The 57,671-nt window shown below is 34.1% G+C and carries 50 protein-coding genes (1 of these 50 only partly in view); 28 read left to right on the top strand and 22 right to left on the bottom strand.

Translation table 11 applies throughout. The annotated features are described in order from the left end of the window. Nucleotides 1-114 precede the first annotated feature (114 nt). Entirely contained in the window at nt 115-696 is a 582-nt protein-coding gene (locus NLJ00_RS17015; protein ID WP_256634688.1) for a Crp/Fnr family transcriptional regulator, read from the top strand. Here NLJ00_RS17015 and NLJ00_RS17010 read toward each other — a convergent pair. From NLJ00_RS17010 to NLJ00_RS16990, 5 genes are all read right to left on the bottom strand, one after another. Next, complete coding sequence (locus NLJ00_RS17010) at nt 691-1,332, bottom strand: FMN-dependent NADH-azoreductase (protein WP_256634687.1); 642 nt, start codon at nt 1,330-1,332, stop codon at nt 691-693. The genes NLJ00_RS17015 and NLJ00_RS17010 overlap by 6 nt on opposite strands. 92 nt (nt 1,333-1,424) lie before the next feature. After that, nucleotides 1,425-1,859 (bottom strand): GNAT family N-acetyltransferase, encoded by a 435-nt coding sequence (locus tag NLJ00_RS17005; protein WP_256634686.1) that lies wholly within the window; start codon nt 1,857-1,859, stop codon nt 1,425-1,427. 119 nt (nt 1,860-1,978) lie between these two features. Continuing rightward, a complete protein-coding gene (locus NLJ00_RS17000; protein WP_256634685.1) occupies nt 1,979-3,451 on the bottom strand; it encodes an aminotransferase-like domain-containing protein in 1,473 nt (490 codons plus the stop codon). 115 nt (nt 3,452-3,566) lie between these two features. Next, nucleotides 3,567-4,757: a hypothetical protein gene (locus tag NLJ00_RS16995; protein WP_256634684.1), complete on the bottom strand. Its 1,191-nt coding sequence runs from the start codon at nt 4,755-4,757 to the stop codon at nt 3,567-3,569. Nucleotides 4,758-4,934: 177 nt separating this feature from the next. Beyond that, entirely contained in the window at nt 4,935-7,448 is a 2,514-nt protein-coding gene (locus NLJ00_RS16990) for a T9SS type A sorting domain-containing protein (RefSeq protein WP_256634683.1), read from the bottom strand. A 309-nt stretch (nt 7,449-7,757) separates the two neighbouring features. Between NLJ00_RS16990 and NLJ00_RS16985 the strand changes: the two genes are divergently transcribed. Further along, nucleotides 7,758-8,048, top strand: coding sequence for a DUF1272 domain-containing protein (locus tag NLJ00_RS16985; RefSeq protein WP_256634682.1), 291 nt, complete (start codon nt 7,758-7,760; stop codon nt 8,046-8,048). Between the two features lie 68 nt (nt 8,049-8,116). Here NLJ00_RS16985 and NLJ00_RS16980 read toward each other — a convergent pair whose 3' ends face one another. Continuing rightward, a complete protein-coding gene (locus NLJ00_RS16980) occupies nt 8,117-8,428 on the bottom strand; it encodes a winged helix-turn-helix transcriptional regulator (protein WP_053470451.1) in 312 nt (103 codons plus the stop codon). Nucleotides 8,429-8,500: 72 nt separating this feature from the next. On the opposite strand from NLJ00_RS16980, the gene NLJ00_RS16975 reads away from it, so the two are divergent. The 10 genes from NLJ00_RS16975 to NLJ00_RS16930 all read left to right on the top strand — a co-directional run bounded on the left by NLJ00_RS16975 (nt 8,501) and on the right by NLJ00_RS16930 (nt 15,667). Next, a complete protein-coding gene (locus NLJ00_RS16975) occupies nt 8,501-9,571 on the top strand; it encodes an alkene reductase (protein WP_256634681.1) in 1,071 nt (356 codons plus the stop codon). A 55-nt stretch (nt 9,572-9,626) separates the two neighbouring features. Continuing rightward, nucleotides 9,627-10,553 (top strand): DsbA family protein, encoded by a 927-nt coding sequence (locus NLJ00_RS16970; RefSeq protein WP_256634680.1) that lies wholly within the window; start codon nt 9,627-9,629, stop codon nt 10,551-10,553. A 127-nt stretch (nt 10,554-10,680) separates the two neighbouring features. Then, a complete protein-coding gene (locus NLJ00_RS16965; RefSeq protein ID WP_053470449.1) occupies nt 10,681-11,241 on the top strand; it encodes a Crp/Fnr family transcriptional regulator in 561 nt (186 codons plus the stop codon). An 83-nt stretch (nt 11,242-11,324) separates the two neighbouring features. Next, nucleotides 11,325-12,002 (top strand): hypothetical protein, encoded by a 678-nt coding sequence (locus NLJ00_RS16960; RefSeq protein ID WP_256634679.1) that lies wholly within the window; start codon nt 11,325-11,327, stop codon nt 12,000-12,002. Continuing rightward, the gene (locus NLJ00_RS16955) at nt 12,002-12,325 is read left to right on the top strand and encodes a hypothetical protein (protein WP_256634678.1); all 324 of its coding nucleotides are present in this window, start codon (nt 12,002-12,004) and stop codon (nt 12,323-12,325) included. Before NLJ00_RS16960 ends, NLJ00_RS16955 begins: the two co-directional genes overlap by 1 nt. Nucleotides 12,326-12,333: 8 nt before the next feature. After that, on the top strand, nt 12,334-12,657 hold the full coding sequence (locus tag NLJ00_RS16950; RefSeq protein ID WP_256634677.1) for a hypothetical protein: 324 nt from the start codon (nt 12,334-12,336) through the stop codon (nt 12,655-12,657). Then, nucleotides 12,627-13,136, top strand: coding sequence for a gluzincin family metallopeptidase (locus NLJ00_RS16945; protein ID WP_256634676.1), 510 nt, complete (start codon nt 12,627-12,629; stop codon nt 13,134-13,136). Before NLJ00_RS16950 ends, NLJ00_RS16945 begins: the two co-directional genes overlap by 31 nt. A gap of 15 nt (nt 13,137-13,151) precedes the next feature. Next, a complete protein-coding gene (locus NLJ00_RS16940; RefSeq protein ID WP_256634675.1) occupies nt 13,152-14,099 on the top strand; it encodes an NADP-dependent oxidoreductase in 948 nt (315 codons plus the stop codon). A gap of 15 nt (nt 14,100-14,114) precedes the next feature. Next, nucleotides 14,115-14,975, top strand: coding sequence for a PhzF family phenazine biosynthesis protein (locus NLJ00_RS16935; protein WP_256634674.1), 861 nt, complete (start codon nt 14,115-14,117; stop codon nt 14,973-14,975). Nucleotides 14,976-15,280: 305 nt separating this feature from the next. Next, complete coding sequence (locus NLJ00_RS16930) at nt 15,281-15,667, top strand: secretion protein (protein WP_256634673.1); 387 nt, start codon at nt 15,281-15,283, stop codon at nt 15,665-15,667. Nucleotides 15,668-15,737: 70 nt separating this feature from the next. Here the strand turns inward: NLJ00_RS16930 and NLJ00_RS16925 are convergent, their stop codons facing one another. From NLJ00_RS16925 to ppk1, 7 genes are all read right to left on the bottom strand, one after another. Beyond that, nucleotides 15,738-15,926 (bottom strand): hypothetical protein, encoded by a 189-nt coding sequence (locus tag NLJ00_RS16925; protein WP_256634672.1) that lies wholly within the window; start codon nt 15,924-15,926, stop codon nt 15,738-15,740. 555 nt (nt 15,927-16,481) lie between these two features. Then, the gene (locus NLJ00_RS16920) at nt 16,482-16,880 is read right to left on the bottom strand and encodes an energy transducer TonB (RefSeq protein WP_256634671.1); all 399 of its coding nucleotides are present in this window, start codon (nt 16,878-16,880) and stop codon (nt 16,482-16,484) included. A gap of 23 nt (nt 16,881-16,903) precedes the next feature. Further along, on the bottom strand, nt 16,904-17,266 hold the full coding sequence (locus NLJ00_RS16915; protein WP_256634670.1) for a hypothetical protein: 363 nt from the start codon (nt 17,264-17,266) through the stop codon (nt 16,904-16,906). 21 nt (nt 17,267-17,287) lie between these two features. Next, nucleotides 17,288-21,520 carry a DUF6443 domain-containing protein gene (locus NLJ00_RS16910; RefSeq protein ID WP_256634669.1) on the bottom strand — a complete coding sequence of 1,411 codons (4,233 nt, stop codon included), beginning with the start codon at nt 21,518-21,520 and terminating at the stop codon, nt 17,288-17,290. A gap of 13 nt (nt 21,521-21,533) precedes the next feature. Further along, on the bottom strand, nt 21,534-24,878 hold the full coding sequence (locus NLJ00_RS16905; RefSeq protein ID WP_256634668.1) for a hypothetical protein: 3,345 nt from the start codon (nt 24,876-24,878) through the stop codon (nt 21,534-21,536). A 6-nt stretch (nt 24,879-24,884) separates the two neighbouring features. After that, a complete protein-coding gene (locus NLJ00_RS16900; RefSeq protein WP_256634667.1) occupies nt 24,885-26,546 on the bottom strand; it encodes a T9SS type A sorting domain-containing protein in 1,662 nt (553 codons plus the stop codon). 168 nt (nt 26,547-26,714) lie between these two features. Continuing rightward, nucleotides 26,715-28,733, bottom strand: coding sequence for a polyphosphate kinase 1 (gene ppk1 / locus NLJ00_RS16895; protein WP_256634666.1), 2,019 nt, complete (start codon nt 28,731-28,733; stop codon nt 26,715-26,717). 456 nt (nt 28,734-29,189) lie between these two features. On the opposite strand from ppk1, the gene NLJ00_RS16890 reads away from it, so the two are divergent. The 5 genes from NLJ00_RS16890 to NLJ00_RS16870 all read left to right on the top strand — a co-directional run bounded on the left by NLJ00_RS16890 (nt 29,190) and on the right by NLJ00_RS16870 (nt 36,700). Beyond that, a complete protein-coding gene (locus tag NLJ00_RS16890) occupies nt 29,190-30,491 on the top strand; it encodes a hypothetical protein (RefSeq protein WP_256634665.1) in 1,302 nt (433 codons plus the stop codon). Nucleotides 30,492-30,706: 215 nt separating this feature from the next. Beyond that, the gene (gene fdhD / locus NLJ00_RS16885; protein WP_256634664.1) at nt 30,707-31,570 is read left to right on the top strand and encodes a formate dehydrogenase accessory sulfurtransferase FdhD; all 864 of its coding nucleotides are present in this window, start codon (nt 30,707-30,709) and stop codon (nt 31,568-31,570) included. Nucleotides 31,571-31,657: 87 nt separating this feature from the next. Further along, nucleotides 31,658-34,027 carry an FdhF/YdeP family oxidoreductase gene (locus tag NLJ00_RS16880; RefSeq protein WP_256634663.1) on the top strand — a complete coding sequence of 790 codons (2,370 nt, stop codon included), beginning with the start codon at nt 31,658-31,660 and terminating at the stop codon, nt 34,025-34,027. A 156-nt stretch (nt 34,028-34,183) separates the two neighbouring features. Next, on the top strand, nt 34,184-36,076 hold the full coding sequence (locus NLJ00_RS16875) for a M1 family metallopeptidase (protein ID WP_256634662.1): 1,893 nt from the start codon (nt 34,184-34,186) through the stop codon (nt 36,074-36,076). A gap of 93 nt (nt 36,077-36,169) precedes the next feature. Continuing rightward, nucleotides 36,170-36,700 (top strand): DUF4442 domain-containing protein, encoded by a 531-nt coding sequence (locus NLJ00_RS16870; RefSeq protein WP_256634661.1) that lies wholly within the window; start codon nt 36,170-36,172, stop codon nt 36,698-36,700. A 17-nt stretch (nt 36,701-36,717) separates the two neighbouring features. Here NLJ00_RS16870 and NLJ00_RS16865 read toward each other — a convergent pair whose 3' ends face one another. Then, nucleotides 36,718-37,842 (bottom strand): LytTR family transcriptional regulator DNA-binding domain-containing protein, encoded by a 1,125-nt coding sequence (locus tag NLJ00_RS16865; protein WP_256634660.1) that lies wholly within the window; start codon nt 37,840-37,842, stop codon nt 36,718-36,720. Between the two features lie 190 nt (nt 37,843-38,032). Here NLJ00_RS16865 and NLJ00_RS16860 point away from each other — a divergent pair, with 190 nt between their 5' ends. After that, complete coding sequence (locus NLJ00_RS16860) at nt 38,033-39,013, top strand: cytochrome P460 family protein (protein ID WP_256634659.1); 981 nt, start codon at nt 38,033-38,035, stop codon at nt 39,011-39,013. Nucleotides 39,014-39,015: 2 nt separating this feature from the next. After that, nucleotides 39,016-39,486, top strand: a complete 471-nt coding sequence (locus NLJ00_RS16855) for a cytochrome P460 family protein (protein WP_256634658.1) — start codon at nt 39,016-39,018, stop codon at nt 39,484-39,486. Nucleotides 39,487-39,519: 33 nt separating this feature from the next. Here the strand turns inward: NLJ00_RS16855 and NLJ00_RS16850 are convergent, their stop codons facing one another. After that, the gene (locus tag NLJ00_RS16850; RefSeq protein ID WP_256634657.1) at nt 39,520-39,900 is read right to left on the bottom strand and encodes a winged helix-turn-helix transcriptional regulator; all 381 of its coding nucleotides are present in this window, start codon (nt 39,898-39,900) and stop codon (nt 39,520-39,522) included. Nucleotides 39,901-40,023: 123 nt separating this feature from the next. On the opposite strand from NLJ00_RS16850, the gene NLJ00_RS16845 reads away from it, so the two are divergent. Further along, nucleotides 40,024-40,818, top strand: a complete 795-nt coding sequence (locus NLJ00_RS16845; protein ID WP_256634656.1) for an SDR family oxidoreductase — start codon at nt 40,024-40,026, stop codon at nt 40,816-40,818. Between the two features lie 38 nt (nt 40,819-40,856). Next, nucleotides 40,857-41,180, top strand: a complete 324-nt coding sequence (locus NLJ00_RS16840) for a nuclear transport factor 2-like protein (protein WP_256634655.1) — start codon at nt 40,857-40,859, stop codon at nt 41,178-41,180. 55 nt (nt 41,181-41,235) lie between these two features. Here NLJ00_RS16840 and NLJ00_RS16835 read toward each other — a convergent pair whose 3' ends face one another. From NLJ00_RS16835 to NLJ00_RS16825, 3 genes are all read right to left on the bottom strand, one after another. Next, nucleotides 41,236-41,796, bottom strand: coding sequence for an NAD(P)H-dependent oxidoreductase (locus NLJ00_RS16835; RefSeq protein WP_256634654.1), 561 nt, complete (start codon nt 41,794-41,796; stop codon nt 41,236-41,238). A gap of 125 nt (nt 41,797-41,921) precedes the next feature. Further along, nucleotides 41,922-42,803, bottom strand: coding sequence for a helix-turn-helix transcriptional regulator (locus NLJ00_RS16830; protein WP_256634653.1), 882 nt, complete (start codon nt 42,801-42,803; stop codon nt 41,922-41,924). Nucleotides 42,804-42,830: 27 nt separating this feature from the next. After that, nucleotides 42,831-43,919 (bottom strand): NADH:flavin oxidoreductase, encoded by a 1,089-nt coding sequence (locus tag NLJ00_RS16825; protein WP_256634652.1) that lies wholly within the window; start codon nt 43,917-43,919, stop codon nt 42,831-42,833. 225 nt (nt 43,920-44,144) lie between these two features. Here NLJ00_RS16825 and NLJ00_RS16820 point away from each other — a divergent pair, with 225 nt between their 5' ends. The 4 genes from NLJ00_RS16820 to msrA all read left to right on the top strand — a co-directional run bounded on the left by NLJ00_RS16820 (nt 44,145) and on the right by msrA (nt 46,633). After that, nucleotides 44,145-44,510 (top strand): DsrE family protein, encoded by a 366-nt coding sequence (locus NLJ00_RS16820; protein WP_053470424.1) that lies wholly within the window; start codon nt 44,145-44,147, stop codon nt 44,508-44,510. A 143-nt stretch (nt 44,511-44,653) separates the two neighbouring features. Continuing rightward, nucleotides 44,654-45,121, top strand: coding sequence for a nucleoside deaminase (locus NLJ00_RS16815; RefSeq protein WP_180857827.1), 468 nt, complete (start codon nt 44,654-44,656; stop codon nt 45,119-45,121). Nucleotides 45,122-45,127: 6 nt separating this feature from the next. Then, nucleotides 45,128-46,006 (top strand): helix-turn-helix domain-containing protein, encoded by an 879-nt coding sequence (locus tag NLJ00_RS16810; protein ID WP_180857828.1) that lies wholly within the window; start codon nt 45,128-45,130, stop codon nt 46,004-46,006. Nucleotides 46,007-46,141: 135 nt separating this feature from the next. Then, a complete protein-coding gene (msrA, locus tag NLJ00_RS16805) occupies nt 46,142-46,633 on the top strand; it encodes a peptide-methionine (S)-S-oxide reductase MsrA (RefSeq protein ID WP_180857829.1) in 492 nt (163 codons plus the stop codon). Nucleotides 46,634-46,850: 217 nt separating this feature from the next. On the opposite strand, the gene NLJ00_RS16800 is transcribed toward msrA, so the two are convergent. From NLJ00_RS16800 to NLJ00_RS16790, 3 genes are all read right to left on the bottom strand, one after another. Then, complete coding sequence (locus NLJ00_RS16800) at nt 46,851-47,453, bottom strand: murein L,D-transpeptidase catalytic domain-containing protein (protein ID WP_053470418.1); 603 nt, start codon at nt 47,451-47,453, stop codon at nt 46,851-46,853. Between the two features lie 376 nt (nt 47,454-47,829). Beyond that, on the bottom strand, nt 47,830-49,254 hold the full coding sequence (locus tag NLJ00_RS16795; protein ID WP_180857830.1) for a SusD/RagB family nutrient-binding outer membrane lipoprotein: 1,425 nt from the start codon (nt 49,252-49,254) through the stop codon (nt 47,830-47,832). A 12-nt stretch (nt 49,255-49,266) separates the two neighbouring features. Then, a complete protein-coding gene (locus NLJ00_RS16790) occupies nt 49,267-52,449 on the bottom strand; it encodes a SusC/RagA family TonB-linked outer membrane protein (RefSeq protein WP_256634651.1) in 3,183 nt (1,060 codons plus the stop codon). A gap of 734 nt (nt 52,450-53,183) precedes the next feature. Between NLJ00_RS16790 and NLJ00_RS16785 the strand changes: the two genes are divergently transcribed. After that, on the top strand, nt 53,184-54,794 hold the full coding sequence (locus NLJ00_RS16785) for a class I SAM-dependent methyltransferase (RefSeq protein WP_256634650.1): 1,611 nt from the start codon (nt 53,184-53,186) through the stop codon (nt 54,792-54,794). Between the two features lie 94 nt (nt 54,795-54,888). Here the strand turns inward: NLJ00_RS16785 and NLJ00_RS16780 are convergent, their stop codons facing one another. Next, complete coding sequence (locus NLJ00_RS16780) at nt 54,889-56,274, bottom strand: leucine-rich repeat protein (RefSeq protein WP_256634649.1); 1,386 nt, start codon at nt 56,272-56,274, stop codon at nt 54,889-54,891. 154 nt (nt 56,275-56,428) lie between these two features. On the opposite strand from NLJ00_RS16780, the gene NLJ00_RS16775 reads away from it, so the two are divergent. Together NLJ00_RS16775 and NLJ00_RS16770 are read left to right on the top strand one after the other, a co-directional pair. Next, on the top strand, nt 56,429-57,190 hold the full coding sequence (locus NLJ00_RS16775) for a phosphatase PAP2 family protein (protein ID WP_256634648.1): 762 nt from the start codon (nt 56,429-56,431) through the stop codon (nt 57,188-57,190). Nucleotides 57,191-57,245: 55 nt separating this feature from the next. Continuing rightward, on the top strand, nt 57,246-57,671 hold the 5' portion of the coding sequence (locus NLJ00_RS16770; protein ID WP_057119489.1) for a response regulator transcription factor. The gene runs 252 nt beyond the window's last position; 426 of the gene's 678 nt are visible here — the first part of the coding sequence; it begins with the start codon at nt 57,246-57,248; its stop codon lies off the right edge, out of view.

Below are 57,671 nucleotides of genomic sequence, written 5' to 3'. Positions count from 1 at the left end.
AAAATTGGTTATAGCAGCGTTCTAAAAAATTAAAGTACTTTAAGAAATAAGTTTTAGACAAAAAATACCTTTGTCGAGGAAATATCTTAAGCCAAACAAATAACATTCAGCATTATGAATCCGCACGAATTACTATTCAATCATATTAAAAGATTTACAACCTTGAGTCCAGATCAGGAACAGTTATTACTTTCGAAATTAAAATACCGCAAAGTAAACCGTAAAGATTTTTTGCTAAAAGAATATGAAGTCTGTTCGTGTTATTATTTTGTAACCAAAGGATGTCTTCGGTTCTATCGAAATACAGAAAATGGATTTGAGCAGATTTTACAATTTGCTATTCCGGGTTGGTGGCTAAGCGATTTCCAAAGTTTTGAAACTCAAAAGCCATCAGAATATTTTATACAAGCCGTTCAGAATACAGAAATGCTGATTCTGCATCAATCAGATTATCAGGAATTATTTAGTGAAGTTCCTGAACTGAATACTTATTTCAGATTGATGATGCAGAAAGCATATACTGCGTCCCTAAAGAAAATGGAACTAATTCTTTGTGAATCTGCAGAAGAAAGATATTTACAGTTTATAAACTCTTTTCCTGATTTTGTACAGATTGTTCCGCAATATATGCTTGCATCATTTTTAGGTTTTACACCGCAGTTTATGAGTATGCTGCGGGCAAAAAAAGAATTATGACAAATGTGCCTCGATTAATTCCTTCATTTTTGTATTTGAATTTTTCTTTGCCAATTCAAAAGCTTCCGTTCCAAAAGCTTCACCGTCAACACTTACTTCCTGAATATCAGTTATGCCAATAATATTGAAAACCGTTCTCAAATAATCCGACTGGAAGTTCATATGTTCATTATAACCTCCTTTTTCATATCCTTGCGCCCCTCTTGAAAGAAGCAGAAACAAAGATTTATTTTTTAATAATCCGATGTACGGATTACGCTGGTCTTCATGATTGACTTCCCAAGTTTCATTTACTCTCAAAACCTGATCTATATAGGCTTTTAATGAACTCGGAACAGACCAGTTGTACATTGGCGAACCTAAAACAATAACATCAGCATCTTTCAATTCCTTTATAAGTTCTGCACTGAATTTTAGTGTTTCAATTTCTTCAGGCGTTCTTGCAGATTCGTGTTTGAATGCACCTGCTATCCATTTTTCGTTTACATGCGGAATATTACTTTTGCCTAAATCCCTGAATTGTATAATTGATTCCGGTTTATGCTCTTTGTAATATTCAATAAAAACATCCGTAAGCCTTCTGCTGTGGGATCTTTCCTCACGCGGGCTTGCGTTAATTACTAGTATTTTTTTCATATGATAATTTTAATACAAATCTAGCCTTGTGGGCCATTTTAAAAGTTAATCTAGTTGAAGAAGCGACTAAACATTTCTTCGATTTAATTTGATTATTCTTTCATCATTTTAGCAAAGTGGTGACAAGCCAAAAAATATCCTTTGCTTAAGTAAAGTCTGTGAGCAGGATGCAAAGCAAAACCGCTGTCTAAGTGTACAGATTTTATACCTCTCTGTATTGCTAGCTGATCTACATAATCTAAAAGTTTTCCTGCATAGCCGCGTCCGCGATATTCAGGAAGTGTAAAAAGATCATCAATATAAATCATCTTTCCAGTTCTTAGCATATTTATAACTCTAAAACCTACAAAGGCTGCGGCTTTAGTTCCGTCGCCTGATGGAATGCAGGCCAATTCAAAACCTCCGCTGGTAATCATTTCAGTAACCTGCTCTACCACATTTTCCGATTCTAAATTGGTTCTAAATTCTAAAATTGCCTCTTTGGCAAATTCAATTTCTGCTGCTGTCTGAACATTTAGTATATCCATAATTTCATTTTATTTATTAATAACACAAAATTAGATGCCATAGAAACGCCGTGCAGAGACCAGATTATAATAATAAGCTAGTCCAAGACGAAAATAAAACAGAATTATAAAATTTAGGATTACAGGTTTTGAGTAACTGTTTTGATAATATGGACCGCTTCGGTAAGTTCCTGTTCATTTAAGGAAGCAAAACCAAACCTGAAAGCATTAAAATGCGCATCTTTTCCAATACAATAGGTACTCCCTTTTATGGTAAGACCTTTGAGATCGGCCTTTTTAATAATTTTTGATAAATCATATTGGGGTTTTATTCTCAGCCATAAAGCCATTCCGCCTGTGGGTTTTTTAAAATCAATCATATCGCCCATTTCTGAACTTACCAAATCAGATAGAAAATCACATCTTTGAGAATATAATTTATTTGTTTTTTGAATATGGCGCGCCAGATCGCCATTAGCAATCATTCCAGAAATCGTTTCTTCCATTATAAAATCACCTCTCAAATCAATAAGAGTTCTTAATCTTGCAGCAGCCTGTAAAAAATCAGAAGTTGCAATCATATAACCCAGACGAAAAGGTGAGCCCAGAACTTTGGTAAGCGACCCTATATAAATTATTCTGCCGCCATGATCTCCGCTGGCTAAAGGCAGATAAGGATCATATTTAAACTGAAAGTCATAATCGTAATCATCTTCAATAACCGCAAAGTTATAAGCGGTAATAAGCTTCATCAAATGATTCCTTCTTTCCACACTCATCGTAACAGTTGTTGGATGATGGTGATGCGGAATGATGTAAAGCATTTTGATGACATTTTTTTTCAGAATATCTTCCAGTTTTTCTGTACACATTCCGTCGCTATCCATTGGTACACGGATAAGTTCGGCGCCCAGTTTCTCAAAAAGCGCCTCCGCTATAAAATAAGTCGGTTCGCTGACTACAACCTTGTCACCGGGCTTTATAATAAGTGATGCTGCGATATAAATAGCCATTTGAGCCCCGCGTGTTGTAAATAAGTTCTCTTCTCCCATATCAATTCCGCGCGTCTGATTAAGAAATGAACGCAGCGAAGTCTTGAAATTTGAAGAACCGCCGTCTAAATTTACTCCAGAGCGTCTGCTCGATGCAGAAGATTCTAAGGCTTTCTTAAATTGTTTTGATATAGTCTGAACAGGAAGCAACGAAATATCCGGAAAACCGTCATTAATCTCTAAGCGATGGTTATTTAAGGAACGAGATAAAGGCATTACAAGTTCAAAATGATCAAAATCAAAAGTTCCTGCTTCTGCAAACGGGCTTACTCTTTTACTGTTGTAAGATCTCGGCCTAACCATTGGCAGATCTGGTGATACGGTGTAGCTTTTACGGGGTAAATTATCAATCCAGTTTTCAGACACAAGGGTTTCGTAAGCCGCCACAATCGTTTTTCTGTGAAGCTGCAAATCAAAAGCAAGCGTTCTGGTACTTGGAAGTACAGCGCCGGGAGGAAGTTTTCCTTCCTGAATTAAGGAAATAAGCTGTAATGAAATTTGTCTGTAAACGGGCAGACTGTCTTTTTTATCAATAATTATCAGGTTTTTATAAGGAAGCATAGGAAAGTTTTGAAGTCTGTTTATTACTCAATTACAGCCATTCAAATATAACAAAACTGGACTACTAATGAAACATTTTCTGGTCTATGATTCCAATTTTAATGACATCCTGTTTTTATTCTGTTTTAGGAAATTTTGCAGCCGTAACTTTTGGGATAACCACTACAAAATCAAATCCATTTATAATTCTTGACAGCGTAACATCACTTACTATTATTTCTTTATTTTCTAATGCATTTCTTAAAGGCAGCATATCAACACAATACCATTGATTACCTTCAACAGCACTAAATATTGGTTTTAAAACTTTTGAATTATTACTGTTTTCATTTATGGGTTGTTCTGGAAATCCTTTAAATGGTGAACCCTGCGCTCCTGATTTACCAACAACTAAAATGTGTAACGAATTTTTAAATTGGCTATCAGCAATATTACTAACCAAACTACCTATGTCATAAATTTTCAAATAGCTTTCGCCTTTTGGCAAATGTCCTGCTCCGTATTTAAAAAGATTTTTTTTGTTTGCCCATTTATCATATACGTTCATCAAATTATTCTTCATTAATTGAACTCTTAAATGATGATTTTGCTCTTTATAAATTTTTGCACTTAGTTTTAGCGCTTCGATTTGTTCTTTTTCCTTTTGGCTTACATTTAGTTGCAGCAGTTCTTCAATTTGCTTTCCGAAATCATCTGTCATTAGATACATTGGCTTACTTGGATTTTTTAAAAAATCAGCAAAATATGTTTTTGATTTTAGTTCAATATCTTCATAAATATTTCTTGCCTTTTCATTCTTTGTTTTAAGTTTAAGTTCACTGCAAATCAATCGGTCTGCATTCATTAAAACCTGATCAATTCCATAAACAGAAGTATTGGCTTTTACTAGTTTTTTCAACAGTTTAAATTCCGGTTCCATTGCAAAAAAAGAAAAGACATTTCCAAAATCATCGACATACTTTTCTAATTGTGCATTAGATAATATTTTGATTTTTGAGGTAATTATTTCTGCCGAATACGGATCTATTTCACAAAAGAAATTATCAAACTTAACTTTATTCGTTATTGCCGATGTAAAAAATGGAATTTCATTTGTAAAATGATCTTCGGCAAGTAATACATAATCTGATTTTTGTATTTCATTAATCAGATTATCCCAGCCATTTCCAATAAAAGCTGTTTCATTTACGACAAAAGTCATGGCATTTTTATTCACATAATTAGTTACCAAAGAATCCTGAGAAAAAGACAGTAAAGGTGTTGCCACAATTGCTGACAACATTATAAGTAAGTGAAATGGTTTCATGATTTTATGAATTAAGTTAATTTGATTTTTGAATAATGCAAAGTTACTATCATAACACATTTCGTTGATTCACAATTGTTAAGAAATAATTCCAAATAAAAAGAGCTCAATATAAAATTGAGCTCTTTGACCTAATTAATCATTACTTGGGGCAAAATGTTTGAATCAGGCTGTACTTTATTGTTTTATTAATTTCTTTGTAAACGATCCATTATCTGTTTTAGCAACCACTAAATAAATTCCCGTTGATAAATCAGAAACCGAAAAACTATTTGAAGGATATTCTTTTATAAGCGAACCCAGTAAATTGTAAATTTTCACATTTCGAATTTCATCGCTGCTGTCTATTGTTACAATATTTGAAGTTGGATTTGGATGAAGTACCAGATACGCATTTTCAAAAACTTCATCTTTAGTCCCAAGGTTAGAAAGATTACCCACCTTCATTCCGTTTCCAAAACTCGTTACCCAAAGTTCATTCGCATTATACGGATTAAAGAAAACACGTTCCGGCTGCTGAAACGGATAAGAATCCACCATAGAAAAAGTAGGCGTCGCCGAATTTATATTAGAAGAAATCCATAATCCCTGCCCTTCTGTAGTCAAGTAAATTTGATTTGCATTCTTTGGATTAAATGCAATCGAAGTTACCCTGTCAATCGTTGATCCCGATAATTTAGTCCAGCTCGTACCACGATTTGTAGTTCTGTATAAACCGCCTAAACCATTTGGCGCACCGCCCCAGCCGCTAAACACACACGCATACCAAGTATTTTGTGCCACATCATTAGGATCAATTACAACATCTTTTGTCCAGTATTGCATTCCTGCATGCGAAACATCTGTCCATGAATTATTTGTCGGAGTGTAAACAAATACGCCAGAACTTGGCTGAAATCCAGAATCTTCAACACGACGTCCGGAATACGAACAAACTACTTTTCCGTCATTCAAAACATTAATACAAGCCGGATGTTTTTGTGTACGCGGCGGATTCGGTAAAAGTGTCCAGGTCGAAGAAGCTAAAAGATTTAGGTTTGTTGTTTTATAAATTCCGCCAACACCATTCCCGTTTGCATAATGAATCACACTTGCATAAGCCGTATTTGGGTTATTTGGGTCAATGGCAATCCAAAAAACAGGATGATTAAAAACGTGAAGATTCTGCCATGTCTGCCCTTGATTTGTCGAATAAACAATCTTTCCGTTAGCATCATCGGCATCTAATGTTTCATCAAACAATCTCGTGCTTTGGTACATATCATGAATGTCAGACGTTGCCATAAACAAAGTTCCATTTGTTGGATGCGCCGCAATTCGATAACTCGTATTAGCATTATGTCCCGTATAATTAAATGACCAAGACGAACCCCCATCATCACTTTTAATTCCTTTAATATCAGAGAAACAAGACCAAACTTTGTTTGGATTAATCCAATGCATCTGCCAGCTGGTTGTATTCTCTAATCCGTTGCTTTGATACGAACGAAATTGCGGTGTTGCAGCATTTGCAGGATTTTGTGAAGAAGCTGCAACATAAGCCTGCTGCCATGAAGTTCCTCCGTTTGAAGTTTTATGCACAAAACCAAAATCACCAAAAATAACTTTGCTTGAATTGTTTGGAGAAACCGCCATCCCAAAAGGGCATTCGCCGTAAGACCAGCCGCGGTCGCCACCTTGTCCGCTCCATCCTGTTGTTATATTTTGATTATTCGTAGTTATAAAAGTATTGTTCCAGTTCGTTCCTGCATTCGTAGTTTTAAACACTGTAGGTCTTGCACTCGAATTACTTCCGCATAAATAAACCGTATTAATGTCATTTTTAGCCATTCCCACAAACATAGGGAAATCAACACCCGGCGTAATTCCCGTCATTTTTGAAACCCAGTTTCCTGAGCCATAATCTACAGAATAAATTCCTTTTGGAAATCCCCAATAATCAGAACCCGGCATTCCTGCATAAATACTATTTGTTAAAGCCGTAATACAAAAAAAGCGTGTTACACCTCCCACTTTAGCGCCTGCAAAAGACCAAATTCTATCGGTAGCGGGAATTCCAACTAATGGAGCCGTTGTCCATGTTGTTCCGCCATTTGCAGAAACCAAAACACCATTATTAGTACCAATATAAATATTGTTTCCGTCAAAGAAAACACCTCCTACAACTATACCATTTCCGGTTGCAGCAGTATGAATGCTGGTAAAACTTGTTCCGCCGTTGTTGGAAAAATAAATGCGGTTGTATTGCGAAATTATAATTCGGTTTGGATTATCGTAATCAGCGTTTATGCTGTATAATTCCTCAGAATTATTTGGATTTCCTGTTAACGGCGTCCAGGTAATTCCGTTATCTGTACTTTTCATGGGGCGCTGCATATCATTAGCATAACTAATCGTGTACAACAATCCAGGTGTCGAAGTATAACACACTTTTGAATTGTGTCCGCCCCAAATTTGTCGGTGATCAACCTGAGAATAATTCAGTCCGAAATCAGTCGTGTGAAACAATTCTCCCATATCACAAGAAGCATAATACTCGTTGTCATTAGCAGGATTAAATGACATCGAGAACATGGCACCGCCTCCGCCAATTCCCCGAGAGACAAATGTTGACGGCTGGGCAAACAGCGATTGAAAAGATAAAATTGCGCAAAAAATTAAAATAGTGGTTTTTAAGGTTTGTTGCCTCATAGTGTAAAGATTTGGTTAAGTTTGTTTTTGTTAGATTCGGTAAAAAATACGCTCAAAAGCCGGGGGTTTGCTTTTGTACAATTAAAAATTGCGATTTTTACATAGCTCAAATTTACATGGTTAGATCACAAAATTAACAGCATATTAAAAGTAATTTATTCACATTTGTTAATAAATTAGATTTTTTATTTCAATATGTGATGCTTTATACTAAACTTATTTATTTGATATTCTTACCAAATGTGAACGAAAAGCATTTATTCATTTTCTAATTTTGTATTCCATTTTTAATTAATAAAACAAAACATTATGTTAGAAATAAGAACCAATTGCGAGCATTGTAACAAAGCTTTGCCAAACGATAGTTCAGAAGCAATGATATGCAGTTTTGAATGTACGTTTTGCAGCGACTGTTTAACAAATGTATTAGAAAATGTCTGCCCGAATTGCGGAGGTGGTTTTGAAAAAAGGCCGACACGTCCGGCACTTTCTCTTATAAAGAATCCTGTAAAAACAGAAATAATCCTAAAACCTGTTGATCTGCAAATGTTTGAAACTTTAAAACAAAAGAATAAAAATATTGATCCAAGAAAACGTTAGATCATAATTATAAGTAAATCGGAGCGCAGTTTGTTCCGATTTTTTTATTTTTAGAAGAAATGTTGTTGTTATAAAAAACGCTCTAATTGATAGAAAACTGCGGTAAGTTCTTTTCCCTTTTCTGTCAATTCATATTCTACATGAAGCGGTTTCAGCTTAATTACTTTTCTTTCAAGCAAACCATCGTGCTCCATTTCTTTTAATGAAGAAGCGATAGATTGTTTGTTTGAACCTTCAATTTCCCGCAAAAGACTACTAAACCGAACGGTATTATCGACCACCAAGCGAAAAATCTGCGGTTTCCACTTTCCTGTAAAAAGCTTTAAAACCTCTTCGGCTGGGCAGTTATCGATTTTATCTTCATTTTTTTTAGTAGTCATAAATTTTTGACTTATTGTGTAATATAAATTGTTGCTGGAACTTTGCGTAAAATTATTTAAAATAAATGAATTATGAATACTGAAAAACTTTTTAGTGCATTAGATCTTAGCGGTCTAAAACTAAACAATAGAATTGTAATGGCTCCTATGACACGTTCAAGAGCAATTAATAATGTTCCGAATGATTTAATGGCTTTGTATTATGAACAAAGAGCAACAGCGGGATTAATAATTACCGAAGGCACTGCTACATCTGCCAATGCTTTAGGATATGCGAGAATTCCCGGAATCTACAATCAGGAACAAATTGAAGGCTGGAAAAAAACAACAAACGCGGTACATCAAAAAGGCGGAAAGATTTTTATGCAACTTATGCATGTTGGGAGAATCGCCCACAAAGACAATCTTCCTACAGACGGAATAATTGTAGCGCCTTCTGCAATTTCTGCTGAAACCGATATGTGGACGGATGCTAACGGAATGCAAAAAACAGAAACTCCAAAAGAATTATCTGTTAATGATATTCAAAACCTGATTCAGGAATTTGTTCAGGCGGCTCAAAATGCAATTGAAGCAGGATTTGACGGCGTAGAAATTCACAGCGCAAACGGTTATTTATTAGAACAGTGTTTAAATCCAAATTCAAACGTAAGAACCGATGAATATGGCGGAAGTGTTGAAAACAGAAGTCGTTTCATTTTAGAAATTACGAAAGCTGTTGCAGAACGTATTGGCAAAAACAAAGTTGGAATTAGACTTTCTCCATACGGAACTTTTAACACGATGCCGGTTTATGATGAAATCTTTAAAACATATGATTATTTGTCTGCCGAACTAAACAAATTAGATATCGCTTATTTACATCTTATTGATTACGCGGCAAGAGCATCTGAAGAAGGTTTGAACTTAATTCAAAAAATAAGAACCAATTTCAGTAACGCCTTGATTTTGAATGGCGGTTATACAAAAGAAAGAGCAAAAGTTGGTTTAGAAAATGATAAAGCCGATTTAATTTCTTTTGGTTCAAGCTTTATTTCAAATCCGAATTTACCTTATAAATTAGAAAATAATCTGGAATTGACTCCGGCAGATCCAAGTACTTTTTATATGCCGGATGAAAAAGGATATACGGATTATGTATAAATTAATCTTAATCACAACATTCCTATTTATTAATTGTAACAGTCAAAATTCAAAAATGAAACAAGAAAACAACAATCCGCTTTTATGCGATCCGGAAAGCGGAATATGCGAAATGCCTTCGTATCAGAAAAGTAAAGAAGACGAAATAAAAACAGAAACTGAAAAACCAATCAAAATAGTTTATTTTACTGATCCTATTTGTTCTTCGTGCTGGGGAATTGAACCTCAATTGCGAAGATTGAAATTAGAATATGGGGCTAATTTTGAAATCGAATATCGCATGGGCGGACTTTTAAAAGACTGGTCGTACAACAGTGGCGGAATAAGTAAACCAAGCGATGTGGCGCATCATTGGGACGAAGTAAGTTTGTATTATGAAATGCCAATTGACGGCGATGTTTGGTTAGAAGATCCGTTAGCGTCTTCCTACCCTGCTTCTATCGCTTTTAAAGCCGCTCAAATACAAAACAAGGAAAAGGCAATTGAGTATTTAAGAAGAATCAGAGAAATGGTTTTTCTGGAAAAGAAGAATATTGCGAAGTTTGAAATACTTCAAAAAGCCGCTTTAGAAGTTGGTTTAGATACCGAAAAATTCAAAACCGATTATGAAGGAACGGCAAAGGAATTATTCAATGAGGATTTAGAAGTTACCAGGAAATACGGCGTTAGAGGATTTCCAACTTTATTTTTGAGCAATCAAAAGAATAATCAACTTGTAATTAATGGTTTTCAGCCTTATCAAAATTTCGAAAATGCCATTTTACAATTGTACCCAAATGCTGAAAAAACAGATATTAATAAAGGTTATAGTTATTTGTTTGATAAATATGCAACATTGACAACTAAAGAATATGCTGTTTTAAGCAATCAATCAACTCGTGAAGCTGAAAAGTTTTTAAGCGAATTGGCGCATCAGAATAAATTAAAAAAGATTACTTCAAAAAATGGAAATTTATGGCAGTTAAAAAATTCCGGTAATTAATCCGAATTTCTAACAACCCTAATGAAACAGCCGCATCGCTGCAGCATGCCGGCTTAACATTGGGAAATAAAATGCTTTTTTATTTTCTGTATTAGTTTTTTTATCTTTGAAATATAAATCCACTACCATGTACGACCAACTGATAAAAAAGATAAAAACCATTCATTCTTTTACAGATGAAGAGATTGATTTTTTTATCAGCAAACTCAAGGAACGCTTTATTCCAAAAGGAGAACATTTCCTGATGGAAGGTCAAGTCAGCAGACATTTGGGTTTTATTGTTTCGGGAATTGGAATGCATTACAGGAATTATGAAGGCGTAGAAATTCCGACCGATTTTACTGTTGAAAATGAATGGCTGGGTTACTTAAACAGCTTTACAAACAAAACAGTTTCTGATATGAATATCAAAGTATTAGAAGATACACAGCTGCTTCTTTTATCTGCAGAAGATTTTGAAACCGTTTATATGTTTCAACCTAAATTTATGATCTTAAAAGATTATTATACAGAGCTTTCTTTTATCAGTAATACACGCCACACTGCCGATCTTGCCATGCTTGACGCCAAACAGCGCTATTATAAATTCATGAAAGAAAAAGCAGATCTTGCCAATCGCGTTCCCCAATATTATATTGCTGCTTATTTAGGAATTAAACCCCAATCCCTCAGCAGAATACGAAAATAAACCTACTGTTTTTTATTAACAAATGTGAACGAAACTGTTCGCTGTAGCTGCCAATTTTGCATCATAATTTTTATACTAAAATAATGATGGAAAATTTAAAAAAACAACTACTAAAAACAATAGTCGTAATAACGGCTGTAGTAAGTCACACAAATGCGCAAACACAAGACTGGAAAACCGAGAAAAGAGTTAATCTTCTTTTTGGCGTAGCACAAACAGCGATAGCAAAAGGAATAAATGTTGAAGGAAACTACATTCACAACCGCTTTATTTTTGATTATTCGCACGGCGCTTCACTTGAGTTTACAGGCAACCTGCTGCCTGATGATTTAAAAAACCAACATCTTGCCGTTCACGAACCCTGGACAACGGGATTTGGTATTGGTTACAGAATTAAGGAATGGATCAACATTCGCGTTGAACCAAAATGGCACAAATTTGAGTTTTATTACGAAGGAGATCCGCAGACAAAAAGCAACGAAATTACTTCTTACAACACCTTCAGTCTCGGATTAGGAGTTTATGGCAGTTATCTTCCGTTTAAAAAGAAAGACAATTTCCTAAAAGGATTTATTATTTCACCAAGTGTTCGATTTTGGCCCACGGTAAGTTCAAGTTTAAAAGGCGGCGAATTTATTTATCAGAACAGAGAAACGGGAAAAGTTGAAGAAATAAAAACGCTGGATCCCGGAACAAAATTTACGCCGCTTGTAGTCAATGTCAGCATTGGATATTCTTTTCAACTTAACAAAAAAAGATAATGGCATCTGAAATTAAAGCCATTGTTTTCAAAACACCTGTTCTTAAGGCGACAAAGCTCTTTTTTGAAAACATTGGCTTTCAAATCAAAGAAAATTCTTTGATGCATTTTGTGATTTATTCTAAAAACTTACGGCTGGTTTTTCTTAAATCAGAAAGGGATTTTGAAATAGAATTATACACCAATGAAAAACAAAGTTCTGAAAAATGTTTAAGTGAAAAATGTGATGAACATTCTTTTGAAACTTCCGAAGACCCAAATGGAATAAAAATGGTAAGAATTTTTAATCATCAGAAAAAGAAAATAACACAAAGCAAAAATTGAAATTAATAATGAAAACATATGCCATAATTTCGATATTGCTGTTTCTGGCGGGATTTGAGAAAATCGCACCTAAATGGAAGAATGTTGAACAGAAAAATTATACCGTTTATTATACTCCATTTGACGAATCAAATCATACAGCATATTTGAATCTTTTTGAAAAAGGCGTGCAATCTGTAGAACGTTTTTGGGAGAAACCTTTTAAAAATCATTTTGATATTTATGTTCATCCCAACAGACAATCTATTGACAGCGTTTGGCAAAAGGATTGGAAAATGACCAATTTAAATCAGAATGCTGGATGGCTGCCAGCGGAGATGCAGCAAAACTGAATATCATTTCTCCTAAATTATGGGACAAAGAAACCTGCGAGCATTCTTATTCTGACTCCATTAAAACGCAACGACTTATTACACATGAACTTTTTCATGTATTTCACGGACAATTAAATGCAAGTCCTGATTTTAGTAACGTTGAAGGAATTGACTGGTTTGTCGAAGGTTTGGCAACTTATGCTTCGGGACAATGTGATGCAGCACGAATAGCTGAAATAAAAAAACTTATTGCTGAAAACAAAACGTCCAATAATCTGGATAGTTTTTGGACAGGAAAAATGAAATATGGTTTATCCGGATCGATGGTTATGTATATTGATAATAAGTACGGAAGAAAAAAACTGAAAGCACTTTTAGTTTTCAGCAAAAAATCTGAAATACTTCAATCTCTTAAAATTACAGAAAGTGATTTGCTGCATAACTGGTCAAAATACATGGCCAATTTTGACATTCAGCAGCAACCATTTATAAAATAAATAAAATTAAAAAACATGAAAGCAATAGTATTAGACGGTTTTGGAGAAGTTGACAATTTTCAAATTAAAGAAATTCCCCGTCCTCAAATCCGCGAAAAAGAAGTATTACTAAAAGTAAAAGCGTTCAGCATTAATCCTGTTGATATTAAAACCCGAAAAGGCGCTTCACTTGCCAGTGAATTAGCTAAAAATCCGCCTGTAATATTAGGCTGGGACGTTTCGGGAATTGTGGAAGAAGTAGGTTCTGAAGTGACCAATTTTAAAATCGGTGATGAAGTTTTTGGAATGATCAATTTTCCGGGAGTTGGAAATGCTTACGCCGAATATGTTGTGGCACCCGCCGGACATTTAGCGATTAAACCTGCCAACATAAGTCATGAAGAAGCCGCGGCCAGTACTTTGGCAGCATTAACGGCGTGGCAGGCTTTTACCTTTTTTGGAAAATTAAAAAAGAACGACAAAGTTTTAATTCATGCGGCAGCTGGCGGCGTGGGACATTATGCGGTTCAAATTGCCAAACATTTTGGTGCGTATGTTATAGGAACTTCTTCAGAAAAAAATAAAGATTTTGTTTTAGAATTAGGAGCTGATGAACATATCGATTATAAAAACGTCAGGTTTGAAGATGTAGTTTCTGATGTTGATTTTGTTCTCGAAACTATTGGTTATGATAACTTTGGACGTTCTGTTGATGTTGTAAAACCAACTGGAACTCTTATCAATTTACCATCTGGATTATCTGAAGAAGTAAAAGAAAAAGCATTAAAGAAAGGTATAAATGTCAATTTTATGATGCTTGTTTTTTCTGATCCTGAAGACATGAAAAGTATCGCATCGCTTTTAGAACAAGGAATTGTAAAAGCGCACGTTTCAAAAATATTCGATTTTGAAGACATTCAGGCCGCACACACGCAGGTTGAAAGCGGAACGACTGCGGGAAAAATTGTTGTTAGAGTATCTTAATTTAAAAAACATAAAATGAAATATCATCACGTTGACGTTTTTTCAGATAAACCATTTTCGGGAAATGGACTGACTATTTTTATAAATGAAAATCCTCTGGAGAAATCTCTTATGCAGATTATTACGCAGGAAATGAGACAATTTGAAAGTATCTTTTTAAACCAAATAAACTCTGATACTTTTCGCGCCCGTATTTTTACAATGGAAGAAGAATTGGATTTTGCGGGACATCCTATAATTGGAGCTGCCGCAATTGTTCATGATTTATATGCTAAGGATGCGTCAGAAAGCAAAGTCAATTTCCAGCTAAATGAAAAATTAGTTTCTGTAAAAACCGTAAAACATAATAATCATTATTCAGCACAAATGAATCAGGGTAAACCGGAATTCAGAAATATTCTAACTAAAGAACAGGAAGAAACTTTTTTAAGATATTTCAATCTTTTACCGGAAGATAAATACGCGCATCAACCTTTGCAAGTAATATCGACAGGACTTCCCTATTTGATAATTCCAGTAAAATCAAAATCTTTAGCGAAAGTAAAAGTCACAATACCGGATTTAGAAGAAAAACTGCAAGAAGTAAATGCGAAGTTTTTCTATGTTTTAGATACCGAAAATCTGGAAGGAAGAACGTGGGATAATTTTGGTTTGGTCGAAGATATTGCCACAGGAAGTGCGGCGGGTCCTGCAGGCGCTTATTTAGTTGAGAATCGATTAAATATTAATACCGAAATTATACTAAATCAAGGAAGCTTTTTAGGAAGGCCCAGTAAAATGAAAATAATAGTAAATGGAACTAATGTGGAAGAAAGTGAAATTTATGTGGAAGGCGATGTTTGCAAAATAGCAGTTGGAGAATTGTTTCAATTTTAGAGATAATTTACTGAACCAGAGGATCAACTGATCAGATTTTAAATCTTAGAAAAGTCGATAATAGGATATTTTCTTATTTATTGCATTTTTAAAAAAAATTAATAAACTGATAATCATCCGATTTTTTTTTAAGATATACAAAAAGAACATTGAAGGGTTGCATTTTTAACACATATTTTAGCAAAAACACTAAATCATCTGTAATTCAGCAATTTACACAATAAAAAATAAGTTTTTTTTGAATAAAACTGAATTTCTTTTCTAATTTTGCGCCACAATAATCTTTGACAATCAAGCAATTAAAAATGACAAAATTTAGTAAAACAGTTTTCACTGATACCTTATTACTATCATCACTTTACACTTATGCTGATGAGGAAAAAGGAGACTACATTTTGATGATCGATACCGGAAACGGAAAAGTGGAAAGCTTTATTCTAGATGGTGCTGAAAACGCATCTTTTACTATATGTGATGAAAATCACAATTTAATTTACTCCGGAGAACCTGAAATAAACAAGTTTGAAATATCAAAAACAATTAGTTTACAAGGTTATCCATCCGGAATTTATTTCTTAGAGATAATAGAAAATGGAAAAGTTGCAAAACATCAGATTAAAGTTACAGCTAAAAAAGAGAAAACACTACAATTAGACGAAAGTCTATATCAAATTCCTGCTTTTAGCCTATAAATCCCCTTTTTTGTCCCAACAAAATCTTCTAAACAGCTTTTTGAGTTTTTTTGTTTTGTCCAATTCTTAATTATTCATTTTCGGCCTTGCTGATCATTTCTAAAACAATATCAATAACTAAAAGGGCTTTTAGTCTGGTTCCGCAGCTCAGATAAATCCAAGTTCCTAAAGATTCATCTGCTGTAAACATACAGGTAATTTGGGAAATATTAACGGTGTACTGGGTTAAATCATCGGTTCTGAATTGGATTGTTTTCATTTGTAGATAATGTTTAGAGACATTAAAGTTATCTGATGTAATTCGTTTATCTTCAAAATTTCAATTATAATATTATTATAATTGTTTCAACGAATTATTAATAACTACGAGGAAAAAACTTATCAGTATGGGTTATTAATATGCTAATTATGAAGGAAATGTAAATTTATTTCTACTTGTAAGATTTAGATTCTTTTTATCGATTTGAAATAGTATTAAATGAAAAAAACAAGCACGATTACCAACGTTTTAAAACGCAAAAAACCTCGCCAGCTGGCGAGGTTTTTTCTTTTTTATGCTTTGTCGATGCTCGTTGCGGGCACGGAAAAAATTTCCGCGCTATCGTTGCGCATATCCGAGCGATCGGGAGAACTTTCAAGATTTTGAATCAAAAGATTATGTAAAAGAAAACCTAGCAGATATTCTACTTCGTGGTGAAAAAATCAATGATTATGTTTCCAAACAATTTAAAAAGAAAAGGGAAAAAAATTTTTATAAAGGCATTTAAAATAGATAAGGGGGGCAAAAATGCCCCCTTAACTTGTTCATGTTTTACTATTCTTGAAAATTCAAAGAAACTTTTACACTTGCCCTCACACGATAACCTTCGTGCTCAGCAGGCAACCACTTAGGAGAATTTTCAATGATTTTCTTTATCTCTTTAGATGCGTTTTTTCGACCTCCACTTACGATCTCGACATCCTCTAGTGAACCATCAATGCCAACTATGAAGCTTGCAAGAACGGTCTTTGGATAATCTTTATGTTTTTCTTTCTTAAAGGCCATAACGACATATTCATTGAACTTTTTTTCTCCATCTTGAAATTCAGCTTTAACTTGAACGTCTTCATTATTATAAATCTTTTTTTGAATGTCATTTTCTGGAAATGAATTTTGAGAAAATGAATTTTGAACGCAGAAGAAAGTGATAAACAGTAAAAGTATTTTTTTCATTTTAATTATTATTTTTAAGGTACTTACTCTAATTCGTTTAAAGAAAATCCTGCATTAAGAATTTCAGTTGTATCTACAATTTCTTGGGAAAAATCTACTATAATTTTATTAGAATCCTTTGAAGAGTAATATAATCTAAAAAATTTGTTGATTTTTTTTTCATAATTGTCTGGACATCTTCCATAACCTTCTCTAAACCATTCATTTTTAATTTTGTATTGAAAAAAACTTTTAGTTGTTTTTGGAAAGTCTTTACAAAACACAAATTTACAGACAGTTTGCTCTTGGTTTTCCCTGATTTCCTTTTGCTTAAGATAACTTCTCACAAACATTGAAAAAACTCCCACAATGATTAATACTAGAATGGATTTATAAAAATTTTGCATATAGTGAATTTTAATACTTTTTTATTTTTTTTTAGGCAGTAAATTTGGTGCAACATTAGATGCTGTTTCCACTGAAAATTTTGCAGTTTCTCCATAAGTTTTTGCAACTCCTTTAGCAAAAATAGAATTTGCATCAATCTTATTTCCAAAACTATTACTTATTAATCCACCTCCAATTTGAACAGCAGCTTGCTCAAAACTTGTTGGAATTGAGGGTGTATAATTTGAATTACTAAAGTCCTCAACAGATAAACTAAAACTTTCTCCAATTAGAGTTGGACCTACACCAGGGAAAGCTGATGCAGCAGCTTCAATTGTATTAACTTGTGTAAAATCACCTCCATTTGCAATTCCTTGCGAGACTGTATTTGCTGTGACTCCAAATAATGCTTCTCCTACGGTCGGCAGGCCAAAACTTATTGCTCCTGTTGCTCCTAATATAGGTAATGCTACTATACCAGCAAAAGCTATTGCATGAGAAGTACTTTTATCTGGGCCATAATCTCCTGAAGAAACATATTTAGGGGAATTGTTAAATGTTTCCCCTCCCGACATTACACTTTCGTAACGATAAAAGTTATGATTAAACTGTGCTCTAGCTTCTTGCAAGGACATTCCTGTATAATTAGCAAGACTCTGAGCAGTATCTCCTTTGTCGGCAACTAATGCCCCGGCGCCATCTCTATGCCAATCAGGAGCCATTCCGTCTGGATCAATAAATCTTATTGGATTATTAAATGCATAATTATAAGGGCTGTGCCTTCTCATTTTTTCTGCCAAAGGATCAATATTCATCCATCTTCCTAAAGCAGGGTCATAATTCCTTGCACCATAATCATAAACAGCAAGCCCTAACTCGTCTTGCAGTTCTTTGCCATTGTACTTATACTTATTACTTGTAGCCACATAATCATTATACCCTTTATGTTTTAAACCAAAAGGATGATAATTATTCTCATCAATAATTTCAAGAACCTGAGTTGTTGGGTTTTTACCGTAGCTTACACGGATGTTTCCTAAATGGTCTTTATATTGAAACACATAAGAATACACTCCACTTGTATTTTTTACATAACCCTCAGCAGTTGGAAAAAATTCCAGAACCGTATTTTTATATTGAAAACCATCCAAATAATTGGTTGTTGTGGCAATGCTATTTTCCGTTACAATTTTTTCGAGTTTTTCTCCCGTTGCATTGTAAATGTACTCAATTGTATTTCCTGTTCCAAATGTTATTTTCTTTGGCAGATTAAGGTGGTTGTAAGCAATTGCGCTAATGTTTTTATTTTTATCGGTAAACATATTCCCATTGGCATCATAAGTATAATCATCCCCGGTTTTATTAAAATCATTAAATCCACTGGTATTATTGCTGTTGTCAACTACTTTAGCCAGCTGGTTTGTATTGGTTGTATACGTATACGCCAGATTATCGATTTCTATAGGCTGTACCTGAGGGTCAGTATCTCCTTTGCGTATCAGGGACATGATATTTCCGTTTTTATCGTAGGTCAAACTCTCATTGTACGCATTGGTCGTTACGCCGCTTTTTTCGTAAATCGCATTCTTTAATCGGTTTAAATTATCGTATTGGTAACCGTAAGCGCGTTCTATATTGTCGGCACCTGTTCTCCATAATGTCTCTGATATGTTTCCATTATAAAGTCCATTTACGCCAGAAATCCCTGCCTGAGTTGTATTGTAATTAATTTTAAAAGCAAAAAGATCTTTCGCATCAGTTCCCTGCTGTAAATTTACCGTTTTATTAATCTCGGTAAGCCAGCCTCTTACATTATAATTAAAATCTACTTTCTGCAAAGGCGCGGCAGTAGTATTACCAACATTTTTACTCATTAACTGTCCCAAAGCGTCATAGGTATTAGCCACCATAAGCTGGACTGTTCCTGCCGTACCTATTTTGTGGGTTTGTGTGAGCAGACGATCTTGTGGAGAATAGGTAAATTTATCTTCCGTATTTATTACCGCTCCACCACTCAATCGTTGGTGCGCTGTTTGAGTTGTCAGCGTTTTTCCTATAAAATCAATTTCATTATCGGTATGACTTACACCCGTTAAATGATTTTTTACATAAGTACTTATTGGCCTTGCTTTACTATCATAAAAAGTAGTGGTTGTTTCTCCTGCAATAGATGCTGCGGTACTTAGAGCACGAGTCCAGCTGCCTGTTTGCAATCCTTTTGTATTTACTAAAACAGTCTGTCCAATAATAGTAGTTGGGGCCGTTTGAGCACCCGTAAATGTATAATCATCATAATATGTAACGGTTAAGAGTTTAAAACTCGTTGGCGCAATCGTATTTTTATAATTCGTAGCAATACCATCAATGGTAGTCGCTGCTTTGTCTTCGTACAAAGTTGCTGCTGTGTTTTGGTTTCCCTGCAGGGTAAATCTTGCCGTAGAACTTACCGCCTGACTGTTCCAACCTGTATAAACAGGTCTGCCAAAAACATCGTATTTGGTAATAATCCAGCCCACAGAGGCATCGTCTTTAAAAGGCGAAAACGCAGGACCTGTTGCTACTGGTCTGTCCAGCTTGTCATACACAATAAATTCCCACTGTTTTCCAGGAAGTTTTTTCTCTACTAAACGGTTTCGGTAATCGTATTTGTATTGATAGCAAAATCCGTTTAAAACATCGACTGTAATTGTTGCTCCATCTACTTTTGGAGGAATTACATATGTTAAGTTTCCATAAATATCATATACATAATAAGTATCATGTTTTGCACCTGCATCATAGGTTCTTTTTAAAACAACCTGTCCTTCCTTGTTTTTAAACTCTACTGTTGATCCTGCAGTTTCTGTTGGAGTTGCCGTAGTATTTTCATCGTAGGTTACAACTTTGTAAAGTTCGTTTGCTGCATAATTTCCCGCATCTGAAAATGCAATCTCATATAAGCCTAAACTTGCTGTCCATGTTGTCGTTGCTTTATACAATTTTACTTCTGTCGCTGTATTGGTCTGATAATCCAGTTTAATCTCGTGACTGCTGCCCATTGCCCAGGAAGTTCCCGGCGCAGCTTGTTTAGTTACCCTGTTTAAGGGTGAAGATTCTAAGTTTTTTTGCGAAAACGGATTAGCTGTGTTTTCATATTTAGTTGTATTATAAAAACTTGCAGTATTCGTTTCTGCATTAGGTTCAAATGCCATATTAACGGATGAAGCTTCATAAGGAAGAAATTCTCTTATTTGTCTTCCAAAATTATCATAAGTTATGTTTGTGATAATATCTTTTGATGACGAAGATTGTTTATTGGCAATTTGCTGGATTGGTCTTCCTAAACCGTCAAAATAAGTTATACTTTGAGCTGCCTCATCTAAGGCGGGAAACTCAATAACATCTGCAAATGGTTTTTTATATGTTTTGGTAATAATGTAATTTCTATCTGCTGACGGAGCTACAAGCAGTGAACAGTCTGCATTCGTGCCTTTAATATTAGGACAGTTATCTGAATTATTTCGTACATAATTACCCGCTGGAGCCGTACATTGTGTTACGAAACTTGCCGGATCACCAAATCCATCCAAATCGTTATCTGCATACCATTTTGTATTAGGATTTAAAGTTGCATCTGCATCATTACAATCAGTACTGTTAGTAACATATCCAGCTGGTTTTACACTATAAAGAACCGAAATCGCAGCATTTCCGAAAGTATCGTTATCAGCATCTCTGTAAAAAGTTGATGGAGCAATATTGGTAATATTAACAGTTGTATCATTATAATCAGACGAGTTTCGAACATAACCTGCCGGTTGAGTACATTGTTTTAATGTTGGAGTTGTAGCTCCGTAACCATCGCCGTCTGCATCACGATACCAGGTTGTATTAGGATTTAGGGTTGCATCTGCATCATTACAATCTGTATTATTTCTTACATACCCTGTTGGCTGAGTACAGCTTTGGATAGTTGTAGCCGAAGTACCGAATCCGTCAGCATCAACATCTCGATACCAAACTGTATTAGGATTTATTGTAGCATCATTGTCATTACAATCTAGTGGATTTGCAACATAACCATTAGGTTTAGTCTGACTGAATACATAGTCGTTTGGGTCTCCAAAACCATCTTTATCAAAATCACGATTCCACTGGTAACCTGTAGGATCTTCTCCACCCGGATCGACAACGGCAGCAGCTTTTGCACTATTGGAAGAATTAGATTTTACTTGTGAATAACCTACAAAAGCAAATATTTGGAATAATAGTATAAATAGTATTTTTTTTCTCATTTTAAGGCTTTGATTAGTTTTGATAATGGTATAGGTTTTCTGAAATAACTTTACCCCCATTATCTTTTACAACTTTAAGTCTGTTGAACTTATCATATAAATAAGTTGTTATACTTCCTTTTGGGTCTGTTATGGTACTTACTCCTATAAGCGGCAAATATGTAATTGTCGTTACCATTTTATTTGGCAAAGCATTGCGTAATGATGTCAATGCAGTAATTAAATTAGCCTCTGTTCCTGTATTTGACAAGTTTTGCAAATTAGCCACATAAGATGAAACCTCGCTGTATGTCACATTTTCTATTTTTGCAATAGGCTGGGTTTTATTATATCCCCAAATAACAGCAACCGGAATACCACTTTCGGGAGTGTATTGTATTATATTACCTTTATCATCATATTGATCAAAAGTGACTTTTTTCTCCAGATTTTTATCTGTTAAAACTGTTGGGAATGCATTTGGAAATTTACCTGCATAAATAGATTTTGGCAGTAATAAATTACTTGTTGCAGTACTTTTGTCATAAACGGTCAACTGTTCTGACAACTTGGTTGATACTCCATTATAAGTTTGTGTATCCAGAGGAACTCCAATAATATTAGCTGTAATTAACTCGGTTATAAACGGTTTGTTTGCCATTTCAGGGTCTTTTGCATAAAAATATTTAGTTATCATATCTTCTGCTTTTGAATTTTTAATACTCTGCGCTGTAAGTTGTAAGTGATTTGGATTTCCATAATTAAAATCAGTCGTAGTTGTTACCGGATTTAATCCGTTAAGATCATACTGCTTTTCAACTGTTTGTTTTAAATAATACCATTGGGAGCGAAGAGAATATTCATTTAGAGTATAATTAGCCCAATTTAGCTGAAGCCCACAGAAAGTAGCAGTAGCATCACCAATTCTCGCAAAAGCCTGTGTGCTCATAAAAGCATTATATCCTGTTACTGATATATCTTTTGAAAGATCATGATAATAAGTATTTGTAGTTTCTTTTACTACTGTTAATGCCTTATTAAAAACTTTATGAGATAATAATTTTCCTGATCCAAAACCATTTGTGAACGGTGTTGTTTTATCCATTGCTCCTAATGTAGGCAAAGGAAAACCGTCCTGAATTATCTCATACTTAAATTCTTCCCCTCCATTTTCAAAATTATCCCCATAACTTTTGGTTACATATCCATAACCAAATTGAGCATTTTGTGCAGAATATAATCTAGCCAGATTTGAACTTCCCACAGAATATAATGTACGTTGTGGCGGATATTCACATAAATTACTCCTCTCAATATTTTTCACATATGCAATCGGTGCCTGATTGATATAGCTCCCACTCTGGCAGGTGGCACAATTATAAGGCCTGTAATAATATCTTTCTTTTTCTATTATTCCATTTACATTATTATTTTTAGAAATAGATTTTATCCTCTGACCACCAATTTCTTTATCAATCTCCTGATATGTTATAGGCTGGCTGTAGTAATCAAAAAAAACACCTCCAAACATGCAGGGTCTAATCAAAGATATGCTAATTGAATAATCCTTATTTGCTTCCAGAGTAAAAGTGTCTTCAGTAACACTTTGAGTTTTATAAAAAGTATAGGAATTTCCTATTAAGGAAGGAGTATCCTGATTTGATCCGCTTTTATAAAACGGAACAGGAAGATTAGTAGATAAATCAGTTATTACTACTTCAGCCCGAAGAGGCCAAGGATTTTCTGCCTCCGTACATTGATCTACATTGTTTACTACACTACCATTTATCCTGATTTTTTGCTGCATAGAGGAATGAATAGTACTTGTAGCTGAATTGTTAAATTGCTCATTAATGGTAGAAACGCTTAAACTAAATTGGTTTTTTACAGCATTTACCGGAACATTTATCTTCCCTAAAACATGAGGTTCATACTCTATAGTTGTTGATCCTTTTGTGGGGTATATTATTTTTTTTAACAGACCATAATATCCAAAATTACCATCTGGTCGTCTGTCTGCTAATTTTCCACCTGGAATAGCCTGAAGCACAGAATTAAAAACAGAAATTTCATCAGAAATTAAACTTGTGTTATTTTTTCCGTTGAAAACGCCGTAGTTATCTTGTGCAAAACTAAATCTTGCCGGAAGTCTATCGGGAAAATAATATTCAAACTGATGTGTTATTGGTTCGCTTTCTGTACTAAACTCATTAACTTGTTTAAGAAAAAACCTTTTTTTAAAATATTCAAAGGATTGATTATAACTATTCGAAAATGTAGTACCTGAATATTGATCGTAATCAAATTTTATTTTTTTTATTACTGTGCCCGGAATTGTAGTATAAATTACTTCATCTATTTTTGATAACGGAAAATCAGGATCTGTAAATCGTTTTGAATATACAAAAGACACTTTGCTGTTAACTGTGGTAATTTCTTTCAAAAGAGATTCATTCAAACGTGAAGTACTCTGATAATTATATAATCCTGAAGTTAATCTAACTCCTGCAAATCCATACACATATTCTAAACTTTGTTCATTACTGGATACATATGTCACCACTCTGGAATCATACGTAAATGTTATTACACTACTTGTAAATGGGTCTTCAATTTTAGTTAAATACCATGAAGTTTTAACAGTTTCTCCCGGTGGTGAGTTTTCAACAAAAATTCTTCTTGTAGAACTGCTTTCAATTGCGTTTGTTCCTCCAAAATAGTATTTGATTCCTTTCGTATCAGTTATAGTTATTTCAGGAGTAGATGTTGGAACAAATCCCAAATCGATAAAGCCTGATGTAATTTCAATTTTTAATCCTGAAGGTTCTATCTCCACAGGATTATTATTATCTAAAAAAAACTTACCAGATATACCATTCACATTATAACTAAAAATATCTGGCTGTGTATCAACCTGAGAACCCAATGATGCCTGATTTAAAAAAGTTTCCATCTCATTCGAATCTATTGCAGCATTAGGTTTTTGCATTCTGCCATTATAATTATCGGGATAATCAAAAACTTGTCTCGTTACAACACCTCCTGCATTCAATGCCCATCCCATACCAACATTTGATTCATATTGATCTACTTTAATTCCATCTGATGAATATGATAATGAAACAGGAAGTGATAAACTATTTGATTTTAACTCCAGTAAAGGAATCGAGATATTTGCATTACCAGTAAATTGATTTAGAGGCACTTGTCCATACGCCCCTAAACTGGCACTATTTGGTGGCGGTGGTACTATATTTGGAAAATATGAACTTGGTTTTTCGCCTTGTGCATTAATTTTTATCGAAACAAAAAAAATAACCAAAAAGTATAAAAATTTAATTAAACTTTTTAGATTTGGTTTATCTATTATAATACTCATTTTAAATTATTTAACCGTTTTAATTATTTTCACAGACTCTGTCTTCACATCTGTCTGAATTTTTACTATGTATATTCCCTCAGCATAACCGTTTAAATTCACAGGGACTGTTCTGCTTGATATTTTAAAATGCTGTAAATTTCTACCGAGAATATCAACAACTGTTGCAGTACCTTCCTTGAAATCATAACCAATAATTACATTCGTATAATCAACTGCAGGATTAGGAATTGCTTCAATGCTGGCTTTAACTTTCTCAATCTTGGTTTTGTCTTTTAGTTTAACAACCCAAAAATCATTACTGCCAATATTCGAATTTTTATCTTTAGATGAAGTTGAGTTTGAAGTTCCTGCCATTAAATAACCTCCATCACGGGTTTCAACTAGTTTTCTTAGAATATCTTCGCCGTTACTGCCTACCGTTTTGCTCCACAATTCTTCTCCTTTATTATCTATTTTTAGTGCGATATAATCGTTTATACCATCTTTTTCCTTTCCTACACCTGCCTTTTTTGCCAAATCTCCAATTACAGATTGTCTGGTTTCTGTTTTTGCATGACCGCCAATTAAATAGGTATGATCGTTATTCTCCACCAGCGATGTTAGAATATCTACTTTACCAAAATCGAAAGTCTTACTCCACAAAACGTCTCCTTGATGATTGATTCTTAATACCCAAAAATCTGTTCCGTTACCTACAATGCCTCCTAATGGAGTTAGGGCATTGGTGCTGTTAGAATTTCCACCGGCAATGTAACCGCCGTCTGCAGTCTGATGAATTATATAAGGCTGGTCATCGCCTTCTGCTCCGTATGCTTTCTGCCATTGAATTGCTCCTGAATCATTTAACTTTACGATCCAGTAATCTCCGGAACCATTATTTGCCTCGGTTTTGTCTCCAGATATTGGAGAAGTTGAGTATCCAGCTAAAATATATCCGTTATCAGCGGTTTGTTCCATGCTACGTAATAAATCGGCATACTCTCCTCCGTATGTTTTCTGCCATTCGATAACGCCATGTCTGTCCAGTTTTACGATCCAGTAATCCATATTACCACGGCTTTTTTCAGATTTACTATATAAATCTGTTTTAGCTGAAGCAATAATTTTTGGATCTATTGTATTATTTGAAATTGAAGATGGACTGGAACTGGATGAACCTCCTAAAACATAACCTCCATCTTTAGTCTGAAAAGCGCATAAAAGTTCATCCTGGCCATTTCCTCCAATGGTTCTCTGCCATTGTTCAGTACCTGAAGCATCGAGTTTTATAACCCAAAAATCACTAAGTCCTTTAGATTCTTCTTTTTTCTGAAAACTATTTCCTGAACTTGAGGTTCCTGCCAGTATAAATCCGCCGTCGTTTGTGTTTTTAATGCTTTGAAGAAGATCAAAACCATTTCCTCCAATGCTTTTCTGCCACTCAAGCTCACCTTTTTCGCTCATTTTCCAGATCCAGTAATCCAGATCTCCATGATTGTCCTCTGTTTTATTTCCGGTTTTATCAGACACAGAACTTCCTGCCAATATAAATCCGTAATCTGCTGTTGGTTGTGCATCAAAAAGATAATCTGCGTGTATACCTCCATACGATTTTTCCCAAAGAATATCCTGAGAAAAAATTAAAAGCGGTAAAAGTGTAAAGACTAATAAGTAAAGTTTTTTCATAAGCAATTTTAATTTCGGCGCAAATCTAGAAAATGTTATGATTAAATCTTTATAGGATTCCTAATATTTTAATAAAAATCAGTTATTATTTACGGAAAAATAAGCTTTATATTACAAAAAAAAGCTCAACTTAACAATCGAGCTTTATTTGTAAAATAAAACCAAACGTCATTCCATATTACACTCCGCAAGCCAATCATAAATTTCAGTTTGCGCACGTCTTGGTTCGTCAATATTTAGAATCTCCACTTCATTATTTCCCTCACTATTTATGGTTCTTTTTTTTGTATTATCTTCTAACTGCAATTGAATAATTGTATTAATTTCTTCAATGTGTTTTTCATCATATAACGGATAAGCAACTTCTATTCTTCTGTTTAAATTTCGGCTTAACATATCAGCAGATGACAAATAGATTTTTTCCTCGCCGTTATTTGCAAATTTGTAAATTCTCGAATGTTCTAAAAACATGTCTACAATTCTATAGATTTTTATATTCTCACTTACATATTTAATTCTCGGCAATAAAGTGCAGATTCCTCGTACTATCAATGTCACTTCAACACCTGCCCTGCTTGCTTCAATAAGTTTGTCGATAATATCTTTTTCATCAACTCCGTTTACTTTTAAAAATACCGCCGCTTCTCTTCCGGCTTTTTTATTTTCAATTTCGGTATCTATTAATTCTAGTAATTTCTCTTTCATGTTAAAACCTGCGGCCAGAATATGTTTTGGTGCACCTGTCTTTTTCTTGGTTTTCAAAAATGCAAATACTTTTTTTAAATCATCTGTATATTTTTTTTCTGAAGTAAAAAATCCAAAATCAGAATAAATATTGGCTGTACTTTCATTAAAATTTCCGGTGGATAAATAATTATAATATTTCTTATTTCCGTATTTATCTTTCATGGTCACCATTGCCACTTTTGCATGAACCTTTAAATTCGGCATACTTTGAATGATTTTTATTCCGGCATTTTTCATTTCTCGGGACCAGAATAAATTATTGTATTCATCAAAACGTGCTTTGACTTCTACAAAAACAGTCACTTTTTTTCCGTTTTTAGCGGCGCTTATCAAAGCATTTGCAATTAACGACTGCGATGAAATTCGGTATAAAGTAATTTTTATCTCGAGAACATTTCTGTTAATTGCCGCCTGATTAAAAAACTGAAGTACATAATAATATGATTGATACGGAAAATGCAATAATTGATTTTGTTTGTCAATAATTTCAAAAATTGACTTTTTGCTTTCAAAGGGCAAATGTTTGAGACCCGGATAATTTGCTCCCTGAAGATTGGGTTTTACTGGATTTGGAAACTTGAATAAATCATAAAAATTATGATGGCTTCCGCCTTTTATCATTTCATCTTTTTTAAGGCGAAAGGTTTTTTTACATACCGAAATTGTTTCAGCATCCATATTAGAATCATACAGAAATCTTGTCGACGAACCGCGTTTTCGCTCTTCAATTTTGGCTTCAATTTTCGCTATTAAATCTCCTGAATTTTCATCTTCTATTAAATAATTTTCATCACGGTTTAGTTTTATAGCATTGCAGGAAACCACTTTTCCGGAAGGAAATATAAGCGATAAACAATTCTTTATAATAGTATCAATCGAAATAATATAATGCGTATCGCCCTGACTTTGCAATTGTTTAAATCGGTCCAGTTTATCCGAAGGAATATTCAAATAAGCGTAATTAAAATTACCCGAAGTATCTTTTAGTTTTACCAAAAAGTATAAACTACGATTGTTTAAGAAATACGTTTTAGGCTGGTTTATCGAAATATAAATAACTTGAATATAAGAGAGAATAATGCTTTTAAAATAGTATTCGATTTCCTGTAAATGTTCTTCGGTAAACTCTTGATTTTCATAATAAACAATATTATTCGCGGCTAATTCTGGCAGTATTGATTTCTTCCAAATTGCCCCGAATCTGTTTTGCTGGAGATTTACTTCGGCTAAAATTTTATTGAGTAATTCTGTATTCTTTTTTGAATTTTTAGTCAGCAGTTTTCTGATTTTAACCCTGAAAAATTCATCTAAATTAGACGAATGAATGGCTAAAAACTTAATTCTTTCATATAACGAATTATTGGAATCATCGGCTTCATCCAAAATACAGTTATTGAAAGAGAGCCACGAAATTTCTGAAGGTATAAGATGGTTTTGCACGTAAAAAAATTGGTTTATACTTTATTGATACTTGTAAATTTCAGCATTAATTATTTTAAAATATAAATGCAGATAGGCTGTTAACCATAATTTAATTTATTGGTAACATATCTTAATCTATACAATTTCACAATAATAACTTATTCTGATATAGTGTTTTAGCTCCATTATATACCGCTTGAACCTAATCATTTTTACTGAGTTCAACAATTATAACTTCTTCCTTTTCCTATTAACTTTTTGTTAACCGTATTGTAATACTGCTTCGATAGTACGATTTCTCTTTTAAGGTACTTACAAGTAGTAAGAATTATAATTCAAAAACAATCCGTTCTATCGACAAAATTTCCAGAAAACAAAGCTGATTACTTTTTATTTCTCAGTTGGTTATTGCTATCAAATAATTTATAAAAATCATTGAATTTAAATATGTTATAAACCATTAAAACTAGAATTATGAAAAAACAGAATCCAAAAAAGGTATTAAGTAAAGCCTTAATTATTATGCTGTCGGCCCTTACATTCTCATGTCAGGATACGACATTAGAAGAAAGCCAAAATTCTGCTGTAGCAAAAGAGCAGCAAAATTTCAAAAAAATGAGTGTCTCAGCAAGTTCTAATTTAGCAAGAAGATGGGCTCCTATTCATTACAAAGATGTAGATGCTACAGGAACTTATGCCGAAGGAGGAAAATCAGATTATCTTACTGCAATTAACTACGACAATGACTGGAATGCCGAAAACAACTGGAACAACCTTCCTGCTTATGCTAATTCTTTAGCCGCACATTGCTATTATTCGGTTGTTGAATCAAATACGCATTGGTTTATTACTTATGCTTTTTTCTCTCCACGCGATTGGACAGATAATCCGTTTTTATACAATTTAGATCAGCATGAAAATGATTTAGAAGGTGTATTAATGATTGTAGAAAAAGATGGTTCTACTTACGGTTCTTTAAAAGGAGCGGTTACAGTTAGTCATTCCGACTTTTTCTCTTATGTGCCATCTGGAAGTTCTTTTGTAAGCGGACTGGAAAGTGTTGACGGAACATTACAAATGAGAGATTATAACGGAGAATTGCACCCTATTACAGCGCAAGATTCTAAAGGACACAGTCTTAAAGCGTGGCCGCAGCACGATATTGATGGAGACGGAATTATCTATTACCCTTCGGCAAGTGGAACTGCACAAATACCATCTGATAATTATGACACTTACGTGGAGTACAAACTTGTTGATATTTTTGAAACCGGAGGATTATGGGATCAACGATTCAATACAGAATTGTTTTCCAGCCCAGGCGGAGGATTTAAAGGAAATGATTTTAAAACTGGCGGTGCTAATGCTCCATGGGCATGGAATGATGGAAATGATGGTATCGTACAAGGTGGAGAATTTGCAACAGATCCTGCAAAATTAGCTGATAATTATTTTGATGGCGTAGGTAATTTGTCACGTACCTATACTGATAATAAATACAATAGTTCTGCTGGGGGTGTTGTTACAGTTTACCAAAATTGCAGCTATACAGGTTATGCAGTTGCTTTGCCTGCCGGTGATTATACATTGGCTCAGCTAAAATCGTATGGTATTGTAAATGATGATTTATCGTCTGTTCGTTTAGATAATGGATATAAAATTACCTTATACCAAAACGACAATTTTGGAGGTGAATCTGTTGTTGTAACAGGAAATAATAGCTGTTTAGGAAATTTTAATGATAAAGCTAGTTCTATAAAAATCAGCGCTATCTAAACTGACTTTTTAATTTAAATATGCAGACAAGAAGCTTAATTGTTTTCTTGTCTGCATCTCTTTTTTTTTTTTATCCAAATCCCTAATTGCAATTAAAATGGGATAAATTATAGTAATTTAATTCCTTAAAAAGGTTTAATTACAAGGAGAAAAATCTTCTTATAAATCATTTTTTACTAATTTTACGTATCAACATTTAATGAATTTACATGGAAATGAATGATTTGGAATTAGTTTCCATTAAAGAGGTTTGCATTACAAAAGTGAACGGATTTGAAAGTTCATCTTTATTAGACATTCTTTCTGTAGAAGAACCGCTTGAAATAAGAATTTCTTACGGTCCCGAAGCTGAAAAAATACACAAAAACATCTCGGTAACAATGCGTACGCCAGGCAATGATTTTGATCTTGCAATTGGTTTTTTATTTACCGAAGGCATTATAACTTCTTATCAGGACGTTAAAAAAGTTTATCACACTAATACAGACTGTTCCTTTCAAAAGAAAAATATTGTTCAGGTAGATTTAGTCGAAAATTTTATTCCGCATTTAATGTCTTCAGATCGGAATTTTTATACTACATCAAGCTGCGGCGTTTGCGGAAAAAGTTCTATACAATCCATCAAAACAGTTAGCACTTTCAACCCTTTAGATAATCCAACACTAAATATTACTGCAAAAGTACTTTACCAATTATCAAACAAATTAAAAGCAGCTCAAAGCAGTTTTGCCGTTACTGGCGGTATTCATGCGTCGGGACTTTTTACTATTGAAGGCGATTTCGTTTTTTTACAGGAAGATGTTGGAAGACATAATGCTTTGGATAAACTAATTGGCTCTGCATTAACAAATAATTTACTTCCATTAAATCAACATATTTTACTTCTTAGCGGAAGAGCCAGTTTTGAGTTAATTCAAAAAGCGGCTATGGCAGGTATATCCGTTGTTGTTGCCATTGGTGCGCCTTCGAGTCTTGCTGTAGAATTGGCTAGAGAATTTAATATTACCCTTTTGGGTTTTCTTAAAGAAGACCGATTCAATATCTATAATTCAAGCGATCAGGTTGTAATCAACTTCTAATAAAAATTAAAAAAACAGTTATTTTATAGCTGATTAAAATCATAATTATTCCAATTTCTGTGAATAAGCCAATTAAATGCAAAAGTCATGAAAGAAGATAAATCTCCAAAAGACATCCACGATAAAATTACAAAAGAACCAAATGCCGAAAATCCGTATAAACTTTTAGATCTTAAACTGACAAAAACAGGAAAATGGGCTGCCGGAGTTCCTGCTGTTATCTCAGCTTTTAGTGATCTTATTGAAGAAAAAACGCTTGTTCGCGGGACAAAAGCTTTATTCAAGATGAATCAAAAAGGTGGTTTTGACTGTCCGAGCTGTGCATGGCCTGATCCAGATGATGATCGTTCGCCTTTGGGAGAATACTGCGAAAACGGAGTTAAAGCTTTAGCAGAAGAAGCCACTACCAAAAAAATCACAGCTGAATTTTTCAAACAAAATTCTGTCTATGATCTTGCCCAATTAGACGATTATCAAATTGGAAAAATGGGAAGATTGACCGAACCTATGTATCTTCCTAAAAATGGAACGCACTACGAACCTATAAGCTGGGATAACGCGTTCACAAAAATAGCAGAACATCTCAACGCATTAGAATCACCAGATGAAGCTGCTTTTTATACCTCAGGAAGAACGAGCAATGAAACATCATTTCTTTATCAGCTTTTTGCAAAAGAATTTGGAACCAACAATATGCCTGACTGTTCTAATATGTGCCATGAAACATCCGGTTCGGCTTTAAGAACTACAATCGGAATTGGAAAAGGAACTGTAACATTAGATGATTTTTATGATACCGATGTAATTGTAATTATTGGTCAAAATCCCGGAACTAACGCACCAAGAATGTTGACTGCATTGGCAAAAGGTAAAAAAAACGGAGCAAAAATTATTGCTGTAAATCCGTTGCCGGAAGCTGGTTTAATGGGATTTCATAATCCGCAGGAAATTAACGGAATTATTGGAAACGGCGTCAAACTAGCCGATCTTTTTCTTCCGGTAAAAATAAATGGCGATATGGCGCTGTTAAAAGCCCTTGAAATTATATTATTGGAACTGGAAAATAAAAATCCCGGAAAAGTCTTTGATTATGATTTCATCAAAGAAAAAACTACCGGATATGAAGCTTTCCTAAAACAGTTTGATGATTATAATCTGGATGAACTTGTCCAACTTTCGGGCGTTTCTAAAGAAGCACTTTATGAAGCTGCAGAAATCATCGCTTTCAAAAAACGAATCATTGTTTGCTGGGGAATGGGACTTACGCAGCAGCCAAACGGCGTAGAAATGATTAGAGAAATTCTTAATATTCTATTGCTAAAAGGAAGTATAGGAAAACCCGGTGCAGGTGTCTGCCCTGTTCGTGGTCATAGTAATGTTCAGGGAAACAGAACCATGATGATTGATGAAAAACCTACTAACGAACAACTGGATCGTCTTCAGGCTTATTTTGGGTTTAATCCGCCTCGCAAACACGGATATGATGTTGTGAGAGCCATTAAAGCCATGAAGGAAGAAAAAGTAAAATTACTATTTTGTATGGGTGGTAATTTTCTATCGGCAACACCAGATACAACGTATACGGCAAGCGCGTTAAGAAAACTAAATTTAACCGTAAATGTATCTACAAAACTGAATCGCAGTCACTTAATTCACGGACAAGAAGCCATTATATTACCAACATTATCCCGAAGCGATATTGATGTTGTCAATGGAGAAGCACAATTTATAACTACCGAAAACTCAATGGGCGTTGTACAGTCGTCAAAAGGAATGCTCAAACCTGTATCTGATAATCTTATTAATGAAACTCAGATTGTATGTAAATTGGCTATGGCAACGCTTGGAAATAAATCGGTTGTTGACTGGAAACGTTATCATGACAGCTATGATGATGTGAGAGATGCCATTGAAAAATGTATTCCCGGTTTTGAAAATTATAATGAAAAAGTACGCCAAAAAGGAGGTTTTCATTTACCGAATGCAGCGCGCGATGGAAAATTTATTACTAAAGATTTTGGAGACCGTGCACCATTTACATTAACGGAAATTCCAAGAAACGAACTTGCTCCAGATGAATATATGATGGCAAGCACCCGAACGCACGACCAGTTTAATACCACAATTTACGGCCTTGATGATCGTTACCGCGGTGTAAAAAATGAGCGCAGGGTAATATTTATGAACGAAAAAGATATTGCGCAGGCAGGATTTAAAGCGGGTGATAAAGTCGATTTATTTAATTATGATGATGATATTGAAAGAATCGCGCCTTTGTTTATAATTGTTTCGTATCAAATTCCGGAGAAAAACACGGTTACTTATTTTCCCGAAACAAACGTTTTGGTCTCTGTCAACAATGTGGTTAAGGATAGTAATATGCCAGCCTCAAAATATGTGAAAATTAAAGTTAGAAAACACGATCCTAAAATTTATGAGAGAATAAATCGTTTGTAAAAATATAGGTGGCATGAGGCAGATTATCAATAGAGATTCTTGCTTTGAAAAGCGTTAAATCTATCTAAATAAACAAAAATAAAAGATATTTTTTTTATTCATTTATACGATAAAACACGCCAGCTAAGATTTTTCTTAATTAACTCATTTTTGCCTATGTATAATTTACTGCCTTTGCTTCAAAAGAAAATACAATTGTCACTATTTGTCATTTTAAGTCTTTTGAATATTAACCTATATGCACAAGATATTCCAGTATTGCGAAATGTCACAAAAGCAAATAAAAATAATACCAGAAATACAACAGGAACACCGGGAAAAAACTACTGGCAAAATCGAGGGGATTATACTATCAATGTTGATTTTAATCCTTCTACTTTAAAGGTTCAGGGCAAAGCCGCTATTATATACACAAATAATAGTCCAGATACACTTAAAACGCTTGTATTTAAGCTGTTTCCTAACTTTTACAAAAATAATTCCATGCGTAATATGATAATTGCTCCCGAAGATTTGGGCACTGGAATTAACATAAATACGATTACTCTTGATGGTACTTTATATAATGAATCAAAGAAGAAAATTAGAGGAACTACGATGTATTTGCCAAGTGTAACAATTTTACCGGGAAAAAAAATAAATATCGAAATTGAGTATGACTATATATTAAACAAAGGGTCTTTTGTGAGAACGGGGCAAATCGATCCTGATAGTTTTTTTATTGCTTACTTTTTTCCGCGTGTTGCTGTATATGATGATGTTGATGGCTGGGATGAATATCCTTATTTAGGCAAAGAAGAGTTCTATAATGACTATGGTAATTTTAATGTTTCGATCACAGTTCCCGGAAATTTTCAGGTATGGGGTACGGGTGATCTTAAAAATCCCGATGCTGTCTATGATTCTCATATAATTGAAAGGATTGGTAGGGCTGAAAAAGGAGATAAAATCGTCGATATCATTACGCCTTTGGATATAAAAAACCAAGATATTACGATAAAAAACAAAACAAATACCTGGAAATTTGAAGCTTTAAATGTAACCGATTTTGCTTTTGGATTGAGCAATAATTATGTTTGGCAGGCAAAAAGTGTTGAAGTAGATTCAAATACTAAACGTCGTACAAGAATAGATGCAGTTTTTAATCCGGAGCATACGAGTTACAACAAAGTGGCTGATTATACGGCAAAAACTGTAGAATTAATTAGTAATCATTTTCCAAAAATTCCTTTTCCTTATTCGCATCAAACTGTTTTTGACGGACTTGACGCTATGGAATATCCTATGATGGTGAATATGCTGCCCTTTGACAATCATAATGAATTGCTTGAATTAACCACTCATGAGGTTTTTCACAGTATATTTCCTTTTTATGTGGGAACAAATGAAACAAAGTATTCTTTTATGGATGAAGGCTGGGCAACATTTACAGAATTCTATTTTTCGCCCATGATTGATTCTTCTGAACCATTAAATTATGATATCAGCTCTGTAAATAACAGCGCCGGAATTGCCGAAGATATGCCTATCATAACTCCTACTCCGCAGCTTTATGGTAAAGCCCGTTTTTCAAATAAAGATTTGAAACCGGCATTGGCCAATTTTTATCTTATGGAATTACTGGGAAATCAATTGTTTCTTAAATCTGTTCAGGGTTATATTAAAAACTGGGCCGGAAAACATCCCACACCTTATGACTTTTTTAATAGTATCGAAAGTGAAAGTAAAACAGATTTAAAGTGGTTTTGGAAAAATTGGTATTTCGAAAAAAATGTTCCAGATCTCGCAATCGCAAAAGTAGAAAAAGCAAAAAAGAATTACACAATTACAATTTCAAGTCCAGGCACATTGATGATGCCAATTCATTTGATGATCACGTATTCGGATGGCAGTAAAGAAACCATCTCTAAAAAAATAGATTGTTGGAAAAATGGCAATAAAGATGTTATTATTTCTTTACCTGCTCAAAAAACAATTACACAAATAAACCTTGGCGATCCTTATGATGTTGACATAAATCCTGCTGACAACGTGTGGAAGGCTAAATAGAAATTATAGTAATACTTTGTAAATCAAATTTTCGTAATTTGTAAATCTTTTAAAATCAATTCTTAAAAAGAATAACACCTAAATCAATTTTGAATGTCGGTATATCAAAAAATAGCAGCAGTAGGTTCGAAGTATATTGGGAAACCAAAACTTTTTAAATACGGATTTAATCTGTCTCCAATGTACCGAAGAAGTACTGCCAGAGTTGTAAACGTATCGCAGGATTTATTGCAAATTCAAATAAAACTTCCTATAAGTTATAAAAACAAAAATTATGTAAACTCCATTTTTGGAGGAAGTATGTTTGCGGCAGTAGATCCAATTCCGATGGTACAATTGATTAATCTTTTAGATGAAAATTTTGTAGTATGGGATAAAGCTGCTGAAATTTATTTTAAGAGACCTGCAAAAGAGAATTTATATGCTGATTTCATTTTTACTTTAGAAGAACTGGAAGAAATTAAAAACAAAATTAGCCAGCAAAATGAATTAGAAATTGTAAAAACCACATTGCTTACAAACAAAGATAAATCGATCACATACTGTGAAGTTCGTAAAACAATTTACATTGCTGATAAAAGTTATTTTAAAAAGAAAAGGGAAAATAAAAAGCCATCAGTTTAGTTTAAAATTTAGTCTTTTTACTGATCCAGCCAGTTTTTAAATTCTGCTACTTTATTTTTACTGATAATAATATCGATTTTGGGATCTGGTTTTATAATTAGTTTCAACTGATTTTTCCCATAAAGTAATATACTGCTAATAGAATTTATGTTAATAATAAACTGCCTGTTTGCTCTGTAAAAAATAGTTGGATCAAGCCATTTCATAACCTCATCAAGGCTGTTATTGCTGTTATATTGGCGATTGTCAAAAGTATAAATATACGTAATTCCGGTATCTAATAAAATATAGGCAATCTCTTGTATATCTAATTTTATCAGTTCATCTTTATGATATGTAAGTATTCTTTTCTTTGGAATTTCAGACTCTTTTGAGGTATCATTTTGAATCGTATTATCTGTGAGATTTTGTAATTTCTGCTGATTTGAATTCAACTGTAAATTCAGGATCTGAAGCTCATTTACCCTGTAATTTAAATCCTCTTTTTCAAGATCAAAAACTCGTTCATATTTTCGATAAATAAGTCGTATCATTAAGTAACAGCAAACACTTATAAAAACTGTACTTAAAAACAGACTCACAACAAACTGCAGATACAAATCTGATAATTCTTCTTCTAGAACAGCCAAGTTAGCATGCGAAGCTACCATCCAGTCTGTTCCTGCAACGGGATTTATATTGATTATTTCCGATTTTCTTTTTGGATCATTAGGAAATGTTCGCATCCCTCCTATTTTTTCTCCCTGTTCTAAAACGGTACTTAAGGGTTTAAACTCTTCATTTCCTATTCCGTTAACCTGAGAATTATTCTCTTGAATTTTAAGTCCAATTAATGCTGGATTAGGATGGCAGAGTTCGATTCCTTTTTGATTGTACATACAGATAAAATCACTTTTTATATCTGTATTTTCAATACTTATCTGCAGATTATGAATTACCTGATCTTTAGATAATCCGCTGCGAAGCTGTTGTTCCAAAAGACGCGAAATTTCCCGAACTTCCCTCTCGCCCGATTCTAATTTACTATTGAACAACTTTTCTTTGGCAGACAAATAAAGATAACTGGAAGAAATCAAACTAATAATTAGAACAACAATACTAATGCCTGTAAGTGTCAAAGTATAAAGGCGTGCTTTTTTCATGTAAATTTATAGTCCTTAAAATGAAATTCGTTTAAAAATTTTTACTTAGGCCAAAATAAGCAATTTATTTAGCTTTTGATATTTCGGCTTCAAGGTCAAAAAATCCCCTTTGAGCCAATTAAATCTTTTAAACACTGGGATTAGGCCTAATTTTGAATTGATTATTTATTTCATCTAAAAAATAAAACAAATGAAAAAAGGACTTAAAATCTTCGCAATTTTACTGGTTGCATTTATTGCTTTACAATTTTGGAAACCTGAAGAAATTGAATATAGTACACCAACAAAAGACTTAACTAACGTTCCGGCAGAAGTAAATACTATTTTAAGAAACTCTTGTTTTGACTGTCATTCAAATACTGTAAATCTGGCGTGGTTTGACAAAATAACACCTGCCAATTTTATAGTCGCTTCTCATATTAAGGATGGCCGAAAAGCACTGAATTTTTCTGATTGGGATAAATTAGAAAAGCCAAAACAAAATGCTACACTTTTTTATGCTTTCAATAAAATACTATCGGGCGAAATGCCGCTAAAAAGTTATACAGCCCTTCATCCTTCTGCCAAATTAGATGATCGTTCTATTGCTGTTTTAAAAAATTATTTAACAACAATAGCAGTCCGAAAACCAAATCAGGAAATACCGCCTGTTGCTGCTCCAAAAGATGTTGAAAAAGTACTTCCGAATAAAAAAATAACAGATTACTCAAAAGTTAAACCTACACTAAATAATATTTCATATATCCCCGATTTTAGAAACTGGAAAGCGGTTAGTACATCAGATCGTTTTGATAACGGAAGTATGCGTATCATTTATGGAAACGAAATCGCCGTAAAAGCTATAGCAGAACATCAAACTAATCCTTGGCCCGATGGTGCAATTTTTGCCAAAACAGCCTGGAAACAAAAAACAGAAGCTGACGGAACTATATCTGCCGGAGCATTTATTCAGGTCGAATTTATGATAAAAGATGCAAAAAAATATGCAGCTACAAAAGGTTGGGGATGGGCAAGATGGAAAGGAAATGATTTAAAACCGTACGGCGATACTGCCAATTTTGATCAGGAATGTATTTCATGTCATAATCCGGTCAAAAACAATGATTACGTTTTTACTACTCCGCTGCATCTTGATATCAATAAGTTTAATATTTACAATAAAACCAAATAATTATGAAACCACTTCATTCTATTATAATCGCGCTTATTATTTTACTTTCCGGATGTAACGGAAATAATAAAGATAATCTTAATGAAAAAGCTTCGGTATCTGCATTAGATGTGCTGCCTGAAAATCCATTGTTATTATCCCCTATTACATTTTCCATTAATCCGAATAAAGCGGCTATGTCTACTTTATACGGAAATAAAATTGCTTTTCAGCACGCAAAAATTAAAGCAGACAGTTCTTATCCTAATGGAGCTGTTTTATATGAAGTTAACTGGAAACAAAAAGCAGATTCTCTATGGTATGGCGCGAATATTCCCGATCAGATTATTAGTGTCGAAAAAGTACAATTTACCGGAAATGCTGTTCCGAAATATGAATTGTATGCCGGACATCCGTTAAAAAAAGTTGCTTCTGATGATGAAAACAAAAGAATAGCTTTAATACTCTCTAAACGTATGGCAGAAACACCTTAAAAATAAAGTCCATTTATATTTTTAGAAAAAATCTTATTGTTCTTCGGGATCGGTTAGATTAGAAAATTTTTTAATAATTAACTTTCTTAACCGTTCCTGATTTTCATCTCCCCAGCCTCCTAAAGCGCCTATTACAGGAATCAGGGTTTTTCCAAATTCAGTAAGGCTGTATTCTACTTTTGGCGGTACTACGGGATATATTTTCCTCACAACAAGTTCATGTTCTTCCAATTCATTCAACTGAATATTCAAAACCCTGCGTGAAGCATCTGGTATTTTACGCTGTAATTCGCTTGGTCTTTTATGGCCTTCATTAATAAACCAAAGCAAACGTATTTTCCATTTGCCGTACAACACTTCACCAATCAGGTCGAGTCCACAGTTTAAATTCGGAATTGTTTTTCTTTCATACATATTACAAAAGTAAACCTATGTTCTGATTTGTACAATAGGGGAAAAATTTATCCCTATCTGAATCGTAATTCCTTACTTGTGAGAAAGTTACATAGTTCTGAAATTTGTACAAAAGAAATCACTATGAAACAACAATTCGATTATCAGAACGAACTATCAGGCAAAATTGCACTGGTAACAGGAGGAACAAAAGGAGCAGGAAAAGCCATTGCCGAACGTTTAAAAAATGCAGGTGCCAAAGTAATTATCAGCGCCAGAAATCAACCCGAAATACCCGATGAAGATTTACATTTCATTGCTGCAGATTTAAGTAAGGCAGAAGGAACACAAAAAGTAATTAGCGAAGTGCTGTCGGCTTACGGAAGACTGGATATTCTTGTGAACAACCTTGGATCTTCTTCAACACCCGCTGGAGGTTACAGCGTATTAACTGATGAAGACTGGGAATCAACCCTGCAGGCAAATTTGCTGGCTCCCGTGAGATTAGACAGAGGATTTTTACCGCAGATGATAGATCAAAAAAGTGGTGTTATTATTCATATCGCTTCTATTCAGGGCAAACTGCCCCTTTATGATTCTACTTTACCTTATGCCGCAGCAAAAGCCGGATTGATAAATTACAGTAAAAGTTTATCAAATGAAGTTACTCCAAAAGGTGTCCGCGTGCTGACAGTTTCGCCGGGATGGATAAATACATCTGCATCGACAGCCTGGCTTGGTGAGATTGCAAGAAACTCAAATATTACTGTAGAACAAGCTCAACAAGGTGTTATGGATGCACTTGGGGGAATACCTTACGGCAGACCTGCCGAACCGGAAGAAGTAGCTGAATTAGTTGGTTTTCTTGTTTCACCAAGAGCCAATTATTTAACAGGAACTGAATTTATTATCGATGGAGGAACAGTTCCAACAATTTAATTTTTCAAAAGAATTATAAACAATAAAACAGATACATTATGAACTTACCAGAAGTAATAAAAGACTTAGTAAACGCCCAGAACAATTTTGACAGCACGGCTTATGCCAATTGCTTTTCAGAAACTGCAATTGCATTTGATGAAGGCAAAAACCATACAGGTAAAACAGAAATAAAAAGCTGGATAGAAGAATCAAACAAAAAATACAAATCAGTGATGAAACCTCTTGAATATACCGAAAACGGCAACGCAAGTGTTTTATCTGCTGAATGTTCAGGTACATTTGAAGGAAGTCCAATTGTATTACAATTTCATTTTGAAATTGCTGATGGACAAATTCAGCATCTAAAAGTAACAGGATAATAAAAAAACAAGGGAGTGCCAGATTTTAGTTACTCCCTTGTTTAATTAAAACTAATTATATATTTCTGTCATCATTCTCAGAATTAAAGCGATCCAGAAAATCAAGATATAAGGGAACACTCCTTTCGATCCATTCTTCTGAAGGCTCAAAAGTCATTCCGTAGTAAGCAAAAAGTGGTTGGTAATCGGCTTTTATCCAATCAAATAGTGCTTCATAGGGAGTGGTTAAATCCTTAATATTAAACTTTAAGGGCGTTCCGCGTTGTAAATGTTCTTCTTTTAATCCTAATGAAATAGCCAATGCCACTTTCTTCCCTCTAAATTTAAAGCCACTTGAACTGCCATATGCCCAACCGTGTGTAAGAACTTCGTCTAACCATTTTTTTAATAATGCAGGACCATAATACCAATAATATGGGAACTGAAAAATGATATGATCGTGTTCTTCAACTAATTTTTGTTCTGCCGCTATATCAAATTGCTGATCAGGATAAACTTGATGTAATTGGTGAATATGAAATCTTTCAGGAAATTTTTCTAATTCGTTAACCCATTTTTTGTTTATCACTGAGTTATTTATATCAGGGTGTGTAACGATAATCAATGTCTTTTTCATTTTAAATTGAAATTATGCAATTAATAAATATTTTGTTTTTCTAAGCCAAAATTAGCTGGATATTATAGTTGCCAATTTCATCAGAAGTTCAAAAAATATCCTGTAAAGTTTAGAATCAAAAAAGATTAAAGTTTTTGCTGAAGCTGTTTTGGAGTATTTCTATATTTTTGTTTGAAGGAAGCTATAAAATGTGCAGGAGTTTCAAAACCAACTTCATATGCGATTTCTGTAATGTTCATTTCAGATCTTAGCAAATTATAGGCTTCTTCTAATCTTCGTTCTATAATCCATTTTCCGGGATTCATTTTAAAAGTCTGACTGAATTTGCGTTTAAAGGTTGACAAACTGCAATTAGCCAGAAACGCATATTGTTCCATAGAAATATTTTCCTTGTAATGGCTTTGCATTAACTGCACCAAATCGGGATTTAAGTGTGTATCTAGACTTCGCAATTGTGCTTCAAAATGATGTCCTTCGGGTGCAGAGATTAAAATTTGAAACAATTCACGAATTTTTAGAGGTAAAATAGATTCTAAACGTTTAGGATCTGTGTTTAATGTCAAACAAGTTTTAAGCTGCGTTATTAAAGCGCACATCAATTCATCTGCCGGAAGAAGTGCCATATCACTTCTGCATGGAGAAAATTTTCCTGAAAAAGCTTCATTTACATTTCCTAATACATTGTCAACTTGAGAACGCAGCCATTCGTCTGAGAAAAAAATGATAATGGATTCATACCCTTTATCGGGATCTTCAACTTTATCTGTAACTAAATAAGAGCCTCTTTTCATAAAATAACCAGAACCTGCAGGAACAACAATTTTACTCCCATGATTCAAAATTTCTTTTGTTCCCTCTAATACAACACTAACGAGATTCATATGTACACACATATTGGCTCTTTTTATTTCTTCAGGCTGTTTGTAATGAAAGAGATAAATATCTTCATTCCAAGACAATACATCGGGACTTTCTTTTATAATTGTATTGCAGTTAAGATGATTCATGATAGCATATCATTAGTTATTAATCTTTTACAACGAACCCGCCTTTACAAAAGTCTGCCATCCACGCATCGTTTCAATAAAGCGTTCACTCAATCCTCCTTGTCGCAAATAATCAGCCATTACAGGCAGCTGTGGACTATCGTACATTGGGTTTGCTTTTACTTGAAGCGGAAAATCACGCTGCAAAATGGCTGCACGTGCAATCAGTACAAAATCACAGCCTTCATCGAGAAGTTCTCCGGCACGCTGCGCACTCATAATTTTTCCTGCTGCACCCAAACGAACTCCTTTTCGCGGAAGTTCTGTAAAAACACTCAACATGGTTTTTCCTTTAAAAGTTCCTTCACGAACAATTTGAGCCGAATCCCACAAAGCTAAATCTAAATAATCAATTAATTCACGATCAAAAATATCAGCGGTAACTTCTCTTAATTCTTCCAAAAGCAATCCGTAACGTTCAATAGATAATCGCCATCCAATTTGGAAATTAGGACCGCAGGCTTTTCGAATTCCTTCAATAACTTCAATAGTAAAACGAGCTCTATTTTCCAGACTTCCACCGTATTTATCTGTTCGATCGTTTAAGTTTGGTGACATAAATTCTGAAAGAATCCAGCCGAAAGCACCATGAACGGAGATTCCGTCAAATCCTGCCAATTGAGCTCTTTTTGCTGCAGCGATGAAACTGTCACGAATTCGCTCTACTTCTTCAGTTGTAATTGCTTTGATTCCTTCTACTGTTTTTCCTGAAGCTGGAGCTGGGATTCCTCCTATTGAAGGTTTTGCACGATGTCCGGCGTGATGCAACTGAACCGCAGACAACGCACCGCCATCACGAATAGCCGACGCCATTTTACTAAGTCCAGGTAAATGATGATCGCTGTGAATACCTAATTGTCTTTCAAACGCGATACCTCCCGCTTCTACTGTAGAGGCACTAGTTTGAATCAATCCGTAACCACTTTGTGCCAATTGTTCCATCCAATATTGATCGAATTCGGATGCTGTGCCATCAAATTCACTTTGCTGGCTTGTTAATGGTGCGAGCATGAAACGGTTTCTCATTGCCGGACCATGCAGCAACGTAAGGGGTTTAAATAAATCAGAAACAGACATATTGTTATTTTTTAAAGTTCTACTTATGTGAGTTATTACCGATGCAAAGTTGCCGAGATAATCAATAGAGAAAAATGGATGATTTTTACTTTATGATGGACGTTTTAAACCTAGACTTTTAAAGAATTTACAGGAGAAAAAATTCTCCATTATAAAGTAAATTTTCTCCATTCTTTAGCAGGCACTGTCGTCTGATCTTTGCCTTGTTAATAAAATTTAATCAAAATGAAAAAAACAGCAATTATTATTCTATCTGATCCCAAAGCTGGTTCAGAAGAAGCTCTAGGACGTGTATTCAATGCTTTAGCATCAGCATATGAATTCAAACATGCAAATGAAGATGTAAAAATTATTTTTCAGGGTGCTGGTATAAGATGGCCTGAACAACTTGAAAAAGAAGATCATCCGGTTTATGGACTTTATAAAGAAGTAAAAGATCATGTTCATGGCCTTTCTAAAGGTTGTGTTGCCGTATTTGGTACCGAAATATCTGGTTATGACCTATTAAATGACAATGAAGTACCTGGAACTCCTGGTCTGCCAAGTTTCCTTAATCTTAGAAACGAAGGTTACGATCTTTTGATTTTCTAAAATATCTTATAAACTGCCTTCTTATTTTGATAGAGGGCAGTTTTAATTTTTTTACATATACAAACCGTTATCAAAAAATGCTTGTTTTTAAGTAATTTAGCATTGCTGGAAATACATCAATAAAAAAATTAAGTTATAAAATTATGCAAGAGGATTTTCAATATTATATGCATCAATGTTTAGATCTTGCTAAAACTGCTTTGGCAAATGGAAATCCACCGGTTGGTGCTGTTATTGTATTGGATGGAGAAATAATTGGTACCGGAATTGAATCTGGAAAATCGACTGGAGATATTACCAATCATGCAGAAATAATGGCAATCAGATCTGCTATAAAAAATGGTTATTCAGATAAACTACAACTAACATCAATGTACACGACGCACGAACCTTGTATTATGTGTTCGTATATGATTCGCCATCATAAAATTGCTGAAATTGTATACGGTACAGCAGTTCCTTATATTGGTGGATTAACTTCTCAATTTAGTATACTTTCTACTGAGGATATTCCAAAATGGGGAAATAAACCAAAAATTATACGAGATGTTTGTATTGAAGAATGTAATGCACTTAATGCTCAATTTTTAGAATTATTAAGCAAAAAATAAAATACCATGCTTTCACAATCTGTATATACGCTTGTTAACCAGCAAAATGGAAATTTATCATTCAAGATATTTGAATTTGATAACAGCAGTTATTTTGATCATATTCAGCGAAATAATTATTTTACTGTTATTATTATTACTTCTGGAGAAGGAGTAGCAAAAGTTGATCTTTGCGAATATGCTTTTCATGAAAATACTTTGTTTGCTTTTTATCCTTATCAGCCTTTTATGCTGGCTTCTGAAGGAACATTAACGGGTATTTCTATTCAGTTTCATCATGATTTTTTCTGTATTTACAGGCATCATAAAGAGATTGCGGCTAACGGAATTTTATTCAACAATATTTATCAGCAGCCATTTATTCTTCTGGATCAAAATAACAAACAAACATTGATGAATATCGTGAGAGAAATTGTCAATGAATTGAAAGTTGATGCTTTGAGAAAAGACGAGGTTTTGGTTTCTTATTTGAAAATATTTTTAGTGTTGGCAACGAGAATAAAACTCGAACAGCAATCTATTGAGAATGTAAATGGCAATGAAAAACAAACGCTTATTATTCAGAATTTGAGAAACGCGATTGAAGATAATTTTAGAACAAAACATTCTGCAAGCGATTACGCAGACATGCTGCATGTAACCCCAACTGTTCTTGCCCGAACTGCAAAAAATCATTTTAACATGACGCTCTCCGATTTGATTACGGAACGAATTATTGTTGAAGCCAAAAGGGAATTATATCTCACAAACAAAACTGTTAAAGAAATTGCCTACGAACTGGGTTACGATGATGAATATTATTTCAGCAGGGTTTTTAAAGGTAAAACCGATATCTCTCCTCAAATTTACAGAGATACGATAGGTTTTAATCGAGGAGCATCCTGATTGAATTTATCTTTTGGATTTCAATTTTAGTATCATATTTAGTAACTTTATCTGGAATTAGTGGTTTATCTTTAGCTTCATTTTTAAAGAGAAATAACCGCACAGACTAATAACACTTTATTTGATATATAAAATATGGAAAATTTAAAAAAAGCCTACATCGCTGGAGGATGTTTTTGGGGAATGGAAGATTTATTCCGAGTACGTCCCGGCGTTAAAGATACTCAGGTTGGCTATTTAGGAGGAAGTAATGAAAATCCAACATACGCTAATCATCCCGGACATGCAGAAGGTCTGGAAATTGTGTACGATCCGGCCGAAACATCATACAGTGAACTTTTAGATTATTTTTACAGAGTGCATGATCCCAGAACTATGAATCGACAGGGAAATGATATTGGAGAAAGTTACAGATCTGCTATATTTATTCAGGACAAAGAAGAAGAAGAAACTGCGAAAGAGATCATTAAAGTAGTTGAAGACTCAGGAAGATGGCAGGGAAAAGTGGTTACTACACTTGAACCTTTTACAAAATTCTGGCCTGCAGAAGAATATCATCAGGATTATTTGGTGAAAAATCCTAATGGCTACACTTGTCATTTTGAAAGGTTTGGTACTTTTTTGTAAAGAGCTATTCGTATTGATCTAAAAATAAATCTAATCGTAATATAGAATTTTGTTTTATCTGTTTTCAGAAAAACAATAGACATTTTTATGACACAATTAAAATCGCAGTCAGGGACCAACTTAATAAACAAAAAAAGAGCTTTTAAAAAGCTCTTTTTTTGTTTATCGTTTATTAACGCACTACAGCTATGCAGCTAAATTATTTTGAATTCTTTGATTAATAGTAAACAGAAAGCATGATTTTAGAATCAGAACTGTCTATTATTTTTTCAAGTCTTTTAAAGAAAACTTCGCTTACCATTGGGCAGCCGTGGCTGTTTATAATGTAATATTCTTTTTCTTCATCTGGAACTTCTTTATAGCAGTGCAGTACAATAGCTCTTTTTAAAGCGTTGCTGTTAGTGTCATCTAAACCTGCAAGTCTAAAGGCTTTTCCAAAAACTCCTTTATAAGACTTCTCTACAGAATAGCGTCCAAGTGAAGTACAGTTAGAATTTGGCATATTACTAAATTGCAGTATATCGCCTTTAATTCCGGTTTCTGAACCAGAACCGTGTGCAACAAGTCCCTGATCAATGATTCTTTCATTTTCAAGATCGTAAACAAAAAAACGATTTTTTCCGGATTTGATTTTCATGTCTACCAGGAAAGCTATTTTCCTGCTGTAGCCATAGTTCGAAGCTGTAAAAGATTTGACTTCCTTTACATGGTCATTTAGCCTTACTAATTCAACCTCACTTAAAATGTCTTTCTTATCCGTTACGTTGTAGGTAGTAAAGGAACTTAATGAAAGAAGAAGTGCTACAAAAAATATTCTCATAAATAGCAATAAAGTTAGTTTAACAGCAAATTTGGGATTTGAGTTGCCAAAAATTATATTCTTCCTTTTGATCTTTGACCTTGCAAAATTATGTACAAATTTTATATAATTCCCATGTTTCTAATGTTAAATATATTATAAATATCTGAAATAATGATACTTATCATAAAATATTTTAGAAAAATAATTCCTAAAAGTAATATTTTAGCAAGCTTATTTTTTTCCAAACCTCCCGTTTTTACTGGTTTTAACTGCTTTTTTATATTACTAAAAAATAAAAAACGGTTGTAAAGTTTTTCTTTACAACCGTTTTAATTTTTTTAAATTTTTATTGGAAAATTTATTTTAAAGAATCATTTTCCGTAATTCATTCCGCTTATTTTACGTCAAACCAAAGTTTCGTAGTCAATAAGTCTTTTCCTTGTACAGCAATTGCAGCTTGATAACTAGCACCATTTAGCGATTGCTCTGTTCCGGGATAGAAGAAACGAGAAGGGATTTTTCCGTCTAAAACCGTAGCAGGACCAGCAGTTAATACTGGAAAATCTAATCTTCTCCATTCTGTAAAAGCATCAAGACCTTGTCCGTAGAATGCAATCCATTTTTGTGTACCAATTGATTTAGCATAATTTGAAGCATCGTATTTTACAACTGCCTGATTAAGATAAGTAGAAATAGTCGCTGCATTTGTAATACCAAACTGATTGAACGAAGCCGTAATGGCATCATTATAAAGTTGTTCTGCATTTCCGGAAATATAGCCACGAGCTACAGCTTCTGCAAGATTAAATAATGTTTCAGAATAAGAAGCAATTACAGCCGGCGATGAAGATGTCAGGAAGTAAGTTCCCGGTTTTGATGTTTTAGCAAAACCCTGACTATTAGCATCACTATTTGATAATCCGTTAGCACCTCCAACATATTTACCTACAGTTGCATCTGATGGCAATTGAGCATAAACAGGCAAACGCGGATCTGCTAATTCATTTAATTTATCAACTAATGTTTTTGAAATACGGTAATCATCACGAGTTTCAAACCAAGCCGAAGCCGGATTTTGCTGCGGCGAACTTGTATAAGTAAACTTAAAAGTATCGCTGTTACTGCTTAAAACTCCTGCAGCATCGCTTGTTGCGTCAATTGCAGCTTGTTTTGCTAAAGCAGGTTCTCTGTCTGAAATTCTCAAAGCGATACGCAAACGAAGTGAATTTACCAGTTTTTTCCATTTTGTAATGTCACCTTTGTAAACCAAATCACCTGTTACAGTTCCGTTTGCTGTATTTAGTAAAGTCTGTGCTTGTTTCAAATCTTCAAGTAATCCTGTATAAACTTCTTTTTGAGTATTATATGCAGGAGTTACTTTTTGACCAGCTTCTTTATACGGAATACTTCCGTAAGCATCTGTCAACAATAAAAAAGTCCATGAACGTAACGTTAATGCAATTCCTTTATAATTTGAATTGGCCTGATCTGCCGGGAAATTCAAAATGGTGTTCAAGTCTGTAATTAAAGTGGCGTAACCAGTATTCCACAAAGTAGTGAAAGAAGCATTAGACACATCAAATCTATCCGGTTCTGTATATTGGATTTTAGCCCAATGCTGCACAAATAATAAAGACGAGTCAAAATTATTTGTTGATCCCCAGTATAAGTCAGCTCCTTGTTTTAATGTTCCCGTTAATAAGTAAGGTGCTAACGGAGTTTCTGTTGCATTTGGATTTTTGTTAATCTCATCCAAATCATCACTGCATGAGGTCAGTGTCAATGCAAATAGAGTTATATAAGCTATTCTTTTTAGCATGATTTCGTGTTTTTAAAATTTAAGATTTAAATTAAGGCTGAAATTTCTGGTTGTTGGCAGCGCTAAACTCTCCAATCCCTGAGCATTTCCTGTATTGAAAGCCGTTTCAGGATCAATATTTGGTGCATCTTTGTAAATAAAGAACAAGTTACGACCTGCAGCAGTAATGCTTGCTCCATCAAATCCAATTTTTCTAGCCAGTTTTTTATCTACATTGTAAGTCAGTTTTACTTCTCTTAATTTTACAAAAGTTGAGCTGTAAATGTATGCTTCGCTGATATTGTATGATGCTTTGTAATATTCCTGTGCACTAAGTACCTGAGTATTTGGAGTTCCATCAGCATAAACACCGTTAAAAATCATACCATCATCGTATACCGTAGCTCCACCTGGTGCACTTGCACCTGCTGGCAATAAGGTTTTTGTAGTACCTGCCAAATAGTAATTTAATCCGCCATTTTCAGCACCACGACCCGGAAGCGTTTGGGCTAATACTCCTGTATAATTACCAGTTCTGTTAGTTCCTGAGAAAAGCTCTCCTCCTACACTTGCATCAACTAAGAAAGATAATTCAAGGTTTTTATACGTTATTGTATTCGTAATTCCACCAATCCAGTCTGGAGTATAATGTCCTAATACTCTTTTTTGCGGATCAGCTTTTGGTAATCCGTTTGCACCAACTACAATATTTCCGTTTGCGTCACGTAAATAAGCAGTTCCATAAAGTGCTCCGTAAGCCTGCCCAACTGATGCTAATACATCAACACCTCCAGAAGTACCTATTGTATAGTTTTGAATTTGTCTGTCATAATCCAAAATCTTTACTTCACTTTTATTCTTAGAATAATTTAAAGCCACATTCCATTTGAAATTTTCAGTTTGAATTGGGTTTCCATCTAATTGAAGTTCGATACCACGGTTGTTTATTTTTCCAGCATTGATTAATTGCGAATTGTAACCGCTTGAAGCTGTTGTTTTGATTTCTAAAATCTGGTCAAAACTATTTGTGTTATAATAAGCCGCATCAAAATGCAATCTGTTTTTCCAGAAAGAAGCTTCTAAACCAACTTCTGTAGAACGAGTAGTTTCCGGTTTCAGATTCTCATTCAATTTTTTCTGTGAAGAAGTTTGAATCGGGTTTCCGTCAAATGCAGTTTGGAAATTGTAAACTGTAGACAATTGATACGGATCTGCATCATTACCTACTTCAGACCAGCCTCCACGTACTTTTAAGAAATCAAGTGTATTGCTTTTCAAATTTAAAGCCTCAGATAAAATCAAACTTCCGTTAACAGAAGGATAAAAATAAGAACGGTTACTGCTTGGTAATGTAGATGACCAGTCATTACGAGCTGTAAGGTTTAAATAAGCATAGTTTTTATAACCAAACTGAGCCGATGCATAAGCACTATATACTTTCAATCTTGAATAAGAGTTTGATGCAGTCAACGGATCTCTTGAGTTTGTTATAGTATATAAATCCGGTACGGCTAAACGTGGTGCTTTTTGATAATTGTTTGCATCACTGTGTGTACGAACGTTGAATCCTCCAAGAGCATCTACAGTAAAGTCATCACTTAGTTTTTTAGTATAAGTAAAAATACCTTCTGTATTTTGTTCGCTTACCGTGTAAGCATCTTCAGCATACGATCCAAAAGGAGTTCCGTTTGTACCATATTTAATCTTGTATTTTCTACGATCATTATAGTAATCAATTCCGGTACGGAATCTAAAATTAAGTCCTTCTGCAAGCTTTGCATCTAAATGGATATCTCCAATTATACGGTTACGCTGCTGACTTGTAGTATTATAATAAGCATTCCAATATGGGTTGCTGTAGTAACTGTTATTCCAGTTTACGTTTCTGTTATTTTGAAGCTGATTGATATCAACCTGACGTCCGAACCAGATAAACTGAAGCATTACACCCGCAGCACGGTTACCAGATGGACCTCCCGGTAAAGCCGGAGCATCTGTAACAATATAGTTACCCGTTACTCCTACTTTAATATTTTTAGAAATTTGGTAATTAGAATTAATACTAACGTTTGTTTTATTTACTTCACTGTTAGGCACTGTTCCTAATTGTTTTTGGTTGTTTACGCCTAAACGGAAATCTGATTTTTCATCTGATTTTGCAACCGAAACACTATTATCATAAGTAACACCCGTATTAAAGAAATCTTTAACGTTATCAGGATGAGCCACAAAAGGCACCGCTTCTCCATTTGAATAAAATTGAGGAATAAGACGTCCGTCTAGTCTTGGTCCCCAGCTTTCATCAACACCATCATTAATTCCGCCTCCTTTACCATCTACAAAGCTGAATCTTCCGTTTGAACCTTGTCCAAATGAATTTTGAAAACGAGGCAAAGTAGTCACCTGAGAAATTGTGATACCAGTACTAAAGCTGATACCAAGTCCTTTTTGGTTTTTACCAGATTTTGTTGTGATAAGTACGACACCATGCGCCGCACGTGATCCGTAAAGTGCCGCAGCATTCGGGCCTTTTAATACAGTTAGTGATTCAATATCCTGCGGATTTAAATCGGCAATTGCGTTTTTAAAATCACGGGTTGCTCCACCAACACTTCCTAACTGAGAGTTGTCTACCGGAACTCCATCAACCACAAATAATGGCTGGTTATTTCCTGCAATAGAAGTTTCTCCACGAATAATAATACGTGAAGATCCCATATCTCCTTGTGAATTGGTGATACGCACACCTGCCAGTTTACCCGTAAGATTATTTAAAAAGTTAGTTTCTTTAGTATCTACAATTTCCTTGTTTTTAAGGGATTGAGTAGTATATCCTAAAGATTTTTTTTCTTTAGAAATACCTAAAGCAGTAACTACAACTTCTGATAATTGGTTTTGTTCTTGTTCAAGGCCAATAACAACTGCGTTTTGAGTAACTACAGTTTCTGCTTTTTTATATCCAAGGAAACTTACTACTAAGGTATAAGGAAATTTTTGTCCGGTTTGGAAAAAAAACTTCCCATCAAAATCTGTCAAAACACCGTGTGTAGTACCTTTAATATTTACCGAAGCCCCAATAACAGGCTCCTTTGTAACAGCATCTATTACTGTTCCTTCAAGTTTTGACTGGATTAAAGGTTTCGTTTCCTGAGCCTTAATCCCTATGGAAATCAACAAAATACATATCCATGTATATCTATTTAATTTTTTTTTCATTACTTTGTTTTGGTTTAAAAAATAAGGCGAGCCGAAAACAGATTTATTCCATTTTCGCTTCCTTATAGAGATGTACAATTTCTTTAAGCTTCACCATTTCTGCTGCAACAGAGATGGTTTTTTTTTATCTGCAACGCATTCGTTTTTTCATTTTTATTTTTTTTTGATTATTATTATTTTAATTGGCCTGTATCGTATTTTGGTTCAACCTTTTAGGTTTCATCTTATAGAAAATTTCTGCTAATTTGTGATTAAAATATTTGTAACATCAGCAAATACAATAAACTCTACTAATTCGATAGAACAAAAGTAAATTAAAAATTTTAAATCAAAAATTTTAACTGTTCTTTTTGCAAAAAAAATGTTAATTATATTTTACTATATTTTTAAACACCTAAAAACAAGACAGTTAATAGTTATCCGCATTTTTTTACCGTGTAAGATTTTTTCTAAATTAATTTAACCATTGTTTACATAATCGCGTTTTAAACCTGAAAAAGCTAAACCGTTTTACTAAACAATTAAATAGTAATAAAAATTGAATGATTTTTTTCAAACGTATAGTTTAATGCACAATCAGGAATCCATTTTCATAAGGCTTGTAAACTCAACAATTGCAGAAACAGGTCAAGCAGCAAGACTAGCTGATATCTTTGTTTTATTTTTTTACTATATGACGATGAGTTTACAGTTAAAAAAAATCACTATTTTTAGTACACATTTACTCTCGTACTATGATCGATAAAGCACAACTTCGAAGCTCCATTTTCAGACATCTTGACGGATTAGCGACTGCTCCTGTAGCAATAGCATTAAAAAAGCATGCAGTTTTGGAATTTATCTTAAACAAAAAACAAGTTCAGTTATCAGAATTGGTAACTTTTTTTAAAGCAAATGAAGGATATTTAAATGTGGGTTTGAGAATTTTAGCTTCTCAGGGATTTCTGGATTATGATGTTGATAATAAAACGCAGGAAATTACAATCGCTGTAAATGAAAAGACCGAAACTGCTTTTTCGCTGTTTTATCTTTATGAAGATGCTGTCGATCTGCTTCAGTTTTCCATTCAGTTTCATCCACGTCTTTTTGAAGATGTTCCGTTTGAAAAACTCAATCTTATTTTTGAAAAATATAAAAAGAATTACGGAATCGAACCTTCTGATGATCCTTTGAAAAATAGCATTCAGGAACAAATTTTAAAACATGTTGAAGGTTATTTAATCGGACCGACAATTGTGCGTTTGGCCATGAACGGAATGTTTCATAAATATTTTATGGAGACTTCTTTCAGACCCGAAGAATTTCATAAATCTCCTGAAAATTTCAAAAAAATATTAGACTTTTTTGTACATCTGGGTTGGTTTCTGGAAAAAAACGGCAATTACCAATTTACAGAAACGGGTTTGTTTTTTGCAAAACGAGCCAGCGCTTACGGCGTTACGGTTTCTTACCTGCCGACATTTGCCAAAATTGAAGAATTAATTTTTGGCGATCCGGCCGTTTTAAGAATGATAGCCGATGGCGAAAACGAAATTCACGTGGATCGTGAAATGAATGTTTGGGGAAGCGGCGGCGCTCACGACACTTATTTTAAAGTTGTTGATGAGATTATCATTAAACTTTTTAACCTGCCAATTGAACAACAGCCAAAAGGAATTCTTGATATGGGCTGCGGTAATGGCGCATTTCTGGAACATATTTTTGAAGTAATCGACAGACAAACCTTGCGAGGCGAAATGCTCGATGAATATCCCCTATTTCTCGTTGGTGCCGATTATAATCAGGCTGCTCTAAAAGTTACGAGAGCCAATCTTATAAAAGCAGATATTTGGGCAAAAGTAATTTGGGGAGATATTGGACGCCCTGATGTTCTTTCGGATGATTTGAGAGAGAATTATAATATCGATTTGAAAGATTTGCTTAACGTAAGAACTTTTTTAGATCACAACCGAATTTGGAAAGATCCACAGCACATTGACGAAAACAGAGTTAGTAAATCTACGGGAGCATTTGCTTACAGAGGAAAAAGAATCAGCAACAATTTGGTCGAAGATAATCTCTTAGAACATTTACAAAAATGGTCGCCGTATGTACGCAAATTTGGTTTGCTTTTAATTGAATTACATACTATAAATCCAAAACTCGCATCCCAAAATTTAGGAAAAACGCCTGCAACAGCTTACGACGCAACTCATGGTTTTTCGGATCAATATATTATTGAAATTGATGTTTTTAATGATGTCGCTTCAGAAGCCGGATTATTTCCCGATAAAGCTATTTTTAAAAGGTTTCCGGAAGCTGATATTGCTACGGTTAGTATTAATTTATTGAAAGGAGGTTTTTAATTGTTAATTATAAATTGTTAGTTCTTAATTCACAATTTATAATTAACAATTAACAATTAATAATTCATGTATGATTAATTTAATCCTGAAAAAATTATTGAGCCACTAAAATATCTTGATAAATAGACCAGCCTGCATTTGTTTTATAAACTTCTAAAGAAGCATTTGGTACTTTTATTTCTTTAAGGTTTTTACAATTCAGAAAAGGCCTGTCAGTAGTTGGAGGAGTAGTTGAATTGATTGTTACACTTGTTAAATTCGTATTATAGCTAAAAGCAAAGAAAGAGATTTGAACAACATTTTTTGGGATTGTAAGGGTTTTTAAAGCGGTACAGTAAGCAAATGCATTTTGCTGAATTGTTGTAAGACTTTCAGGAATCGTAATTTCTGTTAGTTTTGCAGCATATGCAAAAGCTGCTATTTCTATCATTGTAACGCCTTCGGGTATTGCATAGGCATCGGATGATTTAGCACTTGGAAAATATCGCAATACCGTAACTTCTTTATTAAACAATACTCCATCAATTACACTAAAATAAGAATTGGATTTTAAAGTAAAATCAACAAGAGGGCAATTTAAAAAAACGACATCTCCTAAAGAATTCAAATTGTTAGGTATTGCAAAACTTGTTAAGTTAATACAATCTATAAAAGCACCATTACCAATCTCTTCAACTGTATCCGGAACATCAATATGGGATAAACCCGGACAGCTTTTAAATGCATATTGCTTGATACTGGTAACGCTGTTTGGTATTGAAACGGCTGTTAAATTATCGCAAAACACAAAAGCATATTCCCCTATAGTTGTAACTCCGTTAGAAATCGTAATACTGCTAATTTCTGTTTGACTTTCAAATGCGTGAGCACCAATTTTTGTAACCGGATATCCTTCTATCTTGGCTGGTATGGTCAAATCATATTTTGACGAAAGAGATAAATCTTTCCAAAGTTGAGACAATCCTGTAATAATAACTTCCGGGTTTGCTCCCTGTACTATTTCGTATGTAAATAAAAGGTCATCTGTAAGAGGTTTTACATTTACTACGGTTGTGATTTCATTATTAGCGGTTATTAAATCTGTCTGCTCTGCAGAAATTACCGCTTTTGTATTGTATTCACCTGATGCATTGATTTTTACATGAATCGTTAATGTAGCAGCTGCGCCATTACTCAACTCACCTATAGACCAGACACCTGTTTGTTCATTATAAGTTCCGGCAGATGATTCTGCATTAACAAATGTATAGCCGGCAGGAATTTTGCTTACTACTTGGATTTTTGCAGCATCTAATGGTCCGGCATTCGCTGCAGTTAGCGTAAATGTCAAATTGGTATTTGCAATTGGGTTATTTGAACTGGTCGTAACGGCAATTGATAAATCTGCCGAATTGTTGGGATCAGTTTCTTCCTCTTTATTACACGAAAATAATAGCGAAGTCAGCATCAAAAATATAAATCCTTTTAAATAAAATCTCATAATGTTTCTTTTTGTTTTTAAATAGGGCAGCATTAAAGCCGGAGCAAAGTTAATTTTTGACTAAATCAAAAAAATCACTATAAATGAGTATATTTTAATTAAATTTCATTTATAATAAAAACCCTAATTTTATAATTCTAAATAAATCATTTTGATGAGGAAAATTATTCTTTTAGTTCTGTTACCGTTTTTGACTTGTTCTGTCTTTGGGCAAAATACTGTGCCAAAGGATTCTATAATAACTGATACCGTAAAAAACATACGTTTCAATTACAAACAATTGATCATTCCCGGAATTTTAATTGGATATGGTTTTTGGGGAAATGAAAGCGGACAGATAAAAAGTTTCAATAATCAAATACGCGACGAATTTACAGAGGATATTGATCGTAAGGTTTCGATAGATGATTTTTCTCGATATGTTCCCGCAGTTTCTGTTTACGCACTCAACGCGTTTGGTGTTGAAGGAAAAAATAATATGCGCGACCGTTCTGTAATTTTAATCACTTCAACGATTATAAATGTGGGAACTGTTTTTGCTTTAAAATCACTCAGTAATGTGGAGCGTCCGGATGGAACTTCAAACAATTCATTTCCGTCAGGTCATACCGCCATTGCTTTTGCAGGAGCAGAATTTTTATATCAGGAATATAAAGACAAATCAATATGGTACGGCGTTGCGGGTTATGCCATTGCGACTGGAACCGGAATATTTCGTATGTACAATAACAGACACTGGCTTACAGATGTTGCCGCAGGTGCCGGAATTGGAATTTTGAGTACCAAAATTGCCTATTGGGTAAATCCCTATATTACAAGAAAATTATGGCATGGAGAACGAAAAAAATCAATGTCTTTTATAACTCCATCTTATGATGGCAGAAATTTGACAATCTGCTATTTCAAAACATTTTAGGTTTACAGGATATTAATATTCAGATTTTCTTCAAAATTCATTTGTAAATTGCGGCATGAAAATTCTTATTATTGAAGATGAGCAAGAAATTGCACAAAGCATCAAAGAGTACTTTAAAACAAATGGCGTTCAATGTGAAACGGCCGAAAATTATGATTTGGCACTCAGCAAAATCGACAGCTATGATTACGATTGTATTCTGCTGGATTTAATGCTGCCTGATGGTGACGGATTTGATATATTAAAAGAACTAAAAGCGAAGAATAAAACAGAAGGTGTTATTATCATTTCGGCAAAAGAAAATCTGGAAACACGTTTAGAAGGATTTAATCTCGGCGCAGATGATTATCTTACCAAACCTTTTCATCTTGCTGAACTTTTGGTGAGAATGCAGGCGCTTATTCGCCGCAAGAATTTTAAAGGAAGTAACAGTATCACATTCAATGAAATTGTCATCGAAATTTTCTCAAAGACCGTTTTT

The sequence above is a fragment of the Flavobacterium panici genome (assembly GCF_024499525.1).
Lineage (GTDB): Bacteria > Bacteroidota > Bacteroidia > Flavobacteriales > Flavobacteriaceae > Flavobacterium > Flavobacterium panici.
The sequence above is the reverse complement of the archived record's forward strand: the minus strand, read 5'-3'. Positions and strand labels throughout refer to the sequence as shown.

Coding starts and splice junctions, on each gene's coding strand:
- msrA (WP_180857829.1), top strand. CDS start 46,142: ATGGAAAATTTAAAAAAAGCCTACATCGCTGGAGGATGTTTTTGGGGA.
- NLJ00_RS16795 (WP_180857830.1), bottom strand. CDS start 49,254: ATGCTAAAAAGAATAGCTTATATAACTCTATTTGCATTGACACTGACC.
- NLJ00_RS16950 (WP_256634677.1), top strand. CDS start 12,334: ATGAAAACATATGCCATAATTTCGATATTGCTGTTTCTGGCGGGATTT.
- NLJ00_RS16905 (WP_256634668.1), bottom strand. CDS start 24,878: ATGAGTATTATAATAGATAAACCAAATCTAAAAAGTTTAATTAAATTT.
- NLJ00_RS16995 (WP_256634684.1), bottom strand. CDS start 4,757: ATGAAACCATTTCACTTACTTATAATGTTGTCAGCAATTGTGGCAACA.
- NLJ00_RS16925 (WP_256634672.1), bottom strand. CDS start 15,926: ATGAAAACAATCCAATTCAGAACCGATGATTTAACCCAGTACACCGTT.
- NLJ00_RS16975 (WP_256634681.1), top strand. CDS start 8,501: ATGAATACTGAAAAACTTTTTAGTGCATTAGATCTTAGCGGTCTAAAA.
- NLJ00_RS16780 (WP_256634649.1), bottom strand. CDS start 56,274: ATGAGATTTTATTTAAAAGGATTTATATTTTTGATGCTGACTTCGCTA.
- NLJ00_RS16845 (WP_256634656.1), top strand. CDS start 40,024: ATGAAACAACAATTCGATTATCAGAACGAACTATCAGGCAAAATTGCA.
- NLJ00_RS16890 (WP_256634665.1), top strand. CDS start 29,190: ATGAAAAAACAGAATCCAAAAAAGGTATTAAGTAAAGCCTTAATTATT.
- NLJ00_RS16775 (WP_256634648.1), top strand. CDS start 56,429: ATGAGGAAAATTATTCTTTTAGTTCTGTTACCGTTTTTGACTTGTTCT.
- NLJ00_RS16820 (WP_053470424.1), top strand. CDS start 44,145: ATGAAAAAAACAGCAATTATTATTCTATCTGATCCCAAAGCTGGTTCA.
- NLJ00_RS16880 (WP_256634663.1), top strand. CDS start 31,658: ATGAAAGAAGATAAATCTCCAAAAGACATCCACGATAAAATTACAAAA.
- NLJ00_RS16955 (WP_256634678.1), top strand. CDS start 12,002: ATGGCATCTGAAATTAAAGCCATTGTTTTCAAAACACCTGTTCTTAAG.
- NLJ00_RS17015 (WP_256634688.1), top strand. CDS start 115: ATGAATCCGCACGAATTACTATTCAATCATATTAAAAGATTTACAACC.
- NLJ00_RS16800 (WP_053470418.1), bottom strand. CDS start 47,453: ATGAGAATATTTTTTGTAGCACTTCTTCTTTCATTAAGTTCCTTTACT.
- NLJ00_RS17000 (WP_256634685.1), bottom strand. CDS start 3,451: ATGCTTCCTTATAAAAACCTGATAATTATTGATAAAAAAGACAGTCTG.
- NLJ00_RS16970 (WP_256634680.1), top strand. CDS start 9,627: ATGAAACAAGAAAACAACAATCCGCTTTTATGCGATCCGGAAAGCGGA.
- NLJ00_RS16810 (WP_180857828.1), top strand. CDS start 45,128: ATGCTTTCACAATCTGTATATACGCTTGTTAACCAGCAAAATGGAAAT.
- NLJ00_RS16985 (WP_256634682.1), top strand. CDS start 7,758: ATGTTAGAAATAAGAACCAATTGCGAGCATTGTAACAAAGCTTTGCCA.
- NLJ00_RS16850 (WP_256634657.1), bottom strand. CDS start 39,900: ATGTATGAAAGAAAAACAATTCCGAATTTAAACTGTGGACTCGACCTG.
- NLJ00_RS16960 (WP_256634679.1), top strand. CDS start 11,325: ATGATGGAAAATTTAAAAAAACAACTACTAAAAACAATAGTCGTAATA.
- NLJ00_RS16980 (WP_053470451.1), bottom strand. CDS start 8,428: ATGACTACTAAAAAAAATGAAGATAAAATCGATAACTGCCCAGCCGAA.
- NLJ00_RS16815 (WP_180857827.1), top strand. CDS start 44,654: ATGCAAGAGGATTTTCAATATTATATGCATCAATGTTTAGATCTTGCT.
- NLJ00_RS16865 (WP_256634660.1), bottom strand. CDS start 37,842: ATGAAAAAAGCACGCCTTTATACTTTGACACTTACAGGCATTAGTATT.
- NLJ00_RS16920 (WP_256634671.1), bottom strand. CDS start 16,880: ATGAAAAAAATACTTTTACTGTTTATCACTTTCTTCTGCGTTCAAAAT.
- NLJ00_RS16940 (WP_256634675.1), top strand. CDS start 13,152: ATGAAAGCAATAGTATTAGACGGTTTTGGAGAAGTTGACAATTTTCAA.
- NLJ00_RS16825 (WP_256634652.1), bottom strand. CDS start 43,919: ATGTCTGTTTCTGATTTATTTAAACCCCTTACGTTGCTGCATGGTCCG.
- NLJ00_RS16855 (WP_256634658.1), top strand. CDS start 39,016: ATGAAACCACTTCATTCTATTATAATCGCGCTTATTATTTTACTTTCC.
- NLJ00_RS16930 (WP_256634673.1), top strand. CDS start 15,281: ATGACAAAATTTAGTAAAACAGTTTTCACTGATACCTTATTACTATCA.
- NLJ00_RS16790 (WP_256634651.1), bottom strand. CDS start 52,449: ATGAAAAAAAAATTAAATAGATATACATGGATATGTATTTTGTTGATT.
- NLJ00_RS16840 (WP_256634655.1), top strand. CDS start 40,857: ATGAACTTACCAGAAGTAATAAAAGACTTAGTAAACGCCCAGAACAAT.
- NLJ00_RS16785 (WP_256634650.1), top strand. CDS start 53,184: ATGATCGATAAAGCACAACTTCGAAGCTCCATTTTCAGACATCTTGAC.
- NLJ00_RS17005 (WP_256634686.1), bottom strand. CDS start 1,859: ATGGATATACTAAATGTTCAGACAGCAGCAGAAATTGAATTTGCCAAA.
- NLJ00_RS16945 (WP_256634676.1), top strand. CDS start 12,627: ATGGCTGCCAGCGGAGATGCAGCAAAACTGAATATCATTTCTCCTAAA.
- NLJ00_RS16990 (WP_256634683.1), bottom strand. CDS start 7,448: ATGAGGCAACAAACCTTAAAAACCACTATTTTAATTTTTTGCGCAATT.
- NLJ00_RS16860 (WP_256634659.1), top strand. CDS start 38,033: ATGAAAAAAGGACTTAAAATCTTCGCAATTTTACTGGTTGCATTTATT.
- NLJ00_RS17010 (WP_256634687.1), bottom strand. CDS start 1,332: ATGAAAAAAATACTAGTAATTAACGCAAGCCCGCGTGAGGAAAGATCC.
- NLJ00_RS16915 (WP_256634670.1), bottom strand. CDS start 17,266: ATGCAAAATTTTTATAAATCCATTCTAGTATTAATCATTGTGGGAGTT.
- NLJ00_RS16875 (WP_256634662.1), top strand. CDS start 34,184: ATGTATAATTTACTGCCTTTGCTTCAAAAGAAAATACAATTGTCACTA.
- NLJ00_RS16935 (WP_256634674.1), top strand. CDS start 14,115: ATGAAATATCATCACGTTGACGTTTTTTCAGATAAACCATTTTCGGGA.
- NLJ00_RS16835 (WP_256634654.1), bottom strand. CDS start 41,796: ATGAAAAAGACATTGATTATCGTTACACACCCTGATATAAATAACTCA.
- NLJ00_RS16830 (WP_256634653.1), bottom strand. CDS start 42,803: ATGAATCATCTTAACTGCAATACAATTATAAAAGAAAGTCCCGATGTA.
- fdhD (WP_256634664.1), top strand. CDS start 30,707: ATGAATGATTTGGAATTAGTTTCCATTAAAGAGGTTTGCATTACAAAA.
- NLJ00_RS16910 (WP_256634669.1), bottom strand. CDS start 21,520: ATGAGAAAAAAAATACTATTTATACTATTATTCCAAATATTTGCTTTT.
- NLJ00_RS16900 (WP_256634667.1), bottom strand. CDS start 26,546: ATGAAAAAACTTTACTTATTAGTCTTTACACTTTTACCGCTTTTAATT.
- NLJ00_RS16870 (WP_256634661.1), top strand. CDS start 36,170: ATGTCGGTATATCAAAAAATAGCAGCAGTAGGTTCGAAGTATATTGGG.
- NLJ00_RS16965 (WP_053470449.1), top strand. CDS start 10,681: ATGTACGACCAACTGATAAAAAAGATAAAAACCATTCATTCTTTTACA.